Genomic DNA, 57671 nt, shown 5'->3' with positions numbered 1-57671 from the left:
GCGGGCACCGTCGCGCTCCGGTGGCGGGCGCTGCCCGGAGTGGTCGCGGTGCTCATGCTGCTCTCCGGCACGCTGCTGTTCGGCGTCTTCTCCCTCGAGACCGAGACGCCCCAGCCCGCTGAGCCGACGTTGATCCGGGTCGTGGCCATCCAGCCCTCCATCGAGCAGTCGCTCAAGTGGGATCGCACCCGCCGTGAGGAGACCCTTGCCGTCCTCGAGCGGCTCACCCGGCAGGCCGGGCAATCTCGTCCCGCTCTCATCGTCTGGCCCGAGACGGCGGTGCCCGCGCCGCTTCCGGCGGACCCGGATGTCCTGGCCCGGGTTCGGGCCCTTTCCCGCGAGGTGGCGACAGCGCTGCTCGTGGGATCCCTGGACCGCGCCGCGAGCCCCCCGTGGCAGCCGCTGAACAGTGCTTTTCTCATCGAGGCCGAAGGCATCCGCGCCAAGTACGACAAGATCCGATTGGTTCCCTTCGGCGAGCGCGACCCGCTGCTGGGGGCGGCTGGTCTCGTGCGGCCGTGGGCGGAATTCATCTCGGAGCTCGCGGCGGGCGACGTGAGGACCGTCTTTTCACTCCCCGGCGCCGCGTTCGGGACGGCGATCTGCTACGAGGGCATCTTTCCCGAGCTGGTTCGGGAGTTCGTGGCCGGCGGCGCCGGGTTCATGGTCAACATCAGCAACGACGCGTGGTTCGGACGCACGAGCGGGCCGTGGCAGCACCTGGCGATGCTCCCGCTGCGGGCGGTGGAGAACCGGGTGGCCATCGCCCGGGCCGCGAACACCGGCATCTCCGCGTTCGTCGACCCCACCGGGCGGGTGATCCGGACGCTTCCGCTCTTCGAGCGCGGGCTCCTGGAGGGCGCCCTACCGGTGAGGACTCGGATCACGGTCTATACGAGGTTCGGCGACTGGTTCGCGTACGCCTGTCTCGGCCTGTCGGTCGCCGCCGTCGTGCATCGGGTCTTGGCGGAGGTCCTCGAGGCCCGGTCCCGGGACCGGCCCCACGTGAGCCGGTGAGGCGGTCGTGCGCACCGGCAAGCTCTGGATCTGGCTCGCGGCCTTCGGCCTTGGCGTGCTGGCGTCGCCTGGGCCGGGCGAGGGGACCCACGAGGTCGATCACCGATACCTGGTGATCGGCTACCTTCAGGACGAGCAGGGGCAGCCGCTCCGGCGGGCGCCGGTCCGGGCAACTCGCGAGCGCACCGGTCTCTCGTACGAGGCGGCGACCGAGGACAACGGGTTCTATCTTCTCGTCATCCACCTCCACGACGACGACGTCGGCGACGCGCTCCGAGTGACGGCCGCCGGCGCCACCGTCCGGGTCGAGGCCCGGTTCGCCCCGTGGGAGGGCCGACGTCACCGAGGCACGCGCATCGACTTCCAGCGCGGGAAGGGGCGGAACGCCAGGAGCTGTTCGTTCAGACGCTGGCCGACTATCTGAGGCGGTGATGCCACTCATCCAGTCCCATTGCCGCGGTCCCGGTCTCAGCGTCCGGTCCTTGACACGGTCGCGCGCGCGGGCGCCTCGGCGGTGGGTCGCCGTCAGCGTTCCGGGACGGTCCAGAGATAGATGGGGCGCTCTCGGCCGCTGCTCCGGACGCGCATGGTCTCTTGCGGCTTCCAGTTGCCCATGTCGTGCCAATGCGAGACGATGCGGGTACCGGGTTTGAGCTCGCGGAGGAGCTTCGGCCGCACCGCGAGGTTGAGGTCGCGCGAGAGGAAGAGCATGACCACGGTTGCGTCGTCGATGCGAGTCGCGAGGAGATCTTCGTTCAGAAACTGGACACGTTCGGTGACACCTGCCTGACGCGCGTTCTCCCGGCTTTCGGCAATGCGTCGCGGATCGATGTCGACGCAGACACTATACCCGGCGCGTGAAGCGCCCGAAGGCCAGGGCGCGGGTGGCTGCGGAGATCTATGAGATGCTTTCCGCTGGCTCCCGGTCGAGGCGCGCCCACGCCGCCGGTGACCCGCCGTCGCGGTGCGGGTGGCGCCGGGGGACGCGGCGGGACGACGGGAACAGGGGAATATGCTCCAGGAAGCCGATCGCACACGGCGGTATCTGATTCGGACTGCGCTCGCGGCGGTCGGGGCGACGTTGGTCGGTGAGCGCCGAGCGCCACGTCGGAGACGTCGTCCGCCAGGGGCGGCCATCCATGGGTGAGCGGACCAGGCGCCCGCTGACCGGCAAGCTCCCGCTCGGAATGGCGGCCATCGATTGGCTCCGCAGCGCGGGCATCGCGCTGATCGCCTTCGCGCTTCTGGGCACCGTCGCAGCGCTGTGGGAGAACCCGCTGTTCGTCCGGATGACGCCAACCAGCGGCTTCGAGGTCGCGCTCCTCGCCGTCCAGGCGGTGGCGCTCGGCCTGTATCTCGGCATCCCGCGTCCCTCCTGCGCGGTGCGAACCGCGAGCGTGGGCGGCGTCCTCGGCTTCCTCGGCGTCGCGTGACCCGTGTGCAACAAGATCCTCGTCATGATCTTCGGTAGCGGCCTGGTCCTCGCCTATTTCGAGCCCATCCGAACCTACGTGGCTCTCGCCGGCGCGCTGCTGATGCTGGTGGCTCTGGGGTGGAAGCTCGCCTCGGGCCGGCCGGGGGCGGCGGAGCCCCGCGAAGACAGCACGCCACGCGCCGAGGTCTCCCAGGGCTGATTCCCAGCGCGGTCCCGCGCGGGGGGCGGCTCGCGAGGAGAGCGTAGGAGTTGGACGAGCACGCACCCGTCGCGCGGCCGCAGCCCGTCAGGCGAGGACGAAGTCGAAGGTCGCGACCCTGCCCTCGGCGCCGTCTTGAAGCTTCACGAGGAGCGCGGGATGGAAGATGGAATCCCGCTGGTTCGCGGGCTCGCCAGGGGAATAGAGCTGGTGGGCGTGGGGCTCCTGCTCGTGCTGAACTACATGACCATTCTCAACGCATACTTCATCAGCCTCACCCCGCAGTGGCTGCTCGAGCGTCTGTGGCCGTGCGTAAGCGACCAGGAAGAGGGGCAGATGATGCAACGCGCGCCGGCGAAATGATGTTTCGCTGATTGTCGCGGCTTTGGGTGTCAAGGTGCAGCTTTCTCTAACTTGAAAGGAGAATGACGTATGACACACTTGCTCAGATTGAGTGCGCTGGCCGCGGCATTGGCGTTCGGCACCCTTGCCCATGGCGCAGAACCAAAGGTGAAAGTATTGTTCGCCGCGGAGGACGCGACGCAGAAGACCGTACTGGTCGGCCGGACGCTGGTCAACAACATGATCGTCATGTTCGAGCTGGAGCCTGCCAAGGCGATGTGGATGCAGATGGGCGGCGCCGGAAAGTGGATGGAACACGGCGTCGGGCCCAACGAACGCTTTCACGTCGAGGTGAAGCCGGTCGACCCGGCTTCGAAGACTCGCATTTCACACGCGGACGTCACATTCGAGGCGACCAACAAGAGCAACGGCAAGAAACTCAGCGCGGACCTCCATCCCATGTGGGGCGGCAGCGGGTTGCATTACGCGGCCAACAGCACGCTCGCCGGTGACGGCGTCTACCAGGCGCGGATTACGGTGGGCGTGCCTGCATTCGCGCGCGACGCAAAAAGCAAGGAACTGTGGCTCAAACCCACCACCGCGACCTTCCACTTCAAGCTGGCCGGCGGAAAACTCGTGGAAGTCACCGAACCCGCTGATGAATCGCCGGGAAAGAACTGAACTCACGATGGGCATGGACAAGCAGGGAGCGGGGCGGTCATCAACGAGTCGTCGGGGTCGGGCGCGGGGCGCGAGGGCGGCCGAGCCGGGCGTGGGCGTGGACCTGACATAGTGAAGAGAGCCTTCCCGCGCGTCGCGCCACGGAGCGTGAGACGCCGCACGCGGTCCCGCGATGCGCGAAGCCGTCGAAGTGAACGAAGCCGGCCGGCGACGGTGGAGATTGGGGGTGCCCGCTCGGCCTCGGAGGCGGGGCGATGGAGACCGGCACCGGGCGAGGGTGGCCGGCGATGGCGCGCCGGAGGACGTGGAGATCTCCTGATGGGCGCACTGCGGGCACGCTCGCCGGGGGCCGCCCAGCGCCGCCGGGCGGCGGTCGACGATGGCCCGCCAGACCTGCTGCTGAGTGGGGCTGAGACCGGTGAGCTGGCCAGCGTGCTCGCGCCCGACGTCGGCGAGCTCCACGCGGGCCGGCCGGAGCGCCTGAGCCCTCACGAGGATCTCTACGGGGTGGTCGGCGACAGGCCGCCAGATCGGGCAGTCGATCGAGAGGCCGCCGCGTGTCCCTCAGAGAGGTGTCGGCGACGTGGGGGTCGCGCTGGGTGGTACGCAGGCTCCGGTGGCCGAGCAGCGTCCGGATCACGCGGAGATTCGTCCCGCTCTCCAGCATGTGGGCGGCGCAGGCGTGACGCAGCGAGGAGGGGGAGACGTGCTTGGTGATGTGCGCGCGCCAGCGGGCGCGGTGGAAGACACGAGTGACGCACTCGCGCGTGAGGGGCCCCCGTAGGGGCTTGGGACGAGCAGGGGCTGGGGGCGCGCCGGCCTCGCCGTTGGTCCTGCAGGACGAGGCCCAGGTGGGGAGAGAGCATCCCATAGCGGTCAATGCCCGTCCTGCTCGCCATCTCCTCGGTGGCGGCGACCCGCGGGGCTGATCACCGGTATCTGCTGATGGGAGCCGTCTCGGGCACTCGCTGGGAGCCTTGCGGGAGGGCGCGCTGGTGGGGTGTGGGGGCGACATCTGTGGCCTGGCCGCCCCACGGCATCCGGCCCCAAGTCGACCGGGCTGCCGGGTGATATGGGGTTTCCGTGGGAAGTCGTGGGGTTGAGCCGCAGACGGGTGGGCCAGGCCTGGCACCTCTGTTGCACGAGCACTTGCTCGAAATGGAATGCGCGCTGTCGAGTCGATACGGGCAGTCCCGGCGGACCACGCCGTGGCCCCGGAAGGTCGCTGCCGTGAGCGTGGTCCTGCTGATGCTCGCGGTGGGCTTGTGCCCGGTTGGCGGCGCCCACGACGTGCTGGACCCTGACTGTATGCCCTTGCATCTCTGCTCGCCGGCGGCGATGTTGTCCCTCGCCCCGCTACTCCTTGGCGGGCTCGTCGACAATGGCGAGCCGCTGCTGGATCCGATCCGCGTCCTCTCCGAGGCCGCGCTCCGCAGCCTGGATCCTCCGCCGAAGCTCGCCCTCCGCCCCTAGTCTGTCGCGATTCGATTCCGCTTCTCTCGTGCGGTCCGCGTCCAGGGCTCCGTGCCGGGGTCACACCCGGCGCGGGTCGAGGCTCGGGCGGGTGCCCGGACGCGAGAGCAGAGACTTCAGGTGGCGCCACCGCATGAGGGTGAGATGAGACTTCGATGGCCGAGCGGGCGACTGGGCGCAGAGGAGTCCACGTTTGCGATGCTCCGTGGGCTCACCGTGATCGGTGGACTCGCGGCGCTCCTCATCGTACCGTTGCGGCCCGAGCATCAACTCCACCTCCTCCCTCTTCTCTCGGGAGTCGTCGCGTACAAGTTGCTGCTCGCGGCACTGCTGTTCGCGTGGCCACCCCGGGCACGGGCGATCTTCCTGGCCACGGCGGGCGTGGACCTCGCCGTGGTGTTCGTGCTGGTGTGGTTCACCGGAGGCGGTGAGAGTCACTTCTACCTGTTCTTCTATCTCCTCGTCGCGCTCGACGCGTACTACTTCGGGCCGGGTGTCGGGATGCTGGCGGCGGGCCTCTCGGCGGCTCTCCTGGCATGGGCCAATGTCCTCGAGACCCCGGCAATCCCCTGGGCGTACGTGGTGTCGCGGAGCGCGCTCCTGGGTCTGCTGGGACTGGCCCTCGGCCACGTCGCCGCGGCGGAGCGGGTGGCGCGCGCGCGCGCGGAGCGGCTGAACGAGGAGCTGCAAGGGGTCGTCCGTCATCTCGAAGCGGCCAGGGAGGAGCTGCTCCGGGCGGAACGACTGGCCACGGTCGGCCGGATCTCCGCCAAGCTCGCCCACGAGGTGAACAACCCGATCAGCGCCATCAGCCTCAATGTTGATCTGCTGGGCGACATCGTCCGGGAGTGCCAGGGGCCGCCCATGGGCGAGGCGGCGGAGCTGCTGCGAGGGATCCGGACCCAGATCCAGGGGCTCGCCGGCCTGACCAAGGAGTACCTGACCTTCACCCGACTGCCCCGGCCCCGGCTCGAGGAGGAGTCGCTGAACGAGCTCGTGGAGGAGTTGCTCGGATTCGTCCGCCCCGCGGCGCTCCGCCAGGGCGTGACGGTGTCCGGCGAGCTGGACCCGTTGCTCCCCCTCTTTCCCTTCGACCACGATCTCATCCGGCAGGCCCTGCTCAACCTCGTCAAGAACGCCCTGGAGGCGCTTCCTCGCGGCGGGCGGGTGACCGTGGCGACGCGGCTCGACGGCGACTGGGCGGCGGTCAGCGTGAGCGATGCGGGGCCTGGGGTCCCGGAGGCGATCGCACGCCGGCTCTTCGAGCCCTTCTTCACCACCAAACCCCACGGGACCGGGCTCGGACTGGCCATCACTCGCCAGTTCGTCGAAGAGCACGGAGGGAGCCTCACCTGGACCAATTCCCCGGGAGGCGGGGCGAGCTTCGCCATCCGGCTTCCGCTGAAGGCGTCACACCATGAGTGAGCGGGCCACGATCCTGGTCGCGGACGACGAGCCAGCGGTGCGCGAGGGGCTGGCGCGGACCCTCCGGCGGGAAGGCCACGACGTGCTCCTCGCCGAGGAGGGCGGGGCGGCGCTCGAGCAGATCCGCCGTGGCGGGGTGGATTTGCTCCTGGCCGACCTGCGGATGCCCGAGCTTGACGGCCTCCAGCTGCTTCGCGCGGTCAAGATCCTGGCCCCGGAGGTGGGGGTGATCCTCCTGTCGGGCCAGGGAACCATCGACGAGGCGGTGGGGGCCATGAAGGAGGGCGCGGACGACTTCCTGACGAAGCCGTTCGACCGCCCCGACCTGCTGCGCGCTGTCTGGAGGGCCCTCGATCGCCGCCGCCTGGTCCTGGAGAACCGGACCCTCCAGCGGCGGCTGGACGAGCTCGTCGGCGCCGGGCGGATCCTCGGCGCGAGTCCCGGCATCCGGCGCGTTCTCGAGCTCGTGGAACAGGTGGCGCCCAGCTCCGCCACGGTCCTCATCGAGGGAGAGAGTGGCACCGGCAAAGAGCTGGTCGCCAGGGCGATCCACGAAGGCTCACCACGCCGCGGGAAGCCCTTCGTCAAGGTCAACTGCGCGGCGTTGCCGGAGACGCTCCTCGAGTCCGAGCTGTTCGGTTACGAGCGTGGCGCATTCACCGGGGCCAGCGCACGCAAGGAAGGGCGGTTCGATCTCGCCGACGAAGGGACGCTCTTCTTGGACGAGGTGGCCGACCTCGCGCCCGTGACGCAGGCCAAGCTCCTGAACGTGCTCCAGGCGGGGGAGTTCGAGCGGCTGGGCGGCACCAGGACCCTCAAGGTCGACGTCCGGATCGTGGCGGCGACGAACCAGGAGCTCGCCGCGCTCGTGCGAGAGAGGCGCTTCCGCGAAGATCTCTACTACCGTCTCAACGTGGTCACGGTGACGGTCCCGCCGCTGCGCGAGCGCGCCGAGGACATCCCGCTCCTGGCGCAGCACTTCCTGCGCGTCTTTGCCGCCAGGAACGGCAAGACGCTGGAGGGCTTCACCGAGGCGGCGCTGGAGCAGCTGCGCGCCTGCCCCTGGCCGGGCAATGTGCGCGAGCTGGAGCACGTGGTGGAACGGGCTGTCGTGCTGTGCCGGGGGCGGCTGATCGATCTCGGGGATCTGCCCCAGACGGTGTCCCACGTGGACCCGCTCGCCAGAGTCGTGCCCATCCCCATCGGGATGCCGCTCGCCGAGGTGGAGCAGCGGCTGATCGAGGAGACGCTCCGCCATACCAAGAGCAACAAGGAGCTGGCGGCGAAGCTCCTTGGCATCGCCAGCCGGACGATCTATCGCAAGCTCCAGGAGCGCGGCCCCTCACGGGAGGACAGAGAGCCGAGTTGACAGCATGACAGGGCCCCGACCATCGCGTTGGCTCCGTTCGCCATTTCGTCTCGGCTGGACTGGGTAGTGGCCAGGAGCCACGGCGTAACCCCGTGCCGGGACGTGAATTCCCGCCGGAGTTCGATGGCACCTGCCTTGCTACGTCAGGGGAACGGGGAGGGGAAGCCGACGGGCCCGGCAGGAGGGGGCAATGAGGGGGGTGGTGGCCGTGACTGCGAGAGCGCTGGTGGTGGTTCCGGAGGACAATCTGGCGCTGCTGGAGTGGTGCAACCGGAAATTCGGGATGGATGACGACGTCCTTGTCGTCCGAGAGAGACGGGCGCGGTCGAGGCGCCATACGCTGGCCACCCCAGCGGTGAACCGCCGGCGGCGTGCGAATCGGCGTCAGCCGATCGACCTGAGGAGTGTCGGGCTGATCCTGCCACCGGAGCCGCGGGAGGGGTCCGACACCGGGGTGGAGGTGGGTGCCGCACGAGGTGAGGCAGGGCGTGGCACGGATGGAAGGGATTCTGTGCGCTGAACAGTCCGCACGGGAGAAGAGGCGTGGATGAGTTCATCACGAGCTACGGAGCCTGGATAGTGCTGGCCGGCGTGTTTGTCACGATGCGCTGGTTTGGTCTGGGATGCGGGGCAGGTCATCGTCACGCTGGCGAACCCACGGAGGGCTCCCGGGAGCCCATAGACCCGAAAAAGGGGCACGGCGCGCACTCCGGCCACGCGCGTGGAGGCCAGTGAACGACGCACCGTGATCGGTCCCTGGCACCGGCCGACAGATCAATGGGATGAGTGCCGACAACCCGCCGCCGCCGAAGTTCCCGAGGCGGCCCGGGGCGGAGGGTGGCGCTATGCGGATCGATGAATGGCGGGGGCAGTCGCCGACGGACGACGTGTGGGCCATTGTGCTGGCGGGCGGAGACGGGACGCGTCTCCTCCCCCTGACCAGGCGCATCGCCGGTGACGACTGCCCCAAGCAGTTCTGCACTGTCAGCGGGGACCGCAGTCTCCTCAAGCAGACCCTGGCGCGGATCGCGCCACTGGCTCCGGTGGAGCGAACGGTTGTCGTGGGCAACCGAGCGCACAGCGGCTACGTCCACCGGGATGTTCCGGGCCGCCTCCCTTACAAGCTGTTGCAGCCCTGCAACAAGGGAACAGGGGCGGGCATCCTTTGGCCCGCTCATTGGGTGAGTGGGCGAGATCCGGAGGCTATCGTGGCCGTGTTCCCCTCGGACCACTTCATCCTCCAGGAGCGGGCCTTCCTGGCGTACGTGCAGCGTGCTGTCCAGGTCGTGCGCCGGCACACGGAATTCGTCGTCCTCCTGGGTGTGGATCCGGAGGGGCCCGAGGAGGCCTATGGGTGGATTGAGCCGGGCGGGCCGATGACTGCCGCCCCGGGGTGCTTTCGGGTGCGGCGGTTCTGCGAGAAGCCGACAGCGGAGGTGGCTGGCGGGTTCTATCGCTCCGGCTTCTTGTGGAACAGCCTCGTCATCGTTGCACGCGCAGGAATCCTGAGGAGGCTCGGGCGCGCCTGGCTCCCGGAGGTGGACGAGCGGTTCTCGATGCTCGAGGCGTTCGTCGGGACCGAGGACGAGCGATGGGCGGTTCAGCAGGCCTACGCGCTGATGCCCGAGACGAATTTCTCCCGGGACGCCCTCGAGCGCGCCCCCGAGTCCCTGGCGGCGGTCCCGGTTCATGGAGTCCTGTGGAGCGACTGGGGGACTCCTGAACGGGTCGTACGAACCTTGCGCCGGATCAATGAATCGCCACGGTGGCTTGACGGGTGGCAGAGGCAACTCGCGTAACCGTCTCCGGGACGTCACGGCCGGAGACCGCTCGCTTTCTTGCGCTCCGATGTCTGGCGGGGCCGCGGCGGTACCGCGTGAACGTCACCGCCGTGGAGTGGACGTATCGCAATGCACCCTAGCCGGCGAGCCGTGCGGCCACGGAAGCGGCCAGACACTCTGCGGCGTGCCGGCGCGACCACGCAGCTCGGCGACGGTTGAGGCGCAGGGCATGGCCTGGGATCCCGTGTGCTGGATGGAGGTCGACGAGAGCCACGCCACGGAGACGGCGGAAGTGGCCGGCCGCCGCGTTTGCTTCTGCTCCCGAGGCTGCCGGGCGATCTTCGAGCGCGCGCCCGCCACGTACTGGTCGCCCGCGGTGCCCGCAGAGCTCGAAGAGCTCTACCTGCCCGGCTGGAGTGCTGCTGCCGCCTCCTGGACACCCGGGGCGAGATCCGGCGCCGGGCCTGGGATGGGCTGAGCACTCGCTGCCGACGGGGCGAGGCCTTTCGAACGTCCCGGTGCGTTGGCGGGGCCGACGCCCGACAGGCGCTGGATTGCGTCCGGGCGCCGGGGTCGCTCGGGGACAGCGCCTGTGTGAGGAGGGGACGATGCTCAGGAGCGCAAGAGATCTAAAGAGTTTCAGAATCCGCGCTACAGATGGCGACATCGGGCGTGTCGAGGCTTGCTATTTCGACGATGCGAGCTTCACGGTCCGGCATCTGGTGGTCCACACGGGCAGCTGGCTGGCCGGTCGAAATGTCCTGATCTCCCCGATGGCCCTCCGTGAGATCTGCTGGCACCGCGGGCGCATCAACGCGGCGTTGACCCGGGCCCAGGTGGAGCAGAGCCCGGATATCGACACGGATCGGCCGGTCTCGCGACAGGAGGAGATCGTGTATCACCGCTACTACGGGTATCCGTCTTACTGGACTGGCTCTTACCTGTGGGGCGCCTATCCCTATCCGTATCCTTTCACGCCCCCGGGCCGCGCGATCGGCCCCGAGCAGGAGGGACGCTGGGACTGGGAGGTGGGGCAGGGTGGCGATCCACATCTCAGAAGCTCGGCCGCGGTCATCGGCTACCACATCGCGGCCACGGACGGCGCTATCGGGCATGTCGACGACTTCCTGCTTGACGATGCGACGTGGGCGATTCGTTACGTGGTCGTGAACACTCACAACTGGTGGCCCGGCAAGAGAGTCCTGGTGTCACCCGAGTGGATCGCCCGCGTGGACTGGGACGAGTCCAAGGTGCACGTGAATCTGACGCGCGGGCAGATCCAGGACAGCCCGGCGTATGATGCATCGCGTCCCGTGGAACGCGCTTACGAGGCGCGACTGCGCGAGCACTACCGCCGGCCAGGCTACTGGAGGGACTGACGGGCCGAGGAGGAGCCGCCGCAGCCCCCGCGCCTTCGACGTCCGGATCTGACAGTCGCGCAACCGCGCCCAGACGTCCTGGACTTGCTCGACCAGCGCCGCATCGATCCACGGCGGCGTCGGTCCCCGCCGCTGCGCCGGAGGCGGCCGTGCCCACGGCAGCACCCGGGCAACCTGTCGCTGTCGATGAGCATCGAGAAGCGCGGAACGTCGGACGGGGTGCCGCAGCCGCGATCCTGAGGTTGCGAGTCGAGGCTGACCTGAGGTCGATCGTTCCCGCCGACGGCGCGGAGGGGTGAGGGCCCGGCGTGGTCCAACCCCGGCCCCTCGGGCCGAATCAGACACGGGGGCGCATCCCAGTGCCTCCGTCCGCGTACATCGCCGCCTGATCGTCCACCCCTGCGCTCTGAGCGCGGGGGCGCGTGGACTCGCCACGATCTGTCATCTCCGGCCGGGCGGACTGCCGGCAGCCCTTCTTCCTCTGCCGGGTCTGTGGTCGGGGGCGGCGGTACTGCTCCCCGTCGTGCGCGCAGCGCACCGCCTCCGCCCGGGACGCCCCCGATGACAGAATGTCGGACCATCGGAAGGGACCGCGCATGATTTTGCCATTGTGTCCTGCTCTGCCCGGTCCGGCCTCGATTGTTCCTTGATGAAACCCGCGGTTTTGCTATGGGTGTCGGTCGTCTCGCTTCGGGCACGGCTCTTGCCGAGGTCGCAGGAAAGGCCACGGCAAACGAGCACGCGGGGGGAAGCGAGATCAGTGCTCCGCGCCACACATTGCTTCGGGGTGAAGTGCGGCCACCGTCATGAGGCGGCGCCGGAGCGCCGTGGAGAGGACGGGTGGACCACGCCAGGACGTCATGTGTGAACGGGCGTCGCACGCTTTCCGGCCGGATCGTGGACCGGTCCGTCCCGGTCCCCCGGAACGGGCGCTGGCGGGGAGCAACCGGGGACACGTGGGGCACTTCCGCGGGAATCTCCCAGGACCCGCCCCCACGAGGCACCTGTCGGACAGGAGCCTGAGAGGGGAGGTGGGAGAGCAGCGGCGTCCTGCTCCGCCTGTAGCACCGTGGTTGCGCGTACGGCTCGCTTCGGGAAGTGGACAGAACAGTAGGCAGTGACACCACCGATGAGGAGGCCGAAATGAGAAGGGTTCTCGTCCTTTCCCTCGCCGTGATCGCCCTCATGGGGATGATTGCTCCGAGCTCCTACGCCCAGGCAACGGCCGCGCCGGCCCCGACGTTCAAGATCACTGGGCTCATCGACACCGTGACAAATGTGAATAAGAACCTCCAGAATGCGAACTATACGCGGGATGGGGACAAGGAGTGGTACAGCCGGAACCGCACCCGCTTCAGCATCACCGGCCAGGTCGGCAAGGCCATTGGGGTGATCGGCTTCGAGATCGACACGGCGTGGGGTCAGGTGAGCGCAAGCGACACCAACACCACCACCACGGCGGCGGGTACTGCCCAGCGCATCGCCACCACGAGCGCCTTCGACCTCAACACAGACACCCAGGGCTCACTCGAGCTGAAGTCGCTCTACGTCGAGTACGACGTGCCGCTGATCCCCTTCCCGACCCGGATGCGGATCGGCGCCCAGCCCTTCACGGCGACCTACAAGTACGGCGTGCTGGCCTCGGGTGATTTCGCGGGCGTGAACGTGGACACGACCTTCGCGCCCAACGTGAAGACTCATTTCACGTATGTCCAGATCGAGGAAGAGCTCACCGGCGGCGGCACCGGCGGCGGCACCGTTCCGGGCGCCACCACCACGTTCGTCCGCGGCGACGACTTCGCGATCATCGCGAGCGTCGAGGTGACGCCCATCAGGGGCCTCGACCTCCGACCCACCTACGCGCTCCTGTGGGCCCAGGGTGCCACTTCCACCTCGGCCCGCAGCACTGCCGGCGGCATCCCCGGCGCGGGTGGCACACCGACCTTCGTCGCCAAGCCCATCGGTAATACGGGCACGGGTGTTGCGGGGCACACGGCCACCCACGAGGAATGGCGGCACACCATCGGCATCGATTCGCGCTGGCGCTCGGGCCCGATCTCCATCGAGCCCACGTTCTTCTATCAGTTCGGGACCCGCGAAATCGACAACCCGTTCGGCACCCCGGGCAGCAACGCCATCCGGGAGTCGGACATCTCGGCCTGGTTCTTCGACCTGATTGCCGGCTACCGTGTGGGCCCGGTGCTCCTCGAGGGGCGATACGTGTACACCTCGGGCAACCGGCCGCGGGACCAGCTCAGCCGCGATACCAACTACTACCAGCCGATCGACGCCGACAGCTCTTACGGTCTCGGCTGGGGCAACATCACCGCCCTCGGTATCGACTACAACAACGGCAACATTCGCACCATGGGCTCGGGCATCGGCCTGGACCGCTATGGCCGGCAGCAGTTCGCCTTGAGGGGCACCTACAGCGTGAGCCCGACGCTGGATATTTACGGCCTCGTGACGCCCTTGTGGACCGCCAGGTCGGTCGACACGGATGGTACCCAGGTCCCCGGCATCCTCTTCGTTGGTAGCCCGACGAACTGCTCCTCTCACTCGGCCAACTCCGCGGCCCAGCCTCGGGGCGCTGGCTGCCGCGGTGACTCGAGCTACATCGGCACCGAGGCCAACATCGGCACGACGTGGCGCTTTGCCCCCGGCCTCACGTTTGACCTGGTGTATGGCTACCTGTTCGCGGGCGATGCGCTGGACAGCTCCGAGGTGCTGAATGGCGTGCTGACGCGCCGTGACGCCCAGGACATCTACACGGGCACCGCGCGGGTGCGCTTCACCTTCTAGTCTCAGCCCAGTCGTGAGGCGGTTGGACAGGGCATGGGGGAACCCCATGCCCTGTCTTTTCTGCTCGTCTCCCGAACCTGTCACGGTCGCGGTACGCTCTGGACAGGACCGACGCCATCTCCCACGGCAAGCTCGGGCTCGCCGACCTAGGGTTGGCCATGGGGACGGGAACCGACCTCGCCATCGCGGACTCGGGCATCCTTCAATGCGCTGTCGCACCCCACCGCCTGCTCGCGCTCCCCGGCGGAGACCGCCCCGACCCTCGCCGCCGATATGACGGGCGTCATACCGCATCCCGCCGCCCTCACCCCACGATGTCGCTGAGAGCCCGGTGGCGCCGCCCCAGTGGGACCGAGGTGCCACAGGAGCCCTGCAGGGGTTGCCGCGAAGCGACGCCAAGTGCCTGAAAAGGATAGGTGCAGCCCCTGGCGGCCGGGGGCATGAACCCTGCAGGGGCCGTGAGAGCTGCAGACCCCTGGACGAGGAGGGTGCGATGGAGCGACGGCGCTTTCTCCAGATGGCGGCCATGGCGGGGCTTGGCAGCGTGGCGACTCCGGACCAGCTGCTGGCCCAGTACCGATTCCTCGACCCGGTCCGGGTGGAGAATCCGCTGGCCGCCTATCCCAACCGAGACTGGGAGCGGATCTACCGCGACATCTTCCGCCACGACCGCACCTTCACCTTCCTGTGCGCGCCCAACGACACCCATAACTGTCTCCTCAAGGGCTTCGTCAAGAACAACGTGCTGGTGCGGATCGAGCCGACCTATGGCTACGGCAAGGCGACCGACCTCTCCGGCAACCGCGCCTCCGCACGCTGGGACCCGCGCTGCTGCCAGAAGGGGCTCGTCCTCGGCCGGCGGCTTTACGGCGACCGGCGGGTCAAGGGCGCCTTCGTGCGCAAGGGGTTCAAGGAGTGGGTGGAGCGCGGCTTCCCGCGCGATCCCGGGACGGGGCGGGCCCCGGCCGAGCTGATGAAGCGCGGCTGGGACAGCTTCGTGCGCCTGCCCTACGCCGAGGCCTATGCGCTGCACACCAGGGCGCTCGACAACATCGCGCGCACGTACAACGCCGAGCAGGGCAAGCGGTACCTCTTGGCCCAGGGCTATGACCCCGCGATGGTGGACGTGGCGGGCGGGGCGGGGGTCCGCCTGATGAAGTTCCGGGGCGGGATGGGGAAGCTCGGTGTCACCCGCATCATCGGCACCTATCGCGTCGGCAACATGATGGCGCTCCTGGACTCCCACGTCCGCGGGGTGGGCCCCGACAGGGCCGTGGGCGCCACCGCCTGGGACTCCTACTCCTGGCACACCGACCTTCCGCCCGGGCACCCCATGGTCACCGGCGACCAGACCTCGGACTGGGAGCTCTTCGCCGCCGAGCACGCCAACCTCATCATCGTCTGGGGCATGAACTGGATCACCACGAAGATGCCCGACAGCCACTGGCTCACCGAGGCGCGACTGAAGGGCACCAAGGTCGTCGTCCTCACCGTGGAGTACAGCGCCACCGCCAACAAGGGCGACGAGGTGATCGTCATCCGCCCGGGCACCGACCCGGCCTTCGCCCTGGGGCTCGCCTCCGTGATCGTGAGCGAGAAGCGCTACGACGCGGAGTTCGTGAAGCGCTTCACCGACCTGCCCCGGCTGATCCGGATGGACAACCTCCAGCCGCTCCTGGCGAAGGACGTCTTTCCCGGCCACAGAGAGTCCGAGCTCGCCAACTGGGTGGCGATCCTCAAGCCGGGCCAGCGCGTCGAGCCGACGCCGCTCCAGAACGGGATGCAGCTGCCCGAGGCCATGCGGGGGGAGTTCGCGGACTTCGTCATGTGGGATGCGCGCGCCGGCAAGCCCGTGGCGGTGAGCCGCGACCACGTGGGGGAGCACTTCGCGCGGACCGGGATCGACCCGGCGCTCGAAGGGGCGTTCGAGGTGACGCTGGCCGACGGCAGCCGCGTGCAGGCGAGGACGACCTTCGACCTGACCCGGCAGTACCTCACCGAGACCATGACGCCCGAGGCCGTGTCGAAGATCACCTGGGCCCCAGTCCCGGCCATCGTGTCGCTGGCGCGCCAGATCGCGGCCAATCCCGGCAAGACCCTCTTCCCCGTGGGCATGGGCCCCAACCAGTTCTTCAACAACGACCTCAAGGACCGCGGCATCTTCCTGGTGGCCGCACTCACGGGCAACATCGGCCGGCCGGGGGGCAACGTCGGCTCCTACGCGGGCAACTACCGGACATCCCTCTTCTCCGGCCTGCCGCTCTACGTGTCGGAGGATCCGTTCAACGCCCAGCTCGCGGCCGACGGCCCGGTGCGCGTCAAGGGCTACACGCGCTACGAGTCGCTTCACTACTACGCAGCGGGCGAGGTGATCCACCGGGAAGGGACGAAGCAGTTCACCACCGGGGGGCACGTGCCGGCGCCCACCAAGAGCATCTGGCTGAGCAACTCCAACTCGCAGATCGCGAACACCAAGTACCACTACAACGTGGTCTTCAACACGCTGCCGCGCCAGGAGTGCGTGGTCGTCAACGAGTGGTGGTGGTCGGGCTCCTGCGAGTACGCCGACATCGTCTACGGCGTGGATTCCTGGATGGAGTTCAAGTACCCGGACATGACGGCCTCCAACACCAACCCGTTCCTGCAGGTCTTCCCGCGCACGCCGCTGCGCCGGAACTTCGGCACCGTGAGCGACCTGGACACCTACGCGGGGGTGGCCGCCGCGCTGGCCCGGCTGACGGGCGACCGCCGGTTCTCGGACTACTGGAAGTTCGTCACCGACAACCGTCTGGAGGTGTATCTCCAGCGCGTGCTGGATGCCAGCGCTCCCACCAAGGGGTACCGCATCCGGGACCTCGAGGCGCTGGCCGCCGACGGGATTCCCGCGCTCATGAACACCCGTACCTACCCGCGCAGCTTCTCCTGGGAGCAGGTGCACGAGTCGAAGCCTTGGTACACGAAGACCGGGCGGCTGGAGTTCTACCGCCCCGAGCCGGAGTTCATCGAGGCCGGGGAGAACATGGTCGTCTACCGCGAGCCTGTGGACTCGACCTTCTACGATCCGAATGCGCTCGTGGCGCGGCCGCACCCGGCGATCCGGCCCATGACGCCCGAGCAGTACGGCTTCGACCGCGCCAAGCGCGACTGGTCGGCGCGCCAGGGGCGCAACGTGGTGCTCACGCCGGAAGAGCTCCTGGCGACCCAGCACCCGCGGCTGGCTGCAGGCTACCGGAGCGTCTTTCACACGCCGAAGTACCGCCACGGCTCCCACACGACGCCCATCGATACCGACATCATGTCGAACTTCTTCGGCCCCTTCGGTGACATGTACCGCCGCGACCGCCGGGCGCCGCACGTGGGCGAAGCCTACCTGGACATGAGCCCGGAGGACGCCCGCGCCATGGGCGTCAACGACGGGGACTACGTCTACGTGGACGGCGACCCGGACGACAACCCCTTCAAGGGCTGGAACGACAAGGGCCGTGAGGCCGAGTACCACGTGGCCCGGCTCCTCTGCCGCGCCCGCTACTACCCCGGCACCCCCAAGAACACCGAGACCAACTACCAGTCCTTCTTCCGTTACGGCTCCCACCAGAGCCTGACGCGGTCGTGGCTCAAGCCCACCCACCAGACCCAGGGCTTGGTGACGCGACGGAACTTCAGTCACGAGGTGACCCGCGGCTTCCCGGCCGACGTGCACTGCGTGACGGGCGCCCCGCGCGAGGCCATGTGCCGCGTGCTCAAGGCCGAGGACGGGGGCATCGGCGGCAGGGGGCTCTGGCGACCGGTGACACTGGGGCTGCGGCCCACCAACGAGAGCGCGGCGATGAAGCAGTACCTCGGCGGCGCCTTCATCCTCCGCAAAGCCTGACCAGGAGGCCCGCGATGGCCAAGGTCCACAACTGGCAGCTCGGGCGCGAGATGGACTACCCCTACGAGGGGCGGCGCCCCGAGAAGCAGTTCGCCATGATCTTCGACACGAACAAGTGCATCGCGTGCCAGACCTGCACCGTCGCGTGCAAGACGACCTGGACGACGGGCCGCGGTCAGGAATACATGTACTGGAACAACGTCGAGACCAAGCCCTACGGCTACTACCCGCTGGGCTGGGATGTGACCATCCTCGATAGGCTGGGTGTCCAGGAGATGGACGGCCCCGTCTACCGGGGCAAGACGCTCTTCGACGCCGCGCCGACGGGCGAGATCATCCTCGGCTACCTGCCCGAGGACATCGACTACGCCCACCCGAACATCGGCGAGGACGACTCCACCGGGCTCATGCCGCAGGGGGCGCACCTCACGCTGCCCCACCTGCAGTGGATGTTCTACCTCCCGCGGATCTGCAACCACTGCACCTACCCGGCCTGTCTCTCGGCCTGCCCGCGGCAGTCCATCTACAAGCGCCCCGAGGACGGCATCGTGCTGCTGGACCAGAGCCGGTGCCGGGGCTACCGCGAGTGCGTGCGCGGTTGCCCGTACAAGAAGGTCTACTTCAACGCCCAGACGCGGGTCAGCGAGAAGTGCATCGGCTGCTATCCGGCCGTCGAGGGGGGACGGCAGACCCAGTGCACCATCACCTGCATCGGGAAGATCCGGATCCAGGGCTTCCTCAACGCCCCCGACAAGGTGGACGAGGACAATCCCCTCGACTACCTGGTCCACGTCAAGAAGATCGCCCAGCCCCTCTACCCGCAGTTCGGGCTCGAGCCGAACACGTACTACATCCCGCCGATCCACGTGCCGGCCGTCTACCTGCGCCAGATGTTCGGCTGGGGTGCCGAGCGGGCCACCGACATGTACCGGCAGGTCGCCATGGACCGGAAGCTGCTCGGCGCCCTGACGCTCTTAGGCGCCACGCCGGAGATCGCCCACTACTTCCGGGTGGACGGGGACTCCGTGATCGGCTACGACGCCAAGGAGTCCGAGATCGCGCGGGTGCCGCTCACGGAACCCGTGGTGATTCGCGAGCTCTACGACCCCAAGTACCGGGCGTTCCGGACGAACATCACGTAAGGGAGACAGCCCCATGGCCGCTCGCTTGTCCGCTGCCGTCCTCTCCGCGCTCGTGCTCTGGGGCGGGAGCGCCGAGGCCCAGGCCCCGCTGACCGCGGTACGGGTGCCTGGCGCCGGCCCCATCGCGGACCTGGCCGCTCCGGGGTGGAGGCAGGCGCGCCCCGTGAAGGTCGCGATGCTGCCGCAGACCGCCACGGCACCGCAGAAGCCGGATGCCGCCATCAAGGAGCTCAGCGTCCGCGCCGCGCACAACGGTGGCTGGATCGCGTTCCTCCTCGAGTGGAGGGACCCGACGCTGTCGAACAGGATCGTGCTCGACAACTTCGGCGATCAGGTGGCGGTGCAGCTGCCGCTGGACCCCAGGGGCGCCGTGCCCTCGCCCATGATGGGCAATGCCGGGGGCCGGGTGAACATCATGCAGTGGCGGGCGGCCTTCCAGCGCGACCTCGACGTGGGGCCGCCCACGGTGCAGGACCTCTATCCCAATGCGTGGGCCGACTTCTACCCGGACGAGGTCCTGGGCGCCGCCGACGCGCGACCGTACACGGGCGCGCTCGGGCTCGAGAACCCGATCTCGCGCGGCGTGGCCACGCCGGTCCTGGATCAGATGGCCGGGGGGTGGGGGTCCATGACGGTGAAGCCCGACCAGCACGCCCTCGGCCGAGGAGTGTGGAGAGAGGGCGTGTGGCGTGTCGTGATCACGCGCCCGATGGGCTCGGACGACGTGAACGCGCCGCGGCTCGTGCCCGGCGACCGCACGGTGGCCGGCTTTGCGGTCTGGGAGGGAGGCAACCGCGAGGTGGGTTCCCGCAAGGCGTGGGCGCCCTGGGTCCCCCTGGTCATCGCCCGATGAGCCGGCCAGGCACTGACGGGCCAGACGGGTGCGGAGGCGCCGCGATGACCCCCGAAGAAGTCGGCCTGGCGCTGGCGCGCGCCGGGGTGTACCGCCTCCTGGGCGGCGCCTTCGCATATCCGGCTGCGGCGTCACTCGAAGAGCTCAGCCGCCTGGCCGTGGCGGCGGCCGCGGGGCCGCTGGGCGTCCCGCCGCTCGGCGGGGCGCTCTTGGCGCTGGCGAAGGCCTTGCGGGAGTCCGATGCGGCCGAGCTCGCCCTGGAGCACGTTCTCCTCTTCGATCGCCAGGTCCGCTGTCCGCCCTACGAGGGGGCCTACGGTGACGTGCCCCAGCTGGCCGGCAAGGCCGCCCAGCTCGCGGACGTGGCCGGGTTCTACGCCGCGTTCGGGCTGGAGCAGGCCAGAGGCCGACCCGACTGCGAGGACCACATCGCAGCGGAGCTGGAGTTCATGAGCGTGCTGGCGCTCAAGGAGGCCTACCTGCTGGCCGAGGGGGACGGGGAGGGGGTCGAGGTGACGCGGCAGGGCCAGGCGAGGTTCCTCTCCGATCACCTCGGCCGCTGGGCGCAGGCCCTGGCCGATGCCCTCAGGGAAGCGACGGCCCTGCCGTACTACGCGGCGGCTGGCGACCTACTCGCCGCGTGGGTGGGGGCGGAGGTGTCACGGGTGGGAGCCTCTCCGCTGCGGGTCGAGACGCGCCGCGGGCACGACCCGCTGCAGGAGGAGAACTTCAGCTGTCCCGTGGCAGCCGACGAAGCCGCCATGGAGGAGGGCCCCCGGGGCGGCTGAGCCTTCCGGACGCCCGGGGGCTGTGCTAACGTGCGAGCGCCGCGGGAAACCGCGGCGCTCGACGCGCGTCGAGGGGGCTACGGGCGCTTCGAGCCGGCGGCGGACCTGGCGGGACAGATCTTGTGCATCCAGACGCTGCCGAGCTTCACGTGGTTGCCGTTCTTCCGGATGCGCAGCTTGCACTTGGGGCAGGTGCCCATACTGGTCTCCTTGGCAATGGGGATCTCGCAGCCCGGCCCTGCGGGGACGCCGCATTATACACCAGGGGAGGAGCAGCGGTGACGAGGGACTGCGTCTTCTGCCGCATCGTCGCGGGTGAGAGCCCCGCTGACATCGAGTACGAGGACGACGACATCATCGCGTTCAAGGATCTGTACCCGAAGGCGCCCATCCACCTGCTGATCATCCCGAGGCGCCACATCGACTCCATCGCGCGCCTCGCCCCCGGGGACACGGATCTCATGGGCCGCTGCGTCCAGGTGGCGAAGGTTCTCGGGGAGCGCACCGGATACGCCGAACGAGGCTACAGGCTCGCCTGCCACTGCGGGCCGGAAGGGGGCCAGTTCGTCTATCACGTGCACTTCCACTTCACCGCGGGACGGCGGGGGTGATCCGGGTCCGCGGGCTCAGGAAGGAATACCCCGGAGGCACGCTGGCGCTCGACCGGGTGGACCTCGAGATCGCCGCGGGCGAGTTCGTGGCGCTCATCGGCCCGAGCGGCGCGGGGAAGTCGAGCCTCCTGCGCTGCGTGAACGGACTGGTGGAGCCCACGGCGGGAAGCGTGGAGGTGGATGGGCAGCGCGTGACGGGAGCCACGGGGGAGAGCCTTCGGCGCATCCGGGCGCGCATCGGGTTCGTCTTCCAGCAGTTCCACCTCCTCAAGCGGCTCAGCGTGCTGGAGAACGCGCTGATCGGGCGCCTGACCCATGTGCCTCACGCCCGCTCGCTCGCCGGGTGGTTTCCCGCGGCCGACATCGCCAAGGCGCGGGGCACCCTGGCGCGAGTGGGCCTCGGTGGGCTGTGGGAGCGCCGCGTGGACACGCTCTCGGGCGGTCAGCAGCAGCGCGTGGCCATCGCCCGCGCCCTTCTTCAGGAGCCGCGTGTGCTGCTGGCCGACGAGCCCATGGCGAGCCTTGATCCTGCGCTCGCGAGCACGGTGATGGAGCTCCTGGAGTCCATCAACCGCGAAGACGGCATCACGGTGGTGACCTCCCTCCACGTCCTGGAGCTGGCGCGGACCTACGGACGCAGGGTGATCGGGCTGCGCGACGGCCGCGTGGTGTACGACGGCCCGCCGGAACGGCTCACCGCCGCTGCCGCCGCGCTGATCTTCTCCGGGGTCGGGCCCTGACGCGCGGGGGGCGCTGGGCCGGGTGGGCCGCCATCGTCGGCCTGTTTCTATGGTCGGCCTCGGCGACGGAGCTGTCCTTGTACCGCGTGGTGGAAGGCGTCCCGTTCATGCGCGACTTCCTCGGCCGGATGGTGCCTCCGGACTTTTCCGTGATGGGCAACGCCCTCACGGGGGCCATCCAGACGCTGCAGATCGCCGTGGTGGGAACGGGCGTGTCGGCGCTCCTGGCGCTGCCGCTGGGCTTCGCGGCAGCCCGGAACGTGGCGCCCCCGTGGCTCTTCTATGGCGCGCGCTCCGTGCTCAACGTCTTCCGCGCCGTGGACACACTCGTCTACGCGCTGTTCTTCGTGGCGGCGGTAGGGCTCGGGCCCTTTCCCGGGGTCCTGGCGGTCGTCGCCTATACCGCCACGGTGCTCGCCAAGCTCTACTCCGAAGCGATCGAGGCCATCGACCCGGGACCTGTCGAGGCAGTGGCGGCGACGGGGGCGACCGCGCTCCAGGTGCTGCGGTGGGGCGTCCTGCCGCAGCTCGTCCCGCAGTTCCTGTCCTTCACCCTCTATCGCTTCGAGACCAATATCCGCGCGGCAGCGATTCTCGGCTTCGTGGGCGCCGGAGGGATCGGCTTCTACATCCAGACGTATCTCCGGATGCTCAACTACCCGGCCGCCTCCGCTGTCCTGCTGGTGCTGGTGGCGCTCGTGATGCTCGTGGACTTCGGGTCCTCCCGCATCCGCGCGCGCCTGGTGTAGCCGGGCAGCCGGACGCGCCCCGCGGGGCTCACGCCCGTCCGCGGGAGTCATCTGCCCCCGGTGGGCTTTGACTCCAGCGGAAGCCCGGCGTTGGCCCAGCTGCCGAGCCCGCCCTTGAGGATCTTCACGTCCCGGTATCCGAGCCGCCTCAGCTGCAGCGCCACCCGGGCGCTCGTCCGCTCGTCGGGTCACGTGCAGTAGGCGAGGACCGGGCGGTCGGGGACCACGCGTAGCGAGCCCACACCGCTCCTGAGCTCGTCCGGGGAGAGGCGAATCGAACCCGGGATGCGGAAGGGGCTCGCGTCATAGGCGGACTGGGCACGGACATCCAGGACGAGGGGGGCGGAGCCCGCCTCCAGGAGACGCACCAGCTGGGAAGGCGGTACGCGGAAACGGTTGCGCCTCCAGCGCAGGCCCATCAGGCCGCCGAAGACGCCGAGGCTCAGCGCGGTGACCGCGCCGGTGGCGGCAGCCCAGGGAAAGGGCCGGGGCGGTGGGTTCTTGATCTTGTCCTCCGCCTCGGCCAGCGCGCGCTTGACGTCGGGAAGGTCGGGGAGGAGACGGTTCGCCTCGCGAAAGGCCAGCGCCGCCCCCTTCGCATCGCCGCTGAAGAGCCTCCTGAGCCCGGTGAACCACGCCTCGTTGAAGGCACTCCTGCCATCCAGGCTCACCGGCGTCCCGCCGAGGAACTCTCTGACGGCATCCGAGGGGATGACGAAGTTGAAACCCTGGACAATGCTGCCCTCCGGTCCTGGTGCCAGGGAGACGAAGGTGAGGACGCCCACCACCTCGCCCCGGTCGCCGACCACGGGTCCGCCCGAGTTACCCCAGGCCGCAGGGGCATCGGTTTGGATGACCGCCTGGTTCTGCACGTCCTGCTTGAAGCCGGACACGGCGCCGTTGGTGACGGAGGCCTCCACCTTGGCCGAGGCGTTGAGGAGCTCGTGACTCAGCACGACGCCGGGGAAGCCGAGGATCCGGATGGGGTCGCCGATCTTCACGTTTCGCGACTGCGCCAGGCGGAAGACAGGCATGTCGGAGGCCTCGACCTGGAGCAGGGCAAGGTCCCTGCCGGACATCACCCCAGGCCCGCCCTCGACGGACACCGGCGGGCTGTACTTGGCCACCTTGGCAGCCAGCCGGATGCCGTTGGAGAGAAGCACCGAAACCGCCGGTGCTAACTCGATCTTGGCGCGTGGGAGAACCCGAGCCAGCGCCCCGCGTTTCACCTGCTCCTCGACCTCCGGCCGCTGGCCCGGCTCGATTCCACGCCGGGCGAGGGCCTCGGCAACGCATGCCCCGACCACCGCTGACTGCGCTTGCTGGGCCACGAGCCAGCGAGGTGGCGCGTGTGCAGCCTGGACGACATGGGCGTTGGTAACGATCCAGCCGCTCGCGTCGGCGAACCAGCCCGTACCCGTCTCGCGGAACGGTGGCGGGCTCACCCGCGTGCTACCCGATCCGCAGTCGAGCGTGACCTCCGAGGCGACCTCGGCGATGACGAGGACGGTGGCCGGCTTGGCCCTGAGGATCGCCTCCTGCACCGAAGCCACCGACTCCGCGCCGGGGCCCGGCCCGCCGGCGTGAGCGAGCAGCCAAACAACAAGAGACGTGGCGAGAGCGGCCTGCTTCATGGCGCGGATTGTACACTGTGCACCACGGCGAAAAAAAACGCGGGCCCCAGGGGATCTCCCCAGGGCCCGCGGGCGAGCCGCAAGCGGATCTTACTTCAGGATCTCGATGGCAGCCTTGGCCTTCTGCATCGCCAGGCTGGCGTTTCCGGCCTTGCACGCCGCCTCAGCTTCCTTCACGAAAGTGGCGGCCTTGCTGATGTTGGCGCGTGGCGCACTCGCGTCCTGACCGCGGGGCGCCTGGACATCCTGGGTCCGGGGGGCCTGGACATCCTGAGTCCGCGGGGCCTGGACATCCTGCGTGCGCGGAGCCTGCACCGGCGCCTTCTGGGCGCGCGGGGCCTGGACATCCTGGGTGCGCGGGGCCTGGACGTCCTGAGTGCGCGGCGCCTGCACGTCCTGCGTGCGCGGGGCCTGTACATCCTGGGTGCGCGGGGCCTGGACATCCTGAGTCCTGGCACCGGCGAGCGAACGCGGGGCCTGGACATCCTGGGTGCGCGGGGCCTGGACATCCTGGGTGCGCGGCGCCTGAACGGGCGCCTTCTGCGAGCGCGGCGCCTGCACGTCCTGGGTGCGCGGGGCCTGAACTTCCTGAGTCCTGGCGCCGGCCAGCGAACGCGGCGCCTGGACATCCTGGCTCTTGGCGAGCTGTTGCTTCTTCTGTAGCATGGTCTTGGCCGTACCCACCTCAGGCGGGCAGCTCGGCTCGGCCGCGCTCACCGTGGCAGCCAGTGAGACAACGAACACGAAGCTCGTCACCGTCGCGAGCAGCTTCTTCATCTTGGTCCCCGTCCTTTCGCTCTGGGTTTACTGCGCTGTCACGCTGCTGCCGTCTCCGCGGGGCCCCCATGGGCCCGCGGACCCTCCTCAGACCACTTCAGCCGGGTGCGCCCTCCCCCCCTGTGCCTCCTGGTCGCTTAGGTGGAGTCTGCAGGGGAGATGCCAGGGCGGGAGGCAATGAGCTTTGGCTTATCCGGCAACGACTTGTTGCTCATCCGCCCATCTTAGTGGGGATCATCAGAGGCGTTCTGCCCGGAGGCCTGCTGAAAGGGTTGGCGGCAATCTGCCTCGGCTCGTTCGGCTGGAAGGCGCGCGACCCAGTGGGCACCTCAGGCCAGGAGCTCATCTTGAGGGGGCGAGGGAACTCTGGTACGCTCCAGCGCCATGGCTCACCGCCGCAAGCCCGTGTTCCAGGCGGCGCTGGCGCTGGCGGTGGCCGCCCTCGGCGGCTGTGCATCCACCATCCCCGGAGTCCCCACCCGCGACGGGCTCCCCGCGCCGTCGCGCGAGGTTCTCCCCAACGGCATGCGCCTCCTCATCCAGGAGCATCGCACGAGCGACGTGGTGGCCCTGCACCTCTGGGTGGGAGTAGGGGGGCGCGACGAAGCTGCTGGAGAGCGCGGCTTCTCTCACTTCGTCGAGCACATGCTGTTCAAGGGGACGGAAAGCCGGGCGCCTGGCTTCGTGGACCGCGAGGTGGAGAGTGTCGGAGGCCGGATCAATGCCGGGACCTCGTGGGACTACACGTTCTATTACATCCTCCTGCCGGCCACCCGGGCCGCCGGGGGAATCGAGGTCCTGGCGGACATGGCCTTCCACTCGCGCTTCGACCCCCGGGAAGTCGAGCGCGAGCGCCAAGTGATCTTCGAGGAGGTCCGGCTGGGGGAGGACAATGCCCGGAGCGTCCTCGTGCGCCGGCTCTACGCTCTCGCCTTCCGCGGGCATCCGTACGGCTTCCCGGTGCTCGGGGACCCAGCGGCCATGCGGGCGGCCACCACGGACAGCCTCCGGGGCTACTACAAGCGGCACTACGTGCCCGAGAACATGACGCTCGTGGTCATCGGGGCTGTGGCGCCGGACGAGATCCGGCGGGCGGTGGAGCGCTCCTTCGGGCGGAGTGCCTCCCAAGGATACCGGCGGCGGCCGGTCACGCCTCCACCTCCGCTGGACGGCGCCCTGCGCGAGGTGCTCCCCCGGCCGGAGCGCCAGGCATCACTGGCGCTGGGATGGGCTGGGCCAGCGCTGGGAGATCCCGACATGTTCGCCGTGGACCTCTTGGCCCAGATCCTGGGCGGATCGAAGACCTCCAGGCTCAACCAGTCGCTTCGCGAGCGCGCCCGGATCGCGTCCTCGGTCCGGGCCGCGTACTCCGCGCTTGCGGGCGCGGGGCTGCTGACCGTCACGGCCCAGCTCGAGGCGGGCACCGTCGAGCAGGGCGAGGCGGCCATCCTCGCGGAGGTGAAGCGCCTCCAGGAGGAGGGCGTCACCGAAGCGGAGCGCCAGCGCGCCCTCACCGCCGCGGAGGCCCAGCATGCCTTCTCGACCGAGACCGCCGAGGGGCGGGCTCATGCCTATGGGCTCGCGGAGACGCTCTGGACCCTCCACGGCGAGCTGGGGTACCTCGAGCGGCTGCGCAGCGTCACGCGGGAGGCGATCCAGGCGGCTGCCCGGCGGTATCTCGGGCGGAGCTACGCCCGGCTCGCGCTGATGCCACAGGAGGAGGCGCGATGAGTGGCGGGAACCTCGCCGGGGCTGTCGTCGCGGCGGTCCTTCTTGCCGCCCCGCCCGCGGTCGGCGCGCCGGGGGCGATGCTGCGCGATCGGCTGCCAAACGGGCTCACCCTGATCGTGCGGGAGAACCCGGCGGCGCCCGTCGTGGCCGTGTCGCTGCTAGTTCGCGTGGGGTCGGGGTGGGAGCGCGAGAGCAACGCGGGCATCACCAACCTGCTGCAGCAGGTGATGGTGAAGGGGACACAACGGCGAAGCGCGCTCGAGATCGCGGAGGCCGCCGAGGGGATGGGCGGCAGTGTGAGCGCCTCTGCCGATATGGACTTCTCCGAGATCGGGGGCAGCGCGCTGGCTCGACACTGGCGTGCGCTGCTGGACCTGGTGGCCGACGTCGCGCTGCAGCCGGCGCTGGCCACCACAGAGATCGAGGGCGAGCGCCGGCTGGTCCTCAGCACGATACGGACCCGGGCCGACCAGCCGTTCCAGCGGGCGCTGGAAGTGCTGAGGGAGCGCCTGTACGGGAGCCATCCCTACGCCTTGCCAAGCCTCGGCCGCCCCGAGGTGGTGGCGCGGCTCGACCGCGAGGCGTTGCTGGAGCACCACCGCCGGTACTACCGTGCCGGGCGCACCGTGGTTTCGGTGAGCGGCCAGCTGTCGGCGCCAGAGGTCGCCGCTGAGATCGCCCGCCTCTTCGCCGCGATGCCTCCTGGCGAGGGCGAGGCCGCCGCCCCGAGCCCCGTGGCGTCCGTGAGGGCCGAGCGGGCGATCGTGCGTCACGCGGCGGCCCAGGCGCAGGTGCTTGCCGGCGTCCTCGCTCCCCCCATGGACCACGGGGACTACGCGGCCGTGAAGGTTCTCTCGACCGCCCTCGGCGGCGGCATGGCCGGCCGGCTCTTCACCGAGCTGCGCGACAGGCAGGGGCTCGCCTACTCCACTGGCGCCTTCTACCCGTCGCGGGCGGGGCGGGGTATGCTCGTGGCGTACCTCGGGACCGCCCCGGGGAATGCCGAGAAGGCCGAGGAGGGGATGAGGATGGAGATCGCGCGGCTCGGCCAGGAGCGTCTGAGCGCCGCCGAGGTCTCCCGGGCGAAGGCCTACCTGCTTGGCCAGTTCGCGCTGGATCGGCGCACGAACGCCCGCCTGGCCTGGTACCAGGCCTTCTTCGAGGCGGCCGGGGTCGGCCACGATTTCGCCGAGCGCTACGCGCGGGCCGTGGAGGCCGTGACCGCCGACGACCTGCAGCGGGTCGCCCGGGTCTATCTCGCCGCGCCCACCGTCGTGAGCCTGCGGCCGCCGGGGCAGTAACGCGCGGCGCCCGGAGGCAGAGAGCGCATGCTTCCACTCAAGGACGACATCCCGACCCGCTCCATCCCGGTGGTGACGGTGGGGCTGATCGCCATGAATGTCCTGGCCTTCATGTACCAGTTCTCCCTGGGCGGCGAGGGGCCCGGGGGCAGCGGCCGCGCCGCGCAGGAGTTCGTGCTTGAGTTCGGGCTGATCCCCTGCCGGCTGACCGGCCATTGCCGCGAGGCCCTGGGGCTGCCCTCGCCTGTCCTGACGATCTTCACCTCCATGTTCCTCCACGGCGGTCTCTTTCACGTGGGCGGCAACATGCTCTACCTGTGGATCTTCGGCAACAACGTCGAGGACACGCTCGGGCACGGTCGCTTCCTGGTCTTCTACGCGCTCAGCGGTGTGGCGGCGGCGCTGGCCCAGACCGTGACGGCGCCGGCCTCCACGGTGCCCATGATCGGGGCCAGCGGGGCGGTGTCCGGAGTGCTCGGGGCCTATCTGCTCCTCTTCCCCCACGCCAACGTGCTCACCCTCATCATGTTCGGGTTCTTCATCCGGCTCGTCAGGATCCCGGCCCTGATCGTCTTGGGGTTCTGGATCGTGGTGCAGTTCCTGAACGGCTTCCTCACGGTGGGCATCGCCGCGGCCCGGGGCCAGGGCGGGGGCGGGGGCGTCGCCTGGTTCGCTCACATCGGAGGTTTCCTCGCGGGCATGGGACTGCTCCTCCTCATGCGCCCGCGCCGCGCTGCCCGCTGGCGGTAGTGTTCTCGCCCAGCAGCCTTTCCGCTATACTGAAACGCAGCGCGCTCGGGGCCCGCGAGGAGTGTGAGTGAGGAACCGCGAATGAAGGCTGTCATCATGGCGGGGGGGTTCGGCACGCGGCTGCGCCCGCTCACGACCCACCTGCCCAAGCCGCTGGTGCCCATCGGGAACCTGCCGATCATGGAGCACACCGTGCGGCTGCTCCGGCGACACGGCTTCACCGAGCTGATCGTGCTGCTGTACTTCCTGCCCGAGACCATCATCGCCCACTTCGGAGACGGCGCCCCGTGGGGCGTGCGCATGAGCTACGTGACGCCCACGGCGGATCTGGGGACCGCGGGCGCGGTGCGCTTCGCCGCCGGAGAGCTTGGCGAGCCCGTCCTGGTCATCTCGGGCGATGTGCTCACCGACTTCGACCTCTCCGCGGCCGTGGCCTTCCACCGGGAGCGCGCGGCAGAGGCCACGATGGTGTTGGCCCGCGTGGACTTTCCGCTCGCCTACGGGATCGTCATCACCGACGAGGCCGGGGCCGTGGTTCGCTTTCTCGAGAAGCCGACCTGGGGCGAGGTGTTCAGCGACACGATCAACACGGGCATCTACGTGCTCGAGCCGGCCGCGCTCGGTGCCGTGCCGGCGGGGCGCCCGTACGACTTCGGCAAGGAGCTCTTACCGGCGCTCCTGGCCGCCGGGCGGCCGCTCTACGGGCACGTGGCGCAGGGGTACTGGCGCGACGTGGGCGACCTGGGGGAGTACCGGAAGGCCCACATCGACCTCTTGCAGGGAGCGGTGGGCGTGGAGATCCCCGGGACGCGTCACGAGGGCGCCGGTCACACGGTGTGGCTGGACGAGGGCGCGCGCGTGGACTACACCGCCAGGCTCTCCGGCTCGGTGATCCTGGGGCGGGGCGTGCAGGTGGCCCCGGGCGCGCGGCTCGCCAACTGCGTGATCGGTCCCGGCTCCACGATCCAGACGGGTGCCGACATCGAGGGCAGCGTGCTCTGGGCCGAGGTGCAGGTGGGGCCGGGGGTGACCATCAAGGAGGCTGTCGTGGGGCGTCGGGTGGTCATCCGGCCGAACGCCTTCCTCGCAGAAGGCGTGGTGATCGGGGATTTCTGCAAGATCGGCGAGTCCAGCGTCGTCAAGGCCAACGCCAAGGTCTGGCCCTACAAGGAGGTGGAGGACGGCGCCACGCTGGCCACCAGCCTCGTGTGGGGCGAGCGCTGGAGCCGATCGATTTTCGGGCCCTACGGCGTCTCCGGGCTGGCGAACATCGAGATCTCCCCGGAGTTCGCGGCGAAGCTCGGCGCCGCCTACGGCTCGACGCTGGGCAGGCGGCGCGTGGTGATCACGAGTCGCGACCATCACAAGGCCTCGCGGATGATCAATCGGGCGCTGATGGCGGGTCTCCTCTCGGTGGGCGTGGACGTGCAGGATCTCGGCGTGGCGCCGGTGCCCGTGGTTCGCTACCAGATCCAGGCCCTGGGGCTGGCGGGCGGGACTCACGTCCGGAAGTCGCCGTACGAGCCCGAGCTGATCGACGTGAAGTTCTTCGATGGCCGGGGCCTCGAGTGCGCGCCTGATCGGGAGAAGGCGGTGGAGCGGCTCTTCTTCACCGAGGACTTCTACCGGGCCCCGACCGAGGAGACCGGACTCCTGAGCTTCCCGCACGCGGGCACTGACCGCTACCGGGACGGGCTCCTGAAGTCGGTGGACGCCGAGCTGATCCGCCGGGCCGGCCTCCGGATGGTGCTCGACTACTCCTTCGGCTCCGCCTCCTCCATCTTCCCCGGGGTCCTCGGCGCGCTGGGCGTGGACGTCATCTCCCTCAACGCGTACCTGGACGAGAGCCGCATCTCGAAGACGGCGGAGGAGTTCCAGCGCTCGCTGGACCAGCTGTCGAACATCGTGCGCACCCTCGGCGCCGATCTCGGGGTCCTGCTGGACACGGGCGGGGAGAAGGTCTTCCTGGTGGATGAGAAGGGCGAGGTCCTGCCCGGGGACCTGGCGCTGGCCCTGGTGGCGCTCCTCGTGATGCGGACGCACCCGGCGGGGCGCATCGTGGTGCCTGTGACGGCGTCGCGCGCGGTGCATCGGCTCGCCGAGGAGCACGGCTTCACGGTCACGCGGTCTCGGGGAACGCTGCGGGCCCTCACCGAGGCAGCGCTCGCCAGCGACGTGTCTCTGGTGGGCGAGGAGATGGGCGGCTTCATCTTCCCTCGCTTCCAGCCGTGCTTCGACGGGATGGCCGCCGTCGCGAAGATCCTGGAGATGATGGCGCGGCTCGACGTGCGCCTGCACCAGCTCACGCGCGCGGTCCCCGCCAGCCACGTCGTGCGCGTCGAGGTGCCCTGCCCGGACGAGCGCAAGGGCGCGGTGATGCGGCGGCTCATAGAGGCCACCAAGGGCGGGGATGTGGAGCTCATCGAGGGCGTGCGGCTCAGGCGCGGCGAGGAGTGGGTCGCGGCCATCCCGGACGCGGACCGCGCCTGCTTCCATGTGATCGCCGAGTCGGCCGACGGCGCGCGCGCCCGCGCGCTGGCCGAGGAGTACCGGGGGCGGATCGACGGATGGAGAAAGGGGACCGCGTGAAGCGAGAGAGGGGGGCGGGGGCCGCCGGGACCCCGGATCGCGGAGCGGGTCGCGGCACCAGGGAGCGTCTGGACACCGCGCTCGTCCAGCGAGGACTGGCCCCGAGCCGGGAAAAGGCGCTCCGGATGATCCTCGCCGGTGCGGTGAGCGTGGACGGCCGGCGGGTGGACAAGGCCGGGACGGTCGTGGCAGTGGGGGCCACCGTGGAGGTGGCCGCCAAGCCCAGCTTCGTGAGCCGCGGCGGCGACAAGCTCGCCCATGCCCTGGACGTGTTCCGGATCGCGGCGGAGGGACGCGTCTGTCTCGACGTGGGAGCCTCCACCGGCGGGTTCACCCACTGCGTCCTGGCGCGCGGCGCGGCCCGCGTGTACGCGGTGGACGTGGGGCACGGCCAGCTCGACGCTGCGCTGCGCGGGGACGGCCGGGTGGTCCTGATGGAGCGGGTCAATGCCCGGACGCTCCGGCCGGACGCCTTTCCCGAGCCCGTGGAGCTGGCGACAGTTGACGTGTCCTTCATCTCGCTGGAGAAGGTGCTGCCGGCCGTGTTCGCCTCGCTCACCCCGGCCGGCGAGGTCGTCGCCCTGGTCAAGCCGCAGTTCGAGGTCGGCAAGGGGCTCGTGGAGAAGGGTGGCGTGGTCCGGGATGCCGCCCAGCACCGGGCAGTGCTGGAACGGGTGGCGCGGTTCGCGATCCTGCACGGCTGGCACGTCCGCGGCGCCACCGCGTCACCGCTCCGAGGGCCCAAGGGCAATCGCGAATTCTTCCTTCACCTGGCGCGCACCGGGCGCTCCGCTGCCGACCTCATGGCCCGCATCGAGCGGGTGGTGACCGAGACGCCCGAGTGAAGCGCATCGGAGTCGTCGCCAAGGTCGACCGCCAGGAAGCCGCCGTCGTGGTCCCCCGGCTCCTCCAGTGGTGCGCCGAGCACGGATTCACCCCGGTGCTCGAGAAGGAGACCGCCGGCCTGTGCCCGGAGGCCGGCGCTCATGCCGTGCCGAAGCCCGAGCTCCCGACGCAGGCGGATCTCCTCGTGGTCCTCGGCGGCGACGGAACGCTCCTCTCGGTGGCGCGGCTCGTGGGCGACCTCAAGGTGCCGATCCTCGGGGTGAACCTGGGGGGCCTCGGCTTTCTCACCGCGCTCACGGTGGAAGAGCTCTTCCCCGCCCTGGAGGCGCTCACGCGCGACGAGCTGGTCATCGAGGAGCGGATGATGCTGGCGGCCCGCGTCTCCCGGCAGGGGGAGAGGCTGTCGGAGTACGTGGCGCTCAACGACGTGGTGATCACGAAGTCGGCCATGAGCCGCATCATCAACCTCGAGGTCTCGGTGGAGGGGCAGTTCGCCACGGGCTACCGGGCGGATGGCCTCATCGTGTCCACGCCCACGGGCTCGACGGCGTACTGCCTGTCGGCGGGCGGCCCCATCGTTTTCCCCACGATGGACGCCGTGGTCCTCACGCCCATCTGCTCCCACACGCTCAGCAACCGGCCCATCGTGCTGCCGGCGAGCCTCGCCGTCGAGGTGAGGCTTCTGTCCGACCAGGATGTGATGCTCACCCTGGACGGCCAGGTTGGCTTCGCCCTCAAGCGCGGCGATGCCGTCGAGGTCCGGCAGGCGGCCGCGCGTACCCGGCTGCTCCGCTTCCCGCAGAAGCACTTCTTCTCCGTGCTCCGGGCGAAGCTCAAGTGGGGCGAGCGCTAGCGGCGCCTCCCCCGTCCGCTGGGGGATACGTGTTGCCGGCCGGGTCCGGCCTGCCGTAGCCTGGGCGGGGCGCCATGCTGAGCGAGCTGCGGATCCGCAACCTGGCCGTCATCGAAGACGTGACGGTGCCCTTCGGCTCCGGCTTCACCGTCCTCACGGGAGAGACAGGCGCCGGCAAGTCCATCGTCATCGATGCCCTCCTGCTCGTCGTCGGCGCGCGCGCCCAGCCCGACCTCATCCGGACCACGGCCGACGCGGCCCTCATCGAGGCCAGCTTCGAGCTGGCGCCAGACAGTCCCGTGGCGGCAATCCTCGAGGGAGCGGGGCACGGCCTCCAGGACGGACAGCTCGTGATCAAGCGGGAGCTGGCGCGCTCGGGCCGGCACCGGGTCTTCGTCAACGACGCTCCAGCGACAGTGGGACTCCTGGAGCGGCTCGGGGAGGTGCTGGTGGAGCTGCACGGCCAGCACGAGCACCAAAGACTGATGGAGCCGGCCCGCCAGCTGCTGCTGCTGGACCGCTTCGCCGACTGCGAGGCGCGCCGCGAGCGCGTCGAGGATCTGGCCGGACGCTGGGAGCGGGCCCGGCGTGAACTGGCGAAGCTCGCCCAGGAGGGGCGGGAGCAGGCGCGCCAGGAGGAGACCGACCGCTTCCAGCTCTCCGAGATCGACGCCGGCCGGCCCCGTGAGGGCGAGGAGGACGAGCTGCGGAGCGAGCGACGCCGGCTCCAGCACGGCGAGCGGATCGCTGCCGGCCTCCACGAGGTGCTGGCGCTCCTCTACGAGGACGGCCAGTCGGCCTCCGCCAGACTGAGGCGCGCAGGCGCGCTTCTCCGCGACCTGTCGGCATTCGACCCGGAGCTGGCGGCGCCCACCGAGGCGCTGGGCGAGGCGGAGGCCTACCTCGCCGATGCCGTGGCGCGCGCCCGCGCGCTGCGCGATCGGACTGACTTCGACCCGGCGCGGATGGAGGAGATCGACGAGCGGCTGGATGCCCTGGCCCGGCTCAGGCGCAAGTACGGGGAGACCGTGGAGGCCGTGCTGGCCTACCGCGAGGAGGTTGCGGGTCGGCTCCAGCGGCTCGCGCGGCACGAGGACCTGGTGGCCGAAGCCGAGGCCCGGCTGCAGTCGCTGGGGCAGGAGGCCGCCAGCGAGGCCCTGGCCCTGTCTGGCGCACGGACGGAGGCGGCGGCGCGGCTCGGACGGTTGATCCAGAAGGAACTCCGGGGGCTCGGCATGGAGCATGCGCGCTTCGCGGCCGTGGTGGGGCACGAGCCGGCTCAGCCGGGCGAGCTCGCCTGCGGGGCCGGGCGCTGGCGCGTGGACTCCCGCGGCGCCGATGCCGTGGAGTTCCTCCTTTCGGCAAACCCCGGCGAGGAGCTGAAGCCGCTGGCCAAGGTCGTCTCGGGGGGCGAGCTGTCCCGGACCATGCTCGCCATCAAGACCGTTCTCGCGGCAGCGGACCGGATGCCCACCATGGTCTTCGACGAGGTGGACGCCGGGATCGGCGGACGGGTGGCCGACGTGGTGGGGCAGAAGCTGCGTGCCACGGCCTCCGGACGGCAGGTGCTCTGCGTGAGCCATCTGGCCACCATCGCCGCCCACGCCGACCATCACCTGGTGGTCGAGAAGCGGGTCCTGCGGGGGACGACCCGCACGACGGTCGCGGCGCCGGATGCCGCCGGGCGCGTCGAGGAGCTGGCCCGTATGCTCGGAGGGGAGCGCATCACCGAGGCGACGCGGCGACACGCCCGGGAGCTGGTCCGGGAGGCCCGGCGCCAGGGGTGACCCTCGGCCCGTCCGGCACGATGGTGTAAGATAGCGAACGACCATGTTCGGCTCCCTCGTCCGCGCCATCTTCGGCACCAAGCACGAGCGTGACGCGCGCCGCATGCGGCCCACCGTGGAGGCCATCACCGCCCTCGAGCCCGAGGTGCAGCGGCTCGCCGACGTCGAGCTCCGCGCCCGGACGGACGGTTTCCGCAAGCGCCTGGCAGACGGTGAGACGCCGGAAGATCTCCTGGTGGAGGCCTTCGCGGTGTGCCGCGAGGCCGCGAGCCGTACGGTCCGCATGCGGCACTTCGACGTCCAGCTCATGGGCGGCATCGTGCTCCACGAGGGGAAGATCGCCGAGATGGCCACCGGCGAGGGCAAGACGCTCGTGGCAACGCTGCCGGCCTACCTCAACGCACTCCCGGGTCTCGGCACCCACGTGGTGACGGTCAACGACTACCTGGCGCGACGCGACGCTCAGTGGATGGGGCCCATCTACCGCGCCCTGGGCCTCTCGGTGGGCGTGATCCAGCACGAGGTGTCCTACCTGTACGATCCGGACCATCCCTCTCCGGACCTCCGGCTGGCGTCGCTCCGGCCGTGCTCCCGGCGTGAGGCGTACCGGGCCGACATCACCTACGGGACGAACAACGAGTTCGGTTTCGACTACCTGCGGGACAACATGCGCTTCAGCCTCGAGGACATGGTGCAGCGGGAGCACCACTACGCCATCGTGGACGAGGTGGACTCCATCCTGATCGACGAGGCGCGGACCCCGCTCATCATCTCCGGTCCGGCCGAGGGGTCCACGGAGAAGTACTACAAGATCGACCGGATCATCCCGAAGCTCAGCCGCGCAGCCACCATCGTGGAAGGCAAGCTGTCGGAGATCGAGGCCCAGGCCCCCGGCGACTACATCGTGGACGAGAAGTCACGGGCGGTGTCCCTCACCGAGGAGGGCATCTCGCACTGCGAGCGGCTGCTGGGCGTGGAGAACCTGTACGACCCCTCCCAGATGGAACTCCTCCACCACATCCACCAGGCCCTGAAGGCGCATGCGTTGTTCAAGAAGGACGTCGACTACGTGGTCAAGGACGGGCAGGTGGTGATCGTGGACGAGTTCACCGGGCGACTCATGCCCGGGCGCAGGTGGTCGGACGGCCTCCACCAGGCCGTCGAGGCGAAGGAAGGGGTCAGGATCGAGTCTGAAAATCAAACGCTTGCCACAATTACCCTCCAGAACTACTTCCGCATGTACGACAAGCTGGCGGGGATGACGGGCACGGCGGCCACGGAGGCGGAGGAGTTCGCCAAGATCTACAAGCTGGACGTGACGGTGGTGCCCACCAACCGCCCGCTGACCCGGGTCAATTACGCCGACATGGTGTACAAGACCGGGCGCGAGAAGTTCGAGGCCGTGAGCACCGAGATCGCCGCCTGTCATGCCAAGGGGCAGCCCGTGCTCGTGGGAACGGTCTCCATCGAGACCTCGGAGCACCTCTCCCGGCTGCTCAAGAAGCGGGGGATCCCGCATCAGGTGCTCAACGCGAAATATCATGAGCGGGAAGCCGAGATCGTGGCGCAGGCCGGGCGCGAAGGGACCGTCACCATCGCGACCAACATGGCCGGCCGCGGCACCGACATCCTGCTGGGAGGCAACCCGGACTTCCTCGCCAAGGAGGTCTTGCGGAAGAAGGGGCTCGACCCCGCCCTGGCTCCGCCCGAAGCCCGGCAGGCCGCCTGGGCGGAAGCCAAGAAGACGACGGACCCCGAGCACGAGCGGGTCGTCGCACTGGGGGGCCTGCACATCATCGGCACCGAGCGGCACGAGTCGCGCCGGATCGACAACCAGCTGCGGGGGCGCGCCGGACGCCAGGGCGATCCCGGCTCGTCGCGCTTCTACCTGTCGCTGGAGGACGACCTCCTCCGCATCTTCGGCTCGGAGCGCATCCAGCGCATCATGGACCGGCTCGGCATGGAGGAAGGCGAGCCCATCGAGCACAAGCTCGTCACCCGGGCCATCGGCACCGCCCAGAAACGCGTGGAGACCCGCAATTTCGAGATCCGCAAGCATCTCCTCGAGTACGACGACGTGATGAACAAGCAGCGCGAGATCGTCTACGGGATGCGCTGGGAGATCCTCGAGGGCGAGAGCCAGGAGGAGACGGTCCTCGAGTGGATCGACGAGGTGACCGGGGGGCTCGTGGACCGGTATGCCCCCGCGGAGGCGCATCCGGACGACTGGGACCTGCCGGGGCTCGGGGAGGCGCTGCACCGGCAGTTCGACTTCCGGCTGCCGGCCGAGCTGACCCCCGAGGAGAACGGCTCCCGCGACACGCTGATGGAGCGCGTCTCTGCCGCGGTGCAGCAGGCCTACCGGGAGCGGGAGCGCCAGCTGGGGCCGGAGATGTTCCACCGCCTGGAGCGCTGGATCATGCTCGGCCTGCGCTGGGAGGACGGGGAGTTCCGCGGCATCGATCAGCTCTGGAAGGACCACCTGCTGAACATGGACCACCTCAAGGAAGGCATCGGGCTCCGGGGCTACGGCCAGCGGGACCCGCTCACCGAGTACAAGAAGGAAGCCTTCGAGATGTTCCAGGAGATGGTGGCCCACCTGAAGGAAGTGGTCCTGGAGCAGCTCTTCAAGGTGCGGATGATGCGCGAGGAGGCGGCGCCGGTGCGGGTCGCGGCGGCGCCGGCGCGGCACTGGCTGGAGAACCGGGGCGGCGACATCGCGACCGCTCCCCGCCCGGCCGCCCGGACGGAGCCGCGCACCGCAACGGGAGAGAAGGTGGGCCGGAACGACCCCTGTCCGTGCGGCTCGGGCAAGAAGTACAAGAAGTGCTGTCTCCTGAAGGGGACGTAGCCGCTCCGGCCACGGCCCATATCTGGTAGCCTTCCGGCCCCCCTCCCCCAGGCGTGGGGTTTTTTTCTTTGCCCCAGTGGAAGCCTGTGGTACTCGTAAGTAAGCCCCGGCGGGGTGCACGATGCGGCTCCAACAGATCGTCATCCACGGCTTCAAGTCCTTCGCGGAGAAGGTGGAGGTCCGCGTGCTGCCCGGCATCACCTGCATCGTCGGTCCCAATGGCTGCGGGAAGTCCAATGTCGCCGACGCCATCCGCTGGGCCCTTGGCGAGCAGAGCCCGAAGACCCTCCGCGGCCACCGGATGGAGGACGTGATCTTCCACGGCTCGGCCTCCCGGAAGTCGGTCGGCATGGCCGAGGTGAGCCTCGTGTTCGACAACGACGGCACGCTCAGCGTTCCCTGGAGCGAGGTGAGCGTCGCCCGCCGCCTCTACCGCACTGGCGACAGCGAGTACCTGCTCAACAAGAACGTCTGCCGCCTGCGGGAACTGCAGGATCTCTTCGCCGGGACCGGCGTCAATCCCAAGGCCTATGCGCTCATGGACCAGGAGCGCCTGAACCACGTGCTGACGGCGCAGCCCTGGGAGCGCCGCGCCTTCATCGAGGAGGCGGCGGGGATCGCGCGGTACAAGCAGCAGCGCGCGGAGGCCCAGGGAAAGCTCGAGGCGACGCGGCAGAACCTCCAGCGGGTGCGCGACGTGATGGACACCGAGCGGCGCCAGCTCGCCTCGCTCGAGCGCCAGGCGCGGAAGGCCCAGCAGTACAAGGCACTCCATCAGGAGAGGCAGGCGCTGGCGCTGGCCAAGGTGGCCGCCGACTTCGCGGCGCTCGCGACCCGGCACGAGGCGGTGGCCGCGGAGCTGGCGCAGCTGCAGGCAGCGATGGAGGAGCGCCAGGGCCTGATCGCCGTCCTCGGCGCGCAGGAGGTGACGCAACGGGCGGCGGTCCAGGAGGTGGAGTACCGGCTCGCCGACCTCGGGCAGTCCGTCCAGAAGGTCCAGCTCGAGGCCGCGCGGCTGATCGAGCGGCGCGACCACATCGGCGCGCAGCTGCGGGAGATCGGGGACGAGGACATCCGGCTCGCCGAGGAGATGCGGAGCATCGGCGAGCGCCAGCGGGACCTGGGCGTCGAGCGGGAGGAGAAGACGCGGGAGCTCCGAGAGGGGCAGCAGCGCCACGCCGAGAAGGGGCGGCGCCTGCAGGAGTTGGAAGCTCTGCTCGCGGAGAGCCGGGAGCGGCTCGCCGGGATGCGGGGCCGGCAGGAAGGCCTCCGGCTCGAGCAGGTGAAGGCCGCCGGGCGACGTGCCGAGCTCACGCGCGAGGCCGGGGAGCTGCGGGAGCGTGCCCTCAACCTCCAGCGGGGGCTGGAGCGGCTCGAGGCTGAGCTCGAGGAGGCCCGGGCCGAAGCCGGACGCCTGGCCGCCTCGCGCGGGCGCCTCGAGGAGCAGCACCATCGGACCGGCGAGCAGCTGTCGCTCCTCGAGGCGGAGCAGCAGCAGATCGCGGCCGAGCTCGCGGAGCGGGAGGCGCTCCGAGCGCACATGCAGGCCACCGTGGCGGACCTGCGCCTGGCGCTGGCGGGCCGGCAGTCACAGCTGGACGCGCTCACGCTCCTCGAGCGTGAGCGCGAGGGGTACGGCGCTGGCGTCCGCGCGATCTTCGCAGAGGGTGGCGTCGCGCTCCGCGGCGTGCTCGGCACGGTGGCCGATCTCCTGGAAGTGCCGTCGGGGCTCGAGACCGCCGTGGAAGGCGTCCTGGGCGATCGTCTCCAGTGGGTGGTGGTGGAGCGTTTCGAGCACGCCCGGGCCGCGCTGGGCTACCTGGAGCGCGAGGGCGCCGGCGCCGCGACCTTCCTGCCGCTCGAGACGCTGCCCGCCGACGGCGGCGCCTTCGAGGACTCGGAGGAGGTGCGCGGAGCGGTCGGGCTCGTCGGAGGCCCGCATCCCGCGCTGCTGCGCTACCTGCTGGGGCGCGTGGGCATCGTCGCTCACCTGGATCAGGCCGAGGCCCTGTGGCGGCGCAATGGCGTGGTGGCGACTTACGTCACGCCATCCGGCGAGGTCCTCTCTCCCGCGGGCCGGTTGACGGGCGGACGGCGCGACGGCGAAAACGGGGAGCGCGACCACTCCATCCTCCGGCGCAAGGGGTCCATCAGGCAGCTACGCGACGAAGTCGAGGCTCTGGCGCGCGACGCCTCCCTCCAGCGGGGCCTGCTCGACGCCATGGAGGCCGACATGCAAGCGCTGCGCTTCCGGGAGGCGGGGCTCCGCTCCTCGCTCCAGGCGCAGGAGGCGGTGCGCGTGGCCGGGAGCAAGGACCTCGAGGCCACGGCGCGGGACGAGGAGAAGAACCGGCGTCATCTCGAGACGGTCGACGCGGAGGGCCTGCACCTGGAACGGGAGCAGGCGGAGACCATCGCGCGCTGCGACGAGGTGGACGCTGCGCTGGGAGGCGTCCGCGAGACGCAGGCTGCGCTCGAGAGGGAGATGGAAGCGGTGCGCGAGAGCGTCGAGGTCGCGCAGCGGGAGGACGGGATGCTGGCGGACGACCTCACGGCCTGCCGCGTAGATCTCGCCGCGGTGACGGAGCGGGTCGAGGCCCTGGCAGGGGATCTCGACCGGCTGCAGGAGCTCGACGTCGAGGCGGCCGCCCGCCTGGAACGGTCGACGCTGCGGCGCGCCCAGATGGAGGAGCGGCGGGTAGAGCTGGCCCAGGAGGCCGAGCGGGTGGATGCGCGCGCGCGCGAGGCCGTCGTCGAGCGGGACCGCCTCGAGGCCCAGGTGCGCGTTGCGGCCGAGGAGCGGGAGGAGCGCGCCGCGCGATGCCGGACCATCGAGGCAGAGCTGCGGGGTGCGGAACTGGAGCGCCAGCGGCTGATCGGGCGCGTGCACGAGCTCGAGCTCGATGAGACCGAGGGGCGCGTGCGGCGCGAGGAGCTGCTCCAGGAGGCGCGTCGCAGTCACGGGGTGGAGGGTCGGGACGCCCTTCTGGCCGCCCACGACCCCTCAGCCGACGTGGCGTCGCTCAAGGCCCGGCACGACGACCTCGGAGCCCGGCTCGATGCCATGGGCGCCGTGAACCTCGTGGCCGACGAGGAGTACCGGGAGCTCGAGGAGCGGATCAGCTTCCTCCGCACGCAGCACGACGATCTCGTGGCCTCCGTCAAGGATCTTGAAAAGGCCATCCGACGGATGACGGGGACGGCGCAGGAGCGCTTCCACGAGGCCTTCGACGGGATCAACCGGCACTTCTCCGACATCTTCGCGCGCCTCTTCGAAGGGGGACGCGCGGAGCTTCGAATGGTCGAGGCGGGGGAGGGCGAGGACGACCCGCTGGAGCTCGGCGTGGAGCTCATGGCCCAGCCGCGCGGCAAGCGGCTCCAGGCGGTGAGCCTCATGTCCGGGGGAGAGAAGGCGCTGACGGGCCTGGCCTTGCTCTTTGCCATCTTCTATTATCGCCCCAGCCCCTTCTGCGTCCTCGACGAGGTGGATGCGCCCCTCGACGACGCCAACATCCATCGCTTCCTCCGCGTGCTCCGGGAGCTGTGCTCCCACACGCAGTTCATCGTCATCACGCACAACCGGAAGACCATGGAAGCCGCCGATGTGCTGTACGGCGTGACCATGGAAGAGCCCGGACTGTCCCGTCTGGTCTCGGTGAAGCTCGCTGAAGCGTAACTGCCCTCCCTAGTTGACTTTTCCGCTCCGCCAGGCTTACACTCCCCCTGGGCTCCGGGTGATGGGAACGCTGGGTCTTCTTCTTCGTGAGATCCGCCAGTCCAGGGGGGTGTCCCTGGACGAGATGGCCCGCGCCACGCGCGTCGGAAAGCGCCATCTCGAGGCGCTGGAGGCCGAAGAGCTCGCGGAACTGCCGGCGCCCGTGTTCGTCAAAGGGTTCATTCGCGCCTACTGTGGCTTCCTTCAGGTGGCACCGGACGATGCGCTGGCGCGGTACGGCGATCTCGTTCGCCACAGCAGTCCCGCCCAGACAATGGCTACGGAGCACTCGGGGAATTCGGCCTGGAGCCGGGGACCCGTGGCGGTCAGCTTCGCGTTGCTGCTTCTCCTGGGTGGAGTGCTTCTCATCGTCAACGTCGGGTTCCGGGCGAGATCTGGTCCAGAGAGCCCAGCGCCCGCCGTGCCGGTGGGGCAGAGCGACCTGGCCCCAAGCCCGCGTCCCGGTCCGCAGGGGGAGCAGCCGGCGCCCAGCCTGCCGGAGCTGGCTCCCGTGGCCGCCGCGGGCAGCGGGCCGGGTGCGCCGCGGAGCAGCCAGCGGCTGGTCGTCCGGGCCATCGAGCCCACGTGGATCAAGGTCCAGATGGACGGGGGCGGGTCGGTGCAGGAGCTCCTGCCCTCCGGGGCCACGCGCGAATGGAGTGCCCGGGAGCGGTTCGTGCTGACCGTGGGCAATGCCGGAGGGCTCGAGCTGGAGCTCAACGGCCAAGCCCTGCCCCCCCTGGGCGCCCGTGGCGCGGTGATCCGGGAGCTGGTGCTTCCCCAGGGAATGGCGGCCTCCGGCTCTTGAGCTTCTTCGGTGCGCTCACCGACCGGGTCCGGGAAGGCCTGCGGCGCTCCCGCGAGCTCCTCGATACGGGGCTCGACACGCTGCTGTCGGTGGGGCGGCCCCTGGACGACGCCCTCCTCGAGGATCTCGAGGAGATGCTGCTGGCCGGCGACCTCGGCGCCGCGACGGCCTCGGCCTTCGTCCAGCGCCTGCGGGGAGAGGCCGAGCGTGGGCGCGCCGTGACCGGCGCCGAGGTGCGAAGGCTGCTGCGCCGCTTCCTGGAGGAGACGCTGGAGCGGGCAGCGGCGCCCCTCAACCTGGACGCGAAGCTGGCCGTCATCCTCATGCTCGGCGTCAACGGCGCCGGCAAGACGACGACCACCGGCAAGCTCGCGGCGGCGCTCGTGGCCTCGGGACGGAGGGTGATCCTCGCAGCCGCGGACACCTTCCGCGCCGCCGCCATCGAGCAGCTGGAGGAGTGGGGCCGCCGCGCGAAGGCGGAGGTGGTGCGGCAAGGAGCAGGAGCGGACCCCGCCGCGGTGGTATTCGATGCCGTCAAGGCAGCCGCGGCCAGGGAGGCGGATGTGCTGCTGGTGGACACGGCGGGGCGGCTTCACACCAAGTCGAACCTCATGGACGAGCTCGTCAAGCTCAAGCGCGTGGTGTCCCGGCAGCTCCCGGGGGCGCCGCAGGAATGCCTCATGGTGCTCGAGGCGCCCACCGGCCAGAACGGGCTGGCGCAGGCCCGGCTCTTCCACGAAGCGGTCGGGCTCACCGGGCTCGTGCTCACCAAGCTCGACGGGACCGCGAAGGGAGGCATCGTGGTCCGCATCCACCAGGAGCTCGGGCTGCCCATCAAGCTGGTGGGCGTCGGCGAGCGGGTGGAGGACCTCCAGCCCTTCGACGCCAAGGTGTTCGTGTCGGGGCTTCTGCCGGAGCCATGACAGCCCCTGTGCCGCTCGGCGCTGACCCCAGCGAGGACCGGAAGTGGATGGCGCGCGCGCTGGAGCTGGCCGCTCTGGGCAGAGGGCGGACATCGCCCAACCCGATGGTGGGCGCGGTGGTGGTGCGCGACGGATGCCCCGTGGGTGAGGGCCACCACGTCCGGGCCGGCGCGCCCCACGCGGAGGTGGTGGCGCTGGCGCAGGCCGGGACCGCGGCTCGCGGCGCGACGCTCTACGTCAGCCTCGAGCCCTGCACCCACCACGGCAGGACGCCACCATGCGCGGCGGCCATCGTCGCGGCCGGGCTGGCCCGGGTCGTGGCTGCCGTGGAGGATCCGAATTCCCGCGCAGGAGGCGGCGCCCAGGCCCTCCGCGCGGCGGGCGTGGCAGTGGAGATGGGGTGTCTTGCCGAGGAGGCGAGCGCGCTGAACCACGTCTTTCTCACCGCGATGCGGGAGCGCCGGCCCCACGTCACCCTGAAGTGCGCGATGACGCTCGACGGCAAGATCGCCGCCGTGGACCGTTCGTCACGCTGGATCACGGGTGAGGAGGCGCGGCGGGAAGCGCACCGGCTCAGGAGCGAGGCCGACGCGGTCGTCGTGGGCATCGGGACGGCGCTGGCCGACGATCCGGCGCTGACCGTGCGGCTCGGGTGGGAGTGGCCGCGGGAGCCGTGGCGGGTCGTTGTGGACAGTCACGCCCGCCTTCCCGTCGCGGCGCGGGTGATCCGGGCGGGCGCGCCGGCTCGCGCGCTGGTGGCCGTGACGGGGCAGGCGCCGCCCGATCGGGTGGCCGCGCTCGAGGCCTGCGGCGCGACGGTGGTCGCGTGCAAGGCAGAGAACGGTCGGGTCGACCTGGCGGATCTGTGCGCCCGTCTGTGGGGGCTCGACGTGCTGGGCGTGCTCGTCGAGGGCGGCGGAGAGCTCGCGGCGGCGTTCCTCGAGGCCCAGCTGGTGGACCGGGTCGCCTTCTTCGTGGCCCCGATGCTGATCGGCGGCCGGAGCGCCCCGACGCCCGTCGAGGGTGCCGGGCGGAGGCTGGGCTCCGCGGTCCGGCTGCGCTCGGTGCGGGTGCGCGCCGTGGGAGAGGACTGGCTGATCGAGGGGGAGGTGGCGGCCCGGGAGAGGCGAGGCTGAGGTGTTCACGGGAATCGTGGAGGAGCTGGGGCGGGTCGTCAGCCTCGAGGGCCCGCGGCTCTCCGTCGGGGCAGAGCGGGTCCTGGAGGGCAGCGAGATCGGCGGCAGCGTCGCGGTCAACGGCGCCTGCCTCACGGTCGTGGAGCGCGGGGCGGGGCGGCTCGCCTTCGATCTTGGCCCCGAGACGCTCGCCGTGACGGCGCTGGGTGATCTCCGCGCCGGCGATGCGGTGAACCTGGAGCGGCCGCTGGCGCTGGGAGGATTCGTGGGCGGGCACCTGGTGCTGGGCCACGTCGACGGGATCGGTATCGTGACCGAGACTCGCCGGACGGCCGAGTCAGCCCGGGTCAGGATAGAATGGCAGGACGAGAAGCTGACGCCGCTCCTGATCCCGAAGGGGTCGGTGGCGGTGGACGGGGTGAGCCTGACAGTGGCGGCGCTCCTGGACCGCGCCTTCGAGGTCATGCTGATCCCGCACACGCTGTCGCACACGACGCTGGGCACTGTCGGGCCCGGCAGCCGGGTGAACCTGGAGGCAGACATGATCGGCAAGTACGTGGTGCGCTCGCTGCGCCTGAGAGGGGACACGGTGTGACGGAGACGAGCGGGGGTGAATTCTCGAGCATCGAGGAGGCGGTCGAAGAGATCCGCGCCGGGCGGATTCTCATCGTGGTGGACGACGAGGACCGCGAGAACGAGGGCGATCTCCTCATGGCCGCCGACAAGGCCACGCCGGAGGCGGTCAACTTCATGGCGCGGCACGGCCGCGGGCTCATCTGCGTCCCGATGCTCGGCGACCGGCTGGATCAGCTCGAGATCTCCATGATGGTGCGCGACAACACGGCGCCGCTGGGGACGGCCTTCACCACCACGGTCGACGCCCGCCGGGGCGTCACCACGGGCACCTCGGCCTACGATCGGGCCATCACCATCAGGACGCTCGTGGACCCGGCCACCCGGCCCGGGGACCTGACGAGGCCGGGGCATATCTTCCCGCTGCGGGCGCTGCCGGGCGGGGTGCTGCGGCGGGCGGGGCACACGGAGGCGGCCGTGGACCTGGCGCGGATGGCGGGCTGCTCGCCGGCGGGCGTCATCTGCGAGGTGCTGGACGAGGATGGCGGCATGGCCCGGGTGCCGGAGCTCATGAAGCTGGCCCGCGCCCACGGGCTCAAGTGCATCACCATCAAGGACCTCATCGAGCACCGCATGCAGACGGAGAAGCTCGTGCGGCGCGCGGCGACGACCTGCCTGCCCACCGAGTATGGCGACTTCCAGGTGATCGCCTACGAGACGACGGTGGACGACCGGGTGCCGCTCGCCCTCGTCATGGGCGACGTGACGGGCGAGCAGCCGGTGCTGATGCGCGTCCACTCGGAGTGCCTCACCGGGGACGTGTTCGGCTCGCAGCGCTGCGATTGTGGCTCCCAGCTGCACAAGGCGCTCACGATCATCTCGCGCGCGGGGCGCGGCGTCCTGGTGTACATGCGTCAGGAGGGGCGGGGGATCGGGCTCCTCAACAAGCTGCGCGCCTACGAGATCCAGGACCAGGGCAAGGACACCGTCGAGGCCAACCACGCCCTGGGCTTCGGCGCCGACCTCCGCCACTACGGAATCGGGGCGCAGATCCTGGCGGACCTGGGGCTCAAGCGCCTCCGCTACCTCACCAACAACCCCAAGAAGATCGTCGGCATCGAGGGGTACGGCCTCCACGTGGTCGAGCGGGTCCCGCTGGAGATCCCGCCCACCGAGGCGAACCGGCGCTACCTCGTGACCAAACGGGAGAAGATGGGGCACCTCTTCTCCTCGCTGCCCGACTGAGATGGCCGGGCGCGCCCCGAAAGTTCCGAGCGGTCTCGGCGCGCGCGCGGGGCGGGGCCGGGCTCGGTTTGCCGTCGTGGCCTCGCGCTTCCACGAGGCGATCGCGAAGGCGCTGGTGGACGGGGCCGTGGCGGCGCTCGCGGCGCGCGGCGTGGGCGGCGAGCGGGTGGAGGTCCACTGGGTCCCCGGGTCCTTCGAGCTGCCCCAGGCCGCCCTGGCGCTGGCCCGGAGCCGGCGCTACGCGGCCATCGCCTGCCTGGGCGTCGTCATCCGAGGGGGCACCCCGCACTTCGAGCATGTCTCGCGCGAGACCGCCGCCGGCATCCGGCAGGTGGCCCTCGAGACAGGGGTGCCGGTGACGTTCGGGGTCATCACGGCGCTCACCGAGGCGCAGGCGTGGGAGCGGGCCGGCGGGGCCGTGGGCCATCGGGGCGAGGAGGCCGCCCTGGCGGCTCTCGAGATGGCTGAGTGGCTGCCACGCGTGCGCCGCGGATCGCCCCGCAGGTAGGCGCAGGGCATGGGCAAGCGCCGGAAGTCGCGGGAGCTGGCGCTGCAGTTGCTCTACCAGCTGGATCTGCAGGACGAGGGCAGTCCCGAGCCCTACCTGGACGAGTTCTGGGCGCGCCACCCCGTGGACGGCGAGGTGCGCACCTTCGTCGAGTCCCTCGTCCGGGGCACGAAGCTCCACCAGGGGAAGATCGATGGGGTGATCGCCCAGTACGCGGAGAACTGGGACCTCGATCGCATGGCGGTGGTGGACCGGAACATCCTGCGCGAGGGCATCTTCGAGCTTCTCTGGCGCACCGACATCCCGCCCAAGGTGGTGATCAACGAGGCCCTCGAGGTGGCGAAGAAGTTCAGCACGCGCGAGTCGAGCCGGTTCATCAACGGCATGCTGGACCGGGTCCGCGAGGAGCTGCGCGCCCCCGAGTAGGGAGCCCTCCATCCGTTACGCCGTCCTGTCAGACATACACGGCAACGCCCAGGCGCTGTCCGCCGTGCTCGCCGACGCAGAACGCGAGGGAGCCCGCGCCGTGATCTGCCTCGGCGATGTCGTCGGCTATGGTGCCGATCCCGTGGCGTGCGCGGAAGCGCTGGGGGCGCGGACGGCTGTCGTCGTCGCGGGCAACCACGAGCACGCGGCGCTGGGGCTGATGTCGCTCCGCTGGTTCAACCCCGTGGCCCAGGCGGCCGCGGTCTGGACGGGGGCGCAGCTCTCGGATGGCCTCCGGAGCTACCTCGGCTCGCTGCCCCTCACTGCGCAGGTCGAGGACGCCACGCTCGTGCACGCCAGCCCGCGGTGTCCCGAGCGATGGGACTACGTGATGTCGGCCGAGGACGGCTTCGAGGTGTTCGGCGATTTCCGCACGCCCCTGTGCTTCCTGGGCCACTCGCACTGTCCGGGCGTGTGGTCGCTGGGCCCTGCGGGAGCCGAGCACGCGGCGCGGTTCACCGGCTGGCCCGCCGAGGTGCGGATCGAGGCGGGTCGCCGCTATGTGATCAACGTGGGCAGCGTCGGCCAGCCGCGGGACCGGGACTCGCGCGCCGCCTACGCGGTCTGGGACCTGGAAGAGCGCCTCGTGTCGATCCGACGGGTCGAGTACGACCATCGCGCCGCCGCCGCGCGGATCCTCGCGGCCGGGCTGCCGCGGGTGCTCGCCGATCGCCTGGCCAGTGGATCCTGACCGGCTGGCTCTGCTCTCCCGCGCGGGACTGCGTCTCCCGCTTCTCCTGACCGCGGGTGTCGTCGGCGCGCTGGCCTTTCCCACGGCGGACTGGTGGCTCTTCGGCTGGGTATGGATCGCCCCCGCCCTGGCCTGTGCGCTGGCCCGCCCGCCGCGCGCCGCGCTGGCCGACGGCTGGCTGCAAGGCACGGTCTTCTTCGTCGTGCTCCTGCGGTGGCTCGACCACACCTTCCGCAACTACAGCGCCATCCCGTGGCCCATCACCTGGTTGCCGATCCTCGCGCTGGCGGCCTACTGCGGCCTGTATGCGGGCCTGGTCTGCGCCGCAGTGGCGCGGCTGCGCGCGCGGGTCGGCGCCGGATGGGCGGTGGCGATGGCGCCTGCCCTCTGGGTCGGGGGGGAGTGGATCCGGGGCCACCTGATGGACGGCTTCCCGTGGGGTCTCGCGGGCTACTCGCAGCATGCCGTGCTCCCCGTGATCCAGATCGCCGAATTCACGGGGGTGTACGGGGTGTCCTTCCTGCTCCTCGCGGTGAACGCGGCGCTGGCAGCAGTGGTGGGGCTGGGCTGGCGCCGGGCGCTGCCCGGCGCGCTCGTCACGCTGGCCTTGCTGGGCGGCGCCCTTGGCTTCGGCTGGAGCGCGCTCCGGCCCCACGGAGCGGCAGCGACGAGCGCGACCCCGTCCGTGCTCGTGGGCCTCATCCAGCCCTCCATCGAGCAGACCCTGAAGTGGGACCCGCGTCGCCATGCCGAGATCATGAGCGTCTACGAGCAGCTGACCCGGGAGGCTGCCAGGCCCGCGGGGGCCAGCCCCTCCGCTCCCCCCTCGATCGTCCTCTGGCCGGAGACGGCGGCCACGATCTTCCTCCGGGGTGACCCCGCGCTGCGCTCGCGGCTTTCGGCGCTCTCGGCCGAGGTCGGGTCGGCCCTCCTGGTGGGCTCCATCGACAGGCTGGATGGGCCGCAGGGGAAGTTCCTCAACAGCGCGTTTTTCTTGGACGGACGGGGCATCAGGGCCAAGTATGATAAGATTCATCTCGTCCCCTTCGGCGAGTACGTGCCGCTGTCGGGGCTGATCGGGTTCATCCGGAGCTGGGCCGAGTTCATCTCGGACTTCGCAGCGGGGCAGGAGAAGACGCTCTTCCCGCTCCCGGGCGCGCCGTTCGGGGTGGTGATCTGCTACGAGGTGATCTTCCCGGAGCTCTTCCGGGGGCTCGTGGCGGAAGGCGCCGCCTTCATGGTGAACATCACCAACGACGCGTGGTTCGGGGAGACGAGCGGTCCGTGGCAGCACCTGGGGATGCTGCCTCTCCGGGCGGTGGAGAACCGTGTGGCCATCGCGCGGGCGGCGAACACCGGGGTGTCGGCGTTCATCGCGCCGTCCGGCCGGGTCACGAGGCGGCTCCCACTCCTCGAGCGCGGAGTGCTGGTGGATCGCGTCCCGCTCCGCCGGGCCGCCACCGCCTACACCCGATTCGGCGACTGGTTCGCGCTCGCCTGTCTGGCGCTAGCGGCGGGTGCGCTGGGACATTCACTCTTACGGAGGTCGACCCCCTCGTGCTGAGCGAGCTGAAGCGGGACCTGGCCGACATGGACAGGCGCCTGGACGATCTCCGAGGTCATCTTTGACCTGCCGACCAAGGAAGCCCGCCTGGCGCTGATCGACACCGAGATGTCGAAGGCGGCGTTCTGGGACGACAGCCGTAAAGCCCAGGGCCTCGTCCAGGAACGCGCCGAGCTGTCACGGACCGTGACGCGGATCCAGGAGCTCGCCACCCAGGCCGGGGAAGTGCGCCTCTTCTGGGAGATGGCCAACGAGGCGGGAGACGAGAGCCTGGCCGCCGAGATCGCCCAGAGCATCGGGCGGGTCACAGCCGACATCGAGGCCTTCGAGCTGCGGATCGTGCTCTCGGGCCCCCAGGACAGGAAGAACGCCATCCTCTCGATCCACCCCGGGGCGGGCGGGACCGAGTCACAGGACTGGGCGCAGATGCTCATGCGCATGTACCTGCGCTGGGCGGAGCGAGCCGGCTTGAAGGCGGAGGTGGTGGACCTGCTCCCGGGCGAGGAGGCGGGGATCAAGTCGGCCACCATCACCGTGACCGGCGAATACGCCTACGGCTACTTGAAGGGGGAGATCGGCGTCCACCGCCTCATCCGCATCTCGCCCTTCGACGCCTCCAAGCGCCGGCACACCTCCTTCGCCTCCGTGGCGGCGATTCCCGAGGTGGAAGACGTCGAGGTGGTCATCCGGGACGAGGAGCTGCGCGTGGACGTCTACCGCTCCTCGGGCCCGGGGGGGCAGGGCGTGAACACGGCCGACTCGGCGGTGCGCATCACGCACCTGCCGACGGGGATCGTGGTGGCCTGCCAGAACGAGCGCTCGCAGCTCAGGAACCGCGACACCGCGCTCCGGATTCTCAAGTCGAGGCTGTTCCAGATGTACGAGAAGCGGCAGCGGGAGGAGCTCGCCGAGCTCACGGGGGAGAAGAAGGGAATCGCCTTCGGCAGCCAGATCCGCACCTACACCTTCCACCCGTACCAGGTCATCAAGGATCACCGGACGGGGGCCGAGGTGGGCAACGTCGAGGCGGTCATGGACGGCGACCTGGACCCGTTCATCCGCGCCTACCTGGCCTCCGCGAGGTCCGCGTAGCCCGCCATGACCCCGCCGCCGCCCCCCGGAGACCCGGGACTGCCCGCCGACGTCAACGAGCTGGTCCGCCGGCGTCTGGCCAAGCTCGAGTCGCTGCGCGCGCGAGGGGTGGATCCCTTCGGCGGGCGCTTTCCGGTGACCCACTGGGCCGGGGACCTCGCCACCCGGCTCACGGACGCCGCCGAGGACGAGCTGAAGAGCGCGGGCGCGGTGAGCCTGGCCGGCCGTGTGATGGCACTCCGTCACCACGGCAAGACGTGCTTCGCCCACCTCCGCGACCAGTCCGGAGCCATCCAGCTCTACGCGCGCGCCGACGGGCTGGGCGACCGGTACACGCTCTTCACGGATCTCGACATCGGCGACTTCGCGGGGGTCACCGGGGAGCTGTTCCGCACCCGGACGGGGGAGCTGACGGTGGCGGTCAAGGAGTTCGAGTTCCTGTCCAAGTCGCTGCGCCCCCTGCCGGAGAAGTGGCACGGGCTCAAGGACGTGGAGACGCGGTACCGGCAGCGCTACGTGGACCTGGTGGTCAACCCCAGGGTGCGCGAGGCCTTCGTCGTGAAGAGCCGGCTCATCCAGGCGTTCCGGGCCTTCCTCGACGCGCGCGGCTTCCTCGAGGTGGAGACGCCGATGATGCAGTCGATCCCGGGTGGCGCCGCCGCAAGGCCCTTCCAGACCCACCACAACGCGCTGGACATGCCGCTCTTCCTGCGCATCGCGCCGGAGCTGTACCTCAAGCGACTCGTGGTGGGAGGGCTCGAGCGCGTGTACGAGATCAACCGCAACTTCAGGAACGAGGGGATCTCGACCCAGCACAACCCCGAGTTCACGATGCTGGAGTTCTACCAGGCCTACGCCGACTACAATGACCTGATGGAGCTCACCGAGGAGATGTTCCGGGAACTCGCCCAGAGCCTCCTCGGCCGGACCGACATCCGCTACCAGGGCGAATCGGTGAGCCTGATGCCCCCGTGGCGGCGGCTGCCGTTCTTCCAGGCGCTCTCGGAGGGGCTCGGCACGCCGGTGGGGCCCGAGACGGAGGCCCCGGCGCTCCAGGCCGCGGCCGCGGCGGCGGGCGTGCCGGTGGGCAAGCCTGACGACGCCGGGGCGCTCTGGAAGGACGTCTTCGACACGCTCGTGGAGCCGCGGCTCGTCGAGCCTACGTTCGTGACCGACTTCCCCATCGAGTTGTCCCCCCTCTCGCGGAGGAAGCGGGACAACCCGCGATTGGTGGACCGCTTCGAGCTGTTCATCTGCCGGCGGGAGATCGCCAACGCCTACTCCGAGCTCAACGACCCCATCGACCAGCGCCGGCGCTTCGAGGAGCAGGCGCGGGAGCGCGAGCGCGGCGACGAGGAGGCCCACTGGCTGGACGAGGACTTCCTCCGAGCGCTCGAGTACGGCATGCCGCCCACGGCAGGCGAGGGGATCGGCATCGACCGGCTCGCCATGCTCCTCACCGACTCGCCGTCCATCCGCGATGTGATCTTCTTCCCGCAGCTCCGGCCTGAGCACCGGGAGCCGTCCCCGGGGGAACCGGGCGCCGGGGAAGGGGCCTCGTGACACCCGGGCGCGGGCTCCCCTTCGAGGTGTTCCTGGCCCTCAAGTACCTCCGTGCCCGCGGGCAGCTCCGCGGGCTCTCCCTCTTCGTCTGGATCGGCATCGGCGGCGTCTTCCTCGGGGTCAGCGCCCTCATCGTCGTGCTCGCCACCATGACGGGGTTCCAGGACGGCATCCGCGAGAAGATCATCTCCGCCAACCCACACGTCCTCATCGTCGAGGGCGGGGGACGCGGCCTCGCCGATGGGGCAGCGGTGGCCGAGCGCGCGCGGGCCGTCAAGGGCGTGAGGGCCGCCACGCCGTTCGTCCTCCAGCAGGCGCTCTACACCGCGCAAGGCGGTGGGGCCACGGGTGGGCTGCTGAGGGGCGTGGACCTCGCCGCGCCATCGGTGCGGGAGGCCATCGCCGCCCAGCTGAGGCTCGGCAGCCTCGAGCCGCTGCTCTCGGACCACGAGCCGGCGCTCCTGCTGGGGCGCGAGCTGGCGCGGACGCTGGGCGTCGTCCCCGGGGATCACGTCACCGTGATCTCACCCCAGGGGGCCATGACCGCCGTGGGGCTCGTGCCCAAGATGCGGCGCTTCCGCGTCGCGGGGGCCATCGAGGTGGGCATGTACGAGTACGACGCCTCGCTGGCCTACACGACCCTCGCCGCCGCGCAGGAGTTCGCCGGCCTCGGAGACCGCGTCACCGGCGTCGAGGTGAAGCTGGACGACCCGTGGGAGGCCCGGGCCGTGGGCCGCCGGATCGCGCAGGCGGCGGGAGGGCCCTTCTGGATCCGCGACTGGATGGACATGAACCGCAATCTCTTCGCCGCGCTCCAGCTCGAGAAGCTCGCGCTCTTCGTCATCGCGACCATCATCGTCCTGGTGGCGGGCTTCGCCATCATCGGCCACCTGGTGCTCCTGGTGGCGGACAAGCGGAAGGAGATCGGCATCCTCAAGGCGATGGGTGCCACCTCCGGCAGCATCGCCGCGGTGTTCCTGGCGGCCGGGATGCTCATCGGGCTCATCGGCACCGTGGCGGGCAGCGCTTTCGGGCTGCTGCTCATCTGGGTGCAGAACACCTACAAGATCATCCGGTTCGCCGGCGACGTGTACCAGATCGACCACCTGCCCATGAAGCTCACCGGGACCGACTTCGCGCTGGTCGTCGCCGCCACGATCGTGATCTCCTTCCTGGCGACGCTGTCCCCCGCGCGGCGGGCCGCCGGGCTCCATCCCGTGGACGTGCTGCGCTATGAGTGAGCCGCTGCTCGTCGCCGAGGAGCTGGAGAAGGAGTACCGGGTGGGTCCAGAGGTGATCCGGGTGCTGCGGGGCGTAACCCTCACCGTGGGCCCGGGAGAGAGTGTGGCGGTGGTCGGTGCCTCCGGCGTCGGCAAGTCCACGCTCCTGCACCTCATCGGCGCGCTGGACCGGCCCTCGGGCGGGCGCGTGCTCTTCGCCGGCGAGGATGTCTTCTCGCGCTCGGAGAGCGCGCTGGCGCGGCTGCGGCGGACGGGGGTCGGCTACGTCTTCCAGTTCTACAATCTCCTCGGGGAGATGACGGCGCTCGAGAACGCCATGATGCCGGCACTGCTCCAGCGGGCGTCGTGGAGCGAGGCGCGCGCGCGGGCCGCGGCGGCGCTCGCCGAGGTCGGCCTTTCGGACCGCCTCGCCCACCGGCCCGGGGAGCTGTCCGGCGGCGAGCAGCAGCGGGTGGCGATCGCGCGCGCGCTCGTCGGGGCACCGCGCCTCATCCTGGCCGACGAGCCCACGGGGAACCTGGATCCGAAGACGAGCGAGGTCATCTGGGATCTCTTCCTGCGGCTTCAGGCCGAGCACGGGCTCAGCTTCGTCATCGCGACGCACAACCACGACCTGGCCCGCAAGGCGGACCGTGGCTACCGGCTGGTGGACGGCCGCGCGGTGGCCTGGCCGTGAGCGCTGCGAGCCGCCCGGGCGCGCCGGGGACGGCCGCTAGGGAAGAAAACCCTATGAGGGGACAGGGCAGGGCGTTATACTTTGGGATGGCTTACATGGTAGCGGTCGAGCGCTAACCGATCCCGGAAGCGAGGGCCCCAAGTGTTCGAACGGTTCACCGAGCGGGCGCGTCGAGTCATCATCCTGGCGAGGGAGGAGGCGGGCCGTTTCCGCCACGACTTCGTCGGGACCGAGCACATCCTGCTGGGCCTGATCCGCGACGGTGAGGGGATCGCCACGGCCGTGCTGCAGCGCCTCGGGCTCCGGCTCGAGACGGTGAAGGCGGAGGTGGAGCGGGCCCTGGCCGGCTTCCCCAAGACCCTCACCTTCGGGGAGGTTCCCTTCACTCCCCAGGCCAAGCGGGTGCTCGAGCTGTCCATCGAGGAGGCTCGCCAGCTCGGCCACAACTACATCGGCACCGAGCACCTGCTCCTCGGCCTCATGAAGGAGGGGCAGTCCATCGCGGCCAAGATCCTCGAGTCCCTGGGCGCCCGACTGGACGAGGTGCGCCAGGAGACCTTGTCCCTGCTCGGGGACCAGTACTACCCGCGCCCCAAGAAGCGTTCGCAGACACCGGTGCTCGACGAGTTCGCGCGCGATCTCACCCAGCTCGCCCGGGAGAACAAGCTCGACCCCGTCATCGGGCGCGAGACCGAGATCGAGCGGGTCATCCAGATCCTCGCCCGCCGGACGAAGAACAACCCCGTGCTGATCGGCGAGCCGGGGGTGGGCAAGACCGCCATCGTCGAGGGTCTGGCCCAGCGGATCGTGGGCCACGAGGTGCCCGACGTCCTGGCTCAGAAGCGCCTCCTCCAGCTCGACCTGGGGGCGCTCGTCGCGGGGACGAAGTACCGGGGGCAGTTCGAGGAGCGCCTCAAGGCGGTGATGAAGGAGATCCGCCAGTCCGAGAACGTGGTGCTCTTCCTTGACGAGCTGCACACCCTGATCGGCGCGGGTGCGGCCGAGGGGGCCATCGACGCCTCCAACATGCTGAAGCCGGCACTCTCCCGCGGCGAGATCCAGACCATCGGCGCCACGACGCTCGACGAGTACCGGAAGTACATCGAGAAGGACGGCGCGCTCGAGCGCCGCTTCCAGCCGGTCATCGTCCGGGCGCCCTCCGTGGTGGAGTCGGTGGAGATCATCAAGGGGCTCCGCCACAAGTACGAGGCGCACCACCGCGTGAAGATCACCGACGAGGCCATCGACGCGGCGGTGAAGCTGGCCGACCGCTACATCACCGACCGCCAGCTGCCGGACAAGGCCATCGACGTGATCGACGAGGCCTCCTCCCGGACCCGCCTCATGGCCCTCACGCCTCCCCCGGAGATCAAGGAACTCGGCCGGGAGGTGGAGCGAGTCGTCCGCGAGAAGGACATGTACCTGGAGGCGCAGGAGTTCGAGAAGGCCGCCTCCCTGCGCGAGAAGGAGAAGCTGCTCCGCGGACGCGACGAGGAGCTCAAGCGCGAGTGGGACAAGCGCAAGGGCAAGGGGCCGCAGGTGGTGGGCGAGGAGGACGTGGAGTACATCGTCTCCCGGTGGACGGGGATCCCGCTGTCGAAGCTCGAGGAGAAGGAGTCGGCGAAGCTCGCGCGCATGGAGGAGGCGCTTCACGGCCGGATCGTCGGCCAGAGCGCCGCGGTGGCCGCCGTGTCACGGGCGATCCGCCGCTCGCGGGCGGGCCTCAAGGACAGCAAGCGGCCGGTGGGCTCGTTCATCTTCCTGGGACCGACGGGCGTCGGCAAGACCGAGCTTGCCCGGGCGCTGGCCGAGTACCTCTTCGGCGACGAGAACGCGCTGATCCGGGTCGACATGTCCGAGTACATGGAGAAGTTCTCCGTCTCCCGGCTCCTGGGTGCCCCTCCCGGTTACGTCGGGTACGAGGAGGGCGGGTTCCTCACCGAGAAGGTGCGGCGGCGGCCGTACTCGGTGGTACTGTTCGACGAGATCGAGAAGGCCCACCCGGACGTGTTCAACATGCTGCTCCAGGTGCTGGACGACGGCCGGCTGTCCGACTCGGTGGGGCACGTGGTGGACTTCAAGAACACCATCCTCATCATGACGTCGAACCTGGGCACGAGCTTCATCGGCAAGCGGACCGCGCCGGGGTTCCTGCCCGAAGGGGAGGACGCCTCCCACGAGAAGATGAAGGAGCGGGTGCTGGAGGAGCTCAGGCGGGCCTTCCGGCCCGAGTTCCTCAACCGCATCGACGACACCATCGTGTTCCACGCGCTGAGCCGAGAGGACATCACCGCGATCGTCCGCCTCATGCTCGGGCGCATCAACGCCCAGCTGGCCGACAAGGGTATCTCCATCGAGCCGACGCAGGCGGCGCTCGACATGCTGGTGGAGAAGGGGTTCGATGCCACGTACGGCGCGCGCCAGCTCCGCCGGACGATCCAGAAGCACGTGGAGGACCCCCTGGCAGAGGCGATCGTGCGGGGCCAGGTGTCGGTCGGGGCCCGGCTGGAGCTCGAGGTGGAGGGGGACAATTTCGTCTTCCGAGAAGCCCAGGCCGCGGAGTCGCGACTCGCGCTCGCGGAGCGCTGAGCGGCCGGACGCTGCCTCGCCACACGACAGGACGATCGGCCTCATGACCGCCCTGGAGAGAGTGATTCTCTCCATTTTTTTTGTCTCCGCGCTCCTGGGCCCGAGTCCGGCCGCGGCCCAGCAGGCGCCGCCCCGCGCCCCGCGGCCCATCGTCGTGAAGGAGCTCGCGGTGCAGGGAAACCGCCGCGTCCAGGAGGCCGTCGTCCTGGGGCGCGTGACGACGCGAGTGGGGGGGGAGTTCCAGCCGGCCAGGCTCGCCGAGGACATCCGGGCGGTCTTCGCGCTGGGCTTCTTCGACGACGTGCAGATGCGAGTCGAGGATTTCGAGGGCGGCGTGAAGGTGACTTTCGTCGTGGTCGAGCGCCCCTTCGTGCGCGACATCCAGTTCGTGGGCAACAAGAAGGTGGACACCACCGCGCTGCAGGAGAAGATCGACCTGAAGCTCGGCAGCGTCTACAACCCGGTGGAGGTCAACCGGGCGACCGAGCGGCTGAAGGAGCACTACGAGGAGGAGGGGTACTTCGAGGTCAGCATCGGTCCCGATGCCGAGAAGCTCCCCGACGGCGACGTGACGGTGGTCTTCCGGATCGCCGAGGGCCGCAAGATCACCATCGACGAGATCGTGATCGAGGGGGCCCACGGGCTCAAGCCGAAACAGATCAAGGCCGTCATGGCGACCCAGGAGCGGCAGTTCTGGATCCTCCGCGGCACCGTCCAGCGCCAGAAGCTCGACGACGACGCCGACCGCATCGTCGCCCTCTACAACGACCACGGCTACACCCAGGCGCGCGTCGAGTCGTCGGCGACCGAGCTGGACAGGGCCAGGGCCCGGGTGACCGTGCGCATCGTGGTGGTGGAGGGACCGCAGTTCAGGGTCGGCGGCGTGGACGTGACCGGGAACAACGTCCTGCCGACCGAGGAGATCCGGCGGCGCATCAAGCTCCAGACCAACGAGGTCTTCTCCCGGTCGAAGCTCCGCGAGAGCGTCAAGGGCATCCAGGACCTGTACGGCGTCATCGGCCGCGCGTCGGCCGACGTGAATCCCACGGCGACCCAGGACGCGGCGACACGGCGGGTGAACATCG

Annotated in this window: 48 protein-coding genes (2 of these 48 running past the window's edge); 44 read left to right on the top strand and 4 right to left on the bottom strand. The window is 70.1% G+C overall.

What is annotated here, in order from left to right:
* Window positions 1–1017: the 3' portion of an apolipoprotein N-acyltransferase gene (gene lnt / locus HYV93_03240; protein MBI2524976.1), read on the top strand. Its footprint begins 555 nt before the window's first position; the window shows 1017 of its 1572 coding nt (coding positions 556–1572); the start codon falls outside the window, past its left edge; its stop codon occupies window positions 1015–1017.
* A gap of 7 nt (window positions 1018–1024) precedes the next feature.
* Window positions 1025–1441: a carboxypeptidase regulatory-like domain-containing protein gene (locus tag HYV93_03235; GenBank protein MBI2524975.1), complete on the top strand. Its 417-nt coding sequence runs from the start codon at window positions 1025–1027 to the stop codon at window positions 1439–1441.
* 101 nt (window positions 1442–1542) lie between these two features.
* Here HYV93_03235 and HYV93_03230 read toward each other — a convergent pair whose 3' ends face one another.
* Entirely contained in the window at window positions 1543–1734 is a 192-nt protein-coding gene (locus tag HYV93_03230) for a hypothetical protein (GenBank protein ID MBI2524974.1), read from the bottom strand.
* Window positions 1735–2156: 422 nt separating this feature from the next.
* Here HYV93_03230 and HYV93_03225 point away from each other — a divergent pair, with 422 nt between their 5' ends.
* The 4 genes from HYV93_03225 (at window position 2157) to HYV93_03210 (ending at window position 3674) form a co-directional block, all read left to right on the top strand.
* Complete coding sequence (locus HYV93_03225; GenBank protein MBI2524973.1) at window positions 2157–2450, top strand: hypothetical protein; 294 nt, start codon at window positions 2157–2159, stop codon at window positions 2448–2450.
* Between the two features lie 24 nt (window positions 2451–2474).
* Window positions 2475–2651, top strand: coding sequence for a hypothetical protein (locus HYV93_03220; GenBank protein ID MBI2524972.1), 177 nt, complete (start codon window positions 2475–2477; stop codon window positions 2649–2651).
* 159 nt (window positions 2652–2810) lie between these two features.
* Entirely contained in the window at window positions 2811–3014 is a 204-nt protein-coding gene (locus HYV93_03215) for a hypothetical protein (protein ID MBI2524971.1), read from the top strand.
* A 69-nt stretch (window positions 3015–3083) separates the two neighbouring features.
* Entirely contained in the window at window positions 3084–3674 is a 591-nt protein-coding gene (locus HYV93_03210; GenBank protein ID MBI2524970.1) for an iron transporter, read from the top strand.
* A gap of 40 nt (window positions 3675–3714) precedes the next feature.
* Here HYV93_03210 and HYV93_03205 read toward each other — a convergent pair whose 3' ends face one another.
* Window positions 3715–4545 carry a tyrosine-type recombinase/integrase gene (locus tag HYV93_03205; GenBank protein MBI2524969.1) on the bottom strand — a complete coding sequence of 277 codons (831 nt, stop codon included), beginning with the start codon at window positions 4543–4545 and terminating at the stop codon, window positions 3715–3717.
* A 359-nt stretch (window positions 4546–4904) separates the two neighbouring features.
* Here HYV93_03205 and HYV93_03200 point away from each other — a divergent pair, with 359 nt between their 5' ends.
* The 14 genes from HYV93_03200 (at window position 4905) to phnE (ending at window position 22657) form a co-directional block, all read left to right on the top strand.
* Window positions 4905–5147, top strand: coding sequence for a hypothetical protein (locus tag HYV93_03200; GenBank protein ID MBI2524968.1), 243 nt, complete (start codon window positions 4905–4907; stop codon window positions 5145–5147).
* A gap of 144 nt (window positions 5148–5291) precedes the next feature.
* On the top strand, window positions 5292–6572 hold the full coding sequence (locus tag HYV93_03195; GenBank protein ID MBI2524967.1) for a hypothetical protein: 1281 nt from the start codon (window positions 5292–5294) through the stop codon (window positions 6570–6572).
* On the top strand, window positions 6565–7941 hold the full coding sequence (locus HYV93_03190) for a sigma-54-dependent Fis family transcriptional regulator (GenBank protein MBI2524966.1): 1377 nt from the start codon (window positions 6565–6567) through the stop codon (window positions 7939–7941). Before HYV93_03195 ends, HYV93_03190 begins: the two co-directional genes overlap by 8 nt.
* Before the next feature lie 845 nt (window positions 7942–8786).
* On the top strand, window positions 8787–9740 hold the full coding sequence (locus tag HYV93_03185; GenBank protein ID MBI2524965.1) for an NTP transferase domain-containing protein: 954 nt from the start codon (window positions 8787–8789) through the stop codon (window positions 9738–9740).
* A 211-nt stretch (window positions 9741–9951) separates the two neighbouring features.
* Entirely contained in the window at window positions 9952–10200 is a 249-nt protein-coding gene (locus HYV93_03180) for a YHS domain-containing protein (protein ID MBI2524964.1), read from the top strand.
* Between the two features lie 130 nt (window positions 10201–10330).
* A complete protein-coding gene (locus HYV93_03175; protein ID MBI2524963.1) occupies window positions 10331–11101 on the top strand; it encodes a PRC-barrel domain containing protein in 771 nt (256 codons plus the stop codon).
* Between the two features lie 1143 nt (window positions 11102–12244).
* Window positions 12245–13903, top strand: coding sequence for a hypothetical protein (locus HYV93_03170; GenBank protein ID MBI2524962.1), 1659 nt, complete (start codon window positions 12245–12247; stop codon window positions 13901–13903).
* A 493-nt stretch (window positions 13904–14396) separates the two neighbouring features.
* A complete protein-coding gene (locus HYV93_03165) occupies window positions 14397–17774 on the top strand; it encodes a molybdopterin-dependent oxidoreductase (GenBank protein MBI2524961.1) in 3378 nt (1125 codons plus the stop codon).
* A gap of 14 nt (window positions 17775–17788) precedes the next feature.
* On the top strand, window positions 17789–18916 hold the full coding sequence (locus HYV93_03160; protein ID MBI2524960.1) for a dehydrogenase: 1128 nt from the start codon (window positions 17789–17791) through the stop codon (window positions 18914–18916).
* A gap of 13 nt (window positions 18917–18929) precedes the next feature.
* On the top strand, window positions 18930–19769 hold the full coding sequence (locus tag HYV93_03155; protein MBI2524959.1) for a hypothetical protein: 840 nt from the start codon (window positions 18930–18932) through the stop codon (window positions 19767–19769).
* 44 nt (window positions 19770–19813) lie between these two features.
* Complete coding sequence (locus tag HYV93_03150; protein MBI2524958.1) at window positions 19814–20557, top strand: molecular chaperone TorD family protein; 744 nt, start codon at window positions 19814–19816, stop codon at window positions 20555–20557.
* Window positions 20558–20835: 278 nt separating this feature from the next.
* Complete coding sequence (locus HYV93_03145) at window positions 20836–21168, top strand: histidine triad nucleotide-binding protein (protein MBI2524957.1); 333 nt, start codon at window positions 20836–20838, stop codon at window positions 21166–21168.
* Window positions 21165–21908: a phosphonate ABC transporter ATP-binding protein gene (phnC, locus tag HYV93_03140; protein ID MBI2524956.1), complete on the top strand. Its 744-nt coding sequence runs from the start codon at window positions 21165–21167 to the stop codon at window positions 21906–21908. The genes HYV93_03145 and phnC overlap by 4 nt, the downstream gene beginning before the upstream one ends.
* Window positions 21905–22657, top strand: coding sequence for a phosphonate ABC transporter, permease protein PhnE (phnE, locus tag HYV93_03135; GenBank protein ID MBI2524955.1), 753 nt, complete (start codon window positions 21905–21907; stop codon window positions 22655–22657). Before phnC ends, phnE begins: the two co-directional genes overlap by 4 nt.
* 188 nt (window positions 22658–22845) lie before the next feature.
* On the opposite strand, the gene HYV93_03130 is transcribed toward phnE, so the two are convergent.
* The gene (locus HYV93_03130; GenBank protein MBI2524954.1) at window positions 22846–24291 is read right to left on the bottom strand and encodes a trypsin-like peptidase domain-containing protein; all 1446 of its coding nucleotides are present in this window, start codon (window positions 24289–24291) and stop codon (window positions 22846–22848) included.
* 90 nt (window positions 24292–24381) lie between these two features.
* Window positions 24382–25068: a hypothetical protein gene (locus HYV93_03125; protein MBI2524953.1), complete on the bottom strand. Its 687-nt coding sequence runs from the start codon at window positions 25066–25068 to the stop codon at window positions 24382–24384.
* 384 nt (window positions 25069–25452) lie between these two features.
* Here HYV93_03125 and HYV93_03120 point away from each other — a divergent pair, with 384 nt between their 5' ends.
* The 24 genes from HYV93_03120 to bamA form a co-directional block, all read left to right on the top strand.
* On the top strand, window positions 25453–26799 hold the full coding sequence (locus HYV93_03120; GenBank protein ID MBI2524952.1) for an insulinase family protein: 1347 nt from the start codon (window positions 25453–25455) through the stop codon (window positions 26797–26799).
* Window positions 26796–28100, top strand: coding sequence for an insulinase family protein (locus HYV93_03115; protein MBI2524951.1), 1305 nt, complete (start codon window positions 26796–26798; stop codon window positions 28098–28100). Before HYV93_03120 ends, HYV93_03115 begins: the two co-directional genes overlap by 4 nt.
* Window positions 28101–28127: 27 nt before the next feature.
* A complete protein-coding gene (locus tag HYV93_03110; protein ID MBI2524950.1) occupies window positions 28128–28850 on the top strand; it encodes a rhomboid family intramembrane serine protease in 723 nt (240 codons plus the stop codon).
* Window positions 28851–28931: 81 nt separating this feature from the next.
* Window positions 28932–31439 carry a mannose-1-phosphate guanyltransferase gene (locus tag HYV93_03105; protein ID MBI2524949.1) on the top strand — a complete coding sequence of 836 codons (2508 nt, stop codon included), beginning with the start codon at window positions 28932–28934 and terminating at the stop codon, window positions 31437–31439.
* Window positions 31418–32284 (top strand): TlyA family RNA methyltransferase, encoded by an 867-nt coding sequence (locus HYV93_03100; GenBank protein ID MBI2524948.1) that lies wholly within the window; start codon window positions 31418–31420, stop codon window positions 32282–32284. Before HYV93_03105 ends, HYV93_03100 begins: the two co-directional genes overlap by 22 nt.
* Complete coding sequence (locus HYV93_03095) at window positions 32281–33138, top strand: NAD(+)/NADH kinase (GenBank protein MBI2524947.1); 858 nt, start codon at window positions 32281–32283, stop codon at window positions 33136–33138. The genes HYV93_03100 and HYV93_03095 overlap by 4 nt, the downstream gene beginning before the upstream one ends.
* A gap of 74 nt (window positions 33139–33212) precedes the next feature.
* Window positions 33213–34925: a DNA repair protein RecN gene (recN, locus tag HYV93_03090; GenBank protein MBI2524946.1), complete on the top strand. Its 1713-nt coding sequence runs from the start codon at window positions 33213–33215 to the stop codon at window positions 34923–34925.
* 43 nt (window positions 34926–34968) lie between these two features.
* The gene (secA, locus tag HYV93_03085) at window positions 34969–37776 is read left to right on the top strand and encodes a preprotein translocase subunit SecA (GenBank protein ID MBI2524945.1); all 2808 of its coding nucleotides are present in this window, start codon (window positions 34969–34971) and stop codon (window positions 37774–37776) included.
* Window positions 37777–37897: 121 nt separating this feature from the next.
* Complete coding sequence (gene smc / locus HYV93_03080; GenBank protein MBI2524944.1) at window positions 37898–41452, top strand: chromosome segregation protein SMC; 3555 nt, start codon at window positions 37898–37900, stop codon at window positions 41450–41452.
* Between the two features lie 61 nt (window positions 41453–41513).
* Complete coding sequence (locus tag HYV93_03075) at window positions 41514–42299, top strand: DUF4115 domain-containing protein (protein MBI2524943.1); 786 nt, start codon at window positions 41514–41516, stop codon at window positions 42297–42299.
* Window positions 42296–43222, top strand: coding sequence for a signal recognition particle-docking protein FtsY (gene ftsY / locus HYV93_03070; protein MBI2524942.1), 927 nt, complete (start codon window positions 42296–42298; stop codon window positions 43220–43222). Before HYV93_03075 ends, ftsY begins: the two co-directional genes overlap by 4 nt.
* A complete protein-coding gene (gene ribD, locus HYV93_03065) occupies window positions 43219–44358 on the top strand; it encodes a bifunctional diaminohydroxyphosphoribosylaminopyrimidine deaminase/5-amino-6-(5-phosphoribosylamino)uracil reductase RibD (GenBank protein ID MBI2524941.1) in 1140 nt (379 codons plus the stop codon). Before ftsY ends, ribD begins: the two co-directional genes overlap by 4 nt.
* A 1-nt stretch (window position 44359) precedes the next feature.
* The gene (locus HYV93_03060) at window positions 44360–44953 is read left to right on the top strand and encodes a riboflavin synthase (GenBank protein ID MBI2524940.1); all 594 of its coding nucleotides are present in this window, start codon (window positions 44360–44362) and stop codon (window positions 44951–44953) included.
* 29 nt (window positions 44954–44982) lie between these two features.
* Entirely contained in the window at window positions 44983–46176 is a 1194-nt protein-coding gene (locus HYV93_03055; GenBank protein MBI2524939.1) for a bifunctional 3,4-dihydroxy-2-butanone-4-phosphate synthase/GTP cyclohydrolase II, read from the top strand.
* 1 nt (window position 46177) lies between these two features.
* Complete coding sequence (locus HYV93_03050; GenBank protein MBI2524938.1) at window positions 46178–46684, top strand: 6,7-dimethyl-8-ribityllumazine synthase; 507 nt, start codon at window positions 46178–46180, stop codon at window positions 46682–46684.
* A 9-nt stretch (window positions 46685–46693) separates the two neighbouring features.
* Complete coding sequence (gene nusB, locus HYV93_03045; protein ID MBI2524937.1) at window positions 46694–47110, top strand: transcription antitermination factor NusB; 417 nt, start codon at window positions 46694–46696, stop codon at window positions 47108–47110.
* A gap of 10 nt (window positions 47111–47120) precedes the next feature.
* The gene (locus HYV93_03040) at window positions 47121–47861 is read left to right on the top strand and encodes a metallophosphoesterase (GenBank protein MBI2524936.1); all 741 of its coding nucleotides are present in this window, start codon (window positions 47121–47123) and stop codon (window positions 47859–47861) included.
* Window positions 47851–49425 (top strand): apolipoprotein N-acyltransferase, encoded by a 1575-nt coding sequence (gene lnt / locus HYV93_03035; protein ID MBI2524935.1) that lies wholly within the window; start codon window positions 47851–47853, stop codon window positions 49423–49425. Before HYV93_03040 ends, lnt (HYV93_03035) begins: the two co-directional genes overlap by 11 nt.
* 26 nt (window positions 49426–49451) lie before the next feature.
* Window positions 49452–50517, top strand: a protein-coding gene (gene prfB / locus HYV93_03030) for a peptide chain release factor 2 (protein MBI2524934.1) whose coding sequence is annotated in 2 segments (ribosomal slippage) — window positions 49452–49478 and window positions 49480–50517 — 1065 coding nt in all. Because the reading frame shifts where the segments join, the coding sequence is not laid out codon by codon here.
* 6 nt (window positions 50518–50523) lie between these two features.
* The gene (gene lysS, locus HYV93_03025; GenBank protein MBI2524933.1) at window positions 50524–52080 is read left to right on the top strand and encodes a lysine--tRNA ligase; all 1557 of its coding nucleotides are present in this window, start codon (window positions 50524–50526) and stop codon (window positions 52078–52080) included.
* The gene (locus HYV93_03020) at window positions 52077–53321 is read left to right on the top strand and encodes an FtsX-like permease family protein (protein ID MBI2524932.1); all 1245 of its coding nucleotides are present in this window, start codon (window positions 52077–52079) and stop codon (window positions 53319–53321) included. Before lysS ends, HYV93_03020 begins: the two co-directional genes overlap by 4 nt.
* Window positions 53314–53997, top strand: a complete 684-nt coding sequence (locus HYV93_03015; protein MBI2524931.1) for an ABC transporter ATP-binding protein — start codon at window positions 53314–53316, stop codon at window positions 53995–53997. The genes HYV93_03020 and HYV93_03015 overlap by 8 nt, the downstream gene beginning before the upstream one ends.
* Before the next feature lie 141 nt (window positions 53998–54138).
* The gene (locus HYV93_03010; protein ID MBI2524930.1) at window positions 54139–56586 is read left to right on the top strand and encodes an ATP-dependent Clp protease ATP-binding subunit; all 2448 of its coding nucleotides are present in this window, start codon (window positions 54139–54141) and stop codon (window positions 56584–56586) included.
* Window positions 56587–56629: 43 nt separating this feature from the next.
* A protein-coding gene (bamA, locus tag HYV93_03005) for an outer membrane protein assembly factor BamA (GenBank protein MBI2524929.1) crosses the window boundary here: on the top strand, window positions 56630–57671 show its beginning. It continues 1238 nt past the right edge of the window; the window shows 1042 of its 2280 coding nt (coding positions 1–1042); its start codon is at window positions 56630–56632; its stop codon lies off the right edge, out of view.

The organism is Candidatus Rokuibacteriota bacterium (assembly GCA_016188005.1).
Classification (GTDB): domain Bacteria; phylum Methylomirabilota; class Methylomirabilia; order Rokubacteriales; family CSP1-6; genus UBA12499.
Note: the sequence above shows the minus strand (reverse complement) of the source record. Positions and strands in the feature narration are given on the sequence as shown.

Coding starts and splice junctions, on each gene's coding strand:
- HYV93_03125 (MBI2524953.1), bottom strand. CDS start 25,068: ATGAAGAAGCTGCTCGCGACGGTGACGAGCTTCGTGTTCGTTGTCTCA.
- HYV93_03110 (MBI2524950.1), top strand. CDS start 28,128: ATGCTTCCACTCAAGGACGACATCCCGACCCGCTCCATCCCGGTGGTG.
- HYV93_03160 (MBI2524960.1), top strand. CDS start 17,789: ATGGCCAAGGTCCACAACTGGCAGCTCGGGCGCGAGATGGACTACCCC.
- HYV93_03115 (MBI2524951.1), top strand. CDS start 26,796: ATGAGTGGCGGGAACCTCGCCGGGGCTGTCGTCGCGGCGGTCCTTCTT.
- HYV93_03120 (MBI2524952.1), top strand. CDS start 25,453: ATGGCTCACCGCCGCAAGCCCGTGTTCCAGGCGGCGCTGGCGCTGGCG.
- HYV93_03150 (MBI2524958.1), top strand. CDS start 19,814: ATGACCCCCGAAGAAGTCGGCCTGGCGCTGGCGCGCGCCGGGGTGTAC.
- secA (MBI2524945.1), top strand. CDS start 34,969: ATGTTCGGCTCCCTCGTCCGCGCCATCTTCGGCACCAAGCACGAGCGT.
- HYV93_03155 (MBI2524959.1), top strand. CDS start 18,930: ATGGCCGCTCGCTTGTCCGCTGCCGTCCTCTCCGCGCTCGTGCTCTGG.
- HYV93_03175 (MBI2524963.1), top strand. CDS start 10,331: ATGCTCAGGAGCGCAAGAGATCTAAAGAGTTTCAGAATCCGCGCTACA.
- HYV93_03075 (MBI2524943.1), top strand. CDS start 41,514: ATGGGAACGCTGGGTCTTCTTCTTCGTGAGATCCGCCAGTCCAGGGGG.
- HYV93_03205 (MBI2524969.1), bottom strand. CDS start 4,545: ATGGGATGCTCTCTCCCCACCTGGGCCTCGTCCTGCAGGACCAACGGC.
- HYV93_03015 (MBI2524931.1), top strand. CDS start 53,314: ATGAGTGAGCCGCTGCTCGTCGCCGAGGAGCTGGAGAAGGAGTACCGG.
- HYV93_03100 (MBI2524948.1), top strand. CDS start 31,418: ATGGAGAAAGGGGACCGCGTGAAGCGAGAGAGGGGGGCGGGGGCCGCC.
- HYV93_03185 (MBI2524965.1), top strand. CDS start 8,787: ATGCGGATCGATGAATGGCGGGGGCAGTCGCCGACGGACGACGTGTGG.
- recN (MBI2524946.1), top strand. CDS start 33,213: ATGCTGAGCGAGCTGCGGATCCGCAACCTGGCCGTCATCGAAGACGTG.
- HYV93_03165 (MBI2524961.1), top strand. CDS start 14,397: ATGGAGCGACGGCGCTTTCTCCAGATGGCGGCCATGGCGGGGCTTGGC.
- ribD (MBI2524941.1), top strand. CDS start 43,219: ATGACAGCCCCTGTGCCGCTCGGCGCTGACCCCAGCGAGGACCGGAAG.
- HYV93_03195 (MBI2524967.1), top strand. CDS start 5,292: ATGAGACTTCGATGGCCGAGCGGGCGACTGGGCGCAGAGGAGTCCACG.
- lysS (MBI2524933.1), top strand. CDS start 50,524: ATGACCCCGCCGCCGCCCCCCGGAGACCCGGGACTGCCCGCCGACGTC.
- HYV93_03210 (MBI2524970.1), top strand. CDS start 3,084: ATGACACACTTGCTCAGATTGAGTGCGCTGGCCGCGGCATTGGCGTTC.
- HYV93_03190 (MBI2524966.1), top strand. CDS start 6,565: ATGAGTGAGCGGGCCACGATCCTGGTCGCGGACGACGAGCCAGCGGTG.
- HYV93_03215 (MBI2524971.1), top strand. CDS start 2,811: ATGGAAGATGGAATCCCGCTGGTTCGCGGGCTCGCCAGGGGAATAGAG.
- smc (MBI2524944.1), top strand. CDS start 37,898: ATGCGGCTCCAACAGATCGTCATCCACGGCTTCAAGTCCTTCGCGGAG.
- HYV93_03170 (MBI2524962.1), top strand. CDS start 12,245: ATGAGAAGGGTTCTCGTCCTTTCCCTCGCCGTGATCGCCCTCATGGGG.
- HYV93_03225 (MBI2524973.1), top strand. CDS start 2,157: ATGGGTGAGCGGACCAGGCGCCCGCTGACCGGCAAGCTCCCGCTCGGA.
- HYV93_03220 (MBI2524972.1), top strand. CDS start 2,475: ATGATCTTCGGTAGCGGCCTGGTCCTCGCCTATTTCGAGCCCATCCGA.
- HYV93_03105 (MBI2524949.1), top strand. CDS start 28,932: ATGAAGGCTGTCATCATGGCGGGGGGGTTCGGCACGCGGCTGCGCCCG.
- nusB (MBI2524937.1), top strand. CDS start 46,694: ATGGGCAAGCGCCGGAAGTCGCGGGAGCTGGCGCTGCAGTTGCTCTAC.
- HYV93_03050 (MBI2524938.1), top strand. CDS start 46,178: ATGGCCGGGCGCGCCCCGAAAGTTCCGAGCGGTCTCGGCGCGCGCGCG.
- HYV93_03180 (MBI2524964.1), top strand. CDS start 9,952: ATGGCCTGGGATCCCGTGTGCTGGATGGAGGTCGACGAGAGCCACGCC.
- HYV93_03130 (MBI2524954.1), bottom strand. CDS start 24,291: ATGAAGCAGGCCGCTCTCGCCACGTCTCTTGTTGTTTGGCTGCTCGCT.